This window comes from Streptomyces sp. NPDC058052 (genome assembly GCF_042885515.1).
In the GTDB taxonomy this organism is placed as follows: domain Bacteria; phylum Actinomycetota; class Actinomycetes; order Streptomycetales; family Streptomycetaceae; genus Streptomyces.
This window is the reverse complement of the sequence record NZ_JBHVRX010000018.1, coordinates 112,633-160,152: the sequence shown is the minus strand read 5'-3', so window position 1 is coordinate 160,152 and position 47,520 is coordinate 112,633. Positions and strand designations below refer to the sequence as shown.

At 72.8% G+C, this 47,520-nt stretch carries 48 protein-coding genes and 1 pseudogene (1 of these 49 only partly in view); 20 read left to right on the top strand and 29 right to left on the bottom strand.

Going from position 1 to position 47,520, the window contains the following annotated elements:
- Positions 1 to 258 precede the first annotated feature (258 nt).
- On the bottom strand, positions 259 to 921 hold the full coding sequence (locus ACFVU3_RS24550) for a DNA-3-methyladenine glycosylase (RefSeq protein ID WP_390069292.1): 663 nt from the start codon (positions 919 to 921) through the stop codon (positions 259 to 261).
- Positions 922 to 1,008: 87 nt separating this feature from the next.
- Between ACFVU3_RS24550 and ACFVU3_RS24545 the strand changes: the two genes are divergently transcribed.
- From ACFVU3_RS24545 to ACFVU3_RS24535, 3 genes are all read left to right on the top strand, one after another.
- Positions 1,009 to 1,791 carry a sporulation protein gene (locus ACFVU3_RS24545; protein ID WP_390069290.1) on the top strand — a complete coding sequence of 261 codons (783 nt, stop codon included), beginning with the start codon at positions 1,009 to 1,011 and terminating at the stop codon, positions 1,789 to 1,791.
- Positions 1,792 to 1,812: 21 nt separating this feature from the next.
- Positions 1,813 to 2,352, top strand: coding sequence for a YbhB/YbcL family Raf kinase inhibitor-like protein (locus tag ACFVU3_RS24540; protein WP_390069289.1), 540 nt, complete (start codon positions 1,813 to 1,815; stop codon positions 2,350 to 2,352).
- Positions 2,353 to 2,519: 167 nt separating this feature from the next.
- Positions 2,520 to 3,026, top strand: coding sequence for an HNH endonuclease (locus tag ACFVU3_RS24535; protein ID WP_390069287.1), 507 nt, complete (start codon positions 2,520 to 2,522; stop codon positions 3,024 to 3,026).
- A gap of 105 nt (positions 3,027 to 3,131) precedes the next feature.
- On the opposite strand, the gene ACFVU3_RS24530 is transcribed toward ACFVU3_RS24535, so the two are convergent.
- From ACFVU3_RS24530 to ACFVU3_RS24515, 4 genes are all read right to left on the bottom strand, one after another.
- Positions 3,132 to 3,884 carry a sulfite exporter TauE/SafE family protein gene (locus ACFVU3_RS24530; RefSeq protein ID WP_390069311.1) on the bottom strand — a complete coding sequence of 251 codons (753 nt, stop codon included), beginning with the start codon at positions 3,882 to 3,884 and terminating at the stop codon, positions 3,132 to 3,134.
- A gap of 124 nt (positions 3,885 to 4,008) precedes the next feature.
- Positions 4,009 to 4,950, bottom strand: a complete 942-nt coding sequence (locus ACFVU3_RS24525) for an SPFH domain-containing protein (RefSeq protein ID WP_351107969.1) — start codon at positions 4,948 to 4,950, stop codon at positions 4,009 to 4,011.
- Between the two features lie 93 nt (positions 4,951 to 5,043).
- The gene (locus tag ACFVU3_RS24520) at positions 5,044 to 5,472 is read right to left on the bottom strand and encodes an NfeD family protein (protein ID WP_390069285.1); all 429 of its coding nucleotides are present in this window, start codon (positions 5,470 to 5,472) and stop codon (positions 5,044 to 5,046) included.
- Positions 5,473 to 5,569: 97 nt separating this feature from the next.
- Entirely contained in the window at positions 5,570 to 6,361 is a 792-nt protein-coding gene (locus ACFVU3_RS24515; protein WP_390069284.1) for an ABC transporter ATP-binding protein, read from the bottom strand.
- Between the two features lie 353 nt (positions 6,362 to 6,714).
- On the opposite strand from ACFVU3_RS24515, the gene ACFVU3_RS24510 reads away from it, so the two are divergent.
- On the top strand, positions 6,715 to 7,506 hold the full coding sequence (locus ACFVU3_RS24510) for a hypothetical protein (RefSeq protein ID WP_390069282.1): 792 nt from the start codon (positions 6,715 to 6,717) through the stop codon (positions 7,504 to 7,506).
- Between the two features lie 250 nt (positions 7,507 to 7,756).
- Here ACFVU3_RS24510 and ACFVU3_RS24505 read toward each other — a convergent pair whose 3' ends face one another.
- The 3 genes from ACFVU3_RS24505 to ACFVU3_RS24495 all read right to left on the bottom strand — a co-directional run bounded on the left by ACFVU3_RS24505 (position 7,757) and on the right by ACFVU3_RS24495 (position 9,936).
- The gene (locus ACFVU3_RS24505; RefSeq protein WP_031015607.1) at positions 7,757 to 7,999 is read right to left on the bottom strand and encodes a chaplin; all 243 of its coding nucleotides are present in this window, start codon (positions 7,997 to 7,999) and stop codon (positions 7,757 to 7,759) included.
- 154 nt (positions 8,000 to 8,153) lie between these two features.
- On the bottom strand, positions 8,154 to 8,798 hold the full coding sequence (locus ACFVU3_RS24500; protein ID WP_390069280.1) for a response regulator: 645 nt from the start codon (positions 8,796 to 8,798) through the stop codon (positions 8,154 to 8,156).
- Complete coding sequence (locus tag ACFVU3_RS24495; RefSeq protein ID WP_390069279.1) at positions 8,791 to 9,936, bottom strand: GAF domain-containing sensor histidine kinase; 1,146 nt, start codon at positions 9,934 to 9,936, stop codon at positions 8,791 to 8,793. The genes ACFVU3_RS24500 and ACFVU3_RS24495 overlap by 8 nt, the downstream gene beginning before the upstream one ends.
- Before the next feature lie 883 nt (positions 9,937 to 10,819).
- On the opposite strand from ACFVU3_RS24495, the gene ACFVU3_RS24490 reads away from it, so the two are divergent.
- Positions 10,820 to 11,608, top strand: a complete 789-nt coding sequence (locus ACFVU3_RS24490; protein WP_390069277.1) for a transglycosylase SLT domain-containing protein — start codon at positions 10,820 to 10,822, stop codon at positions 11,606 to 11,608.
- Between the two features lie 73 nt (positions 11,609 to 11,681).
- On the opposite strand, the gene ACFVU3_RS24485 is transcribed toward ACFVU3_RS24490, so the two are convergent.
- On the bottom strand, positions 11,682 to 14,279 hold the full coding sequence (locus ACFVU3_RS24485) for an FHA domain-containing protein (RefSeq protein WP_390069275.1): 2,598 nt from the start codon (positions 14,277 to 14,279) through the stop codon (positions 11,682 to 11,684).
- Between the two features lie 251 nt (positions 14,280 to 14,530).
- Here ACFVU3_RS24485 and serB point away from each other — a divergent pair, with 251 nt between their 5' ends.
- Positions 14,531 to 15,775 (top strand): phosphoserine phosphatase SerB, encoded by a 1,245-nt coding sequence (gene serB / locus ACFVU3_RS24480; protein ID WP_390069273.1) that lies wholly within the window; start codon positions 14,531 to 14,533, stop codon positions 15,773 to 15,775.
- A 185-nt stretch (positions 15,776 to 15,960) separates the two neighbouring features.
- Here the strand turns inward: serB and ACFVU3_RS24475 are convergent, their stop codons facing one another.
- The 4 genes from ACFVU3_RS24475 to ACFVU3_RS24460 form a co-directional block, all read right to left on the bottom strand.
- Positions 15,961 to 16,479, bottom strand: coding sequence for a SixA phosphatase family protein (locus ACFVU3_RS24475; protein ID WP_390069271.1), 519 nt, complete (start codon positions 16,477 to 16,479; stop codon positions 15,961 to 15,963).
- A 35-nt stretch (positions 16,480 to 16,514) separates the two neighbouring features.
- Positions 16,515 to 16,718, bottom strand: a complete 204-nt coding sequence (locus tag ACFVU3_RS24470) for a hypothetical protein (protein WP_390069269.1) — start codon at positions 16,716 to 16,718, stop codon at positions 16,515 to 16,517.
- Between the two features lie 189 nt (positions 16,719 to 16,907).
- Positions 16,908 to 17,024 (bottom strand): SGM_5486 family transporter-associated protein, encoded by a 117-nt coding sequence (locus ACFVU3_RS24465; protein ID WP_268254990.1) that lies wholly within the window; start codon positions 17,022 to 17,024, stop codon positions 16,908 to 16,910.
- A 17-nt stretch (positions 17,025 to 17,041) separates the two neighbouring features.
- Positions 17,042 to 18,352: a CynX/NimT family MFS transporter gene (locus ACFVU3_RS24460; protein WP_390069267.1), complete on the bottom strand. Its 1,311-nt coding sequence runs from the start codon at positions 18,350 to 18,352 to the stop codon at positions 17,042 to 17,044.
- An 80-nt stretch (positions 18,353 to 18,432) separates the two neighbouring features.
- Here ACFVU3_RS24460 and ACFVU3_RS24455 point away from each other — a divergent pair, with 80 nt between their 5' ends.
- Complete coding sequence (locus ACFVU3_RS24455; protein ID WP_390069265.1) at positions 18,433 to 19,143, top strand: FadR/GntR family transcriptional regulator; 711 nt, start codon at positions 18,433 to 18,435, stop codon at positions 19,141 to 19,143.
- On the opposite strand, the gene ACFVU3_RS24450 is transcribed toward ACFVU3_RS24455, so the two are convergent.
- From ACFVU3_RS24450 to fabG, 3 genes are all read right to left on the bottom strand, one after another.
- Positions 19,082 to 19,498: a hypothetical protein gene (locus tag ACFVU3_RS24450; protein WP_390069263.1), complete on the bottom strand. Its 417-nt coding sequence runs from the start codon at positions 19,496 to 19,498 to the stop codon at positions 19,082 to 19,084. The two genes, ACFVU3_RS24455 and ACFVU3_RS24450, sit on opposite strands and share 62 nt — an antisense overlap.
- Positions 19,499 to 19,667: 169 nt before the next feature.
- Positions 19,668 to 20,444: an enoyl-ACP reductase FabI gene (gene fabI, locus ACFVU3_RS24445; protein ID WP_390069261.1), complete on the bottom strand. Its 777-nt coding sequence runs from the start codon at positions 20,442 to 20,444 to the stop codon at positions 19,668 to 19,670.
- 4 nt (positions 20,445 to 20,448) lie between these two features.
- The gene (fabG, locus tag ACFVU3_RS24440; RefSeq protein ID WP_390069259.1) at positions 20,449 to 21,168 is read right to left on the bottom strand and encodes a 3-oxoacyl-[acyl-carrier-protein] reductase; all 720 of its coding nucleotides are present in this window, start codon (positions 21,166 to 21,168) and stop codon (positions 20,449 to 20,451) included.
- Between the two features lie 205 nt (positions 21,169 to 21,373).
- Here fabG and ACFVU3_RS24435 point away from each other — a divergent pair, with 205 nt between their 5' ends.
- The 3 genes from ACFVU3_RS24435 to tyrS all read left to right on the top strand — a co-directional run bounded on the left by ACFVU3_RS24435 (position 21,374) and on the right by tyrS (position 25,684).
- Positions 21,374 to 22,885, top strand: coding sequence for a TldD/PmbA family protein (locus tag ACFVU3_RS24435; RefSeq protein ID WP_390069310.1), 1,512 nt, complete (start codon positions 21,374 to 21,376; stop codon positions 22,883 to 22,885).
- A 91-nt stretch (positions 22,886 to 22,976) separates the two neighbouring features.
- Entirely contained in the window at positions 22,977 to 24,368 is a 1,392-nt protein-coding gene (locus ACFVU3_RS24430) for a metallopeptidase TldD-related protein (protein ID WP_390069257.1), read from the top strand.
- A gap of 50 nt (positions 24,369 to 24,418) precedes the next feature.
- A complete protein-coding gene (gene tyrS / locus ACFVU3_RS24425; RefSeq protein WP_390069255.1) occupies positions 24,419 to 25,684 on the top strand; it encodes a tyrosine--tRNA ligase in 1,266 nt (421 codons plus the stop codon).
- Positions 25,685 to 25,784: 100 nt separating this feature from the next.
- Here the strand turns inward: tyrS and ACFVU3_RS24420 are convergent, their stop codons facing one another.
- Positions 25,785 to 26,060, bottom strand: coding sequence for a GlsB/YeaQ/YmgE family stress response membrane protein (locus ACFVU3_RS24420; RefSeq protein WP_031002952.1), 276 nt, complete (start codon positions 26,058 to 26,060; stop codon positions 25,785 to 25,787).
- 169 nt (positions 26,061 to 26,229) lie between these two features.
- On the opposite strand from ACFVU3_RS24420, the gene ACFVU3_RS24415 reads away from it, so the two are divergent.
- Together ACFVU3_RS24415 and ACFVU3_RS24410 are read left to right on the top strand one after the other, a co-directional pair.
- A complete protein-coding gene (locus ACFVU3_RS24415; RefSeq protein WP_390069308.1) occupies positions 26,230 to 26,574 on the top strand; it encodes a DUF3099 domain-containing protein in 345 nt (114 codons plus the stop codon).
- A gap of 228 nt (positions 26,575 to 26,802) precedes the next feature.
- Complete coding sequence (locus ACFVU3_RS24410) at positions 26,803 to 27,021, top strand: hypothetical protein (protein WP_390069253.1); 219 nt, start codon at positions 26,803 to 26,805, stop codon at positions 27,019 to 27,021.
- Here ACFVU3_RS24410 and moaA read toward each other — a convergent pair.
- The 3 genes from moaA to ACFVU3_RS24395 all read right to left on the bottom strand — a co-directional run bounded on the left by moaA (position 27,004) and on the right by ACFVU3_RS24395 (position 30,203).
- Positions 27,004 to 27,993, bottom strand: coding sequence for a GTP 3',8-cyclase MoaA (moaA, locus tag ACFVU3_RS24405; protein WP_390069251.1), 990 nt, complete (start codon positions 27,991 to 27,993; stop codon positions 27,004 to 27,006). The two genes, ACFVU3_RS24410 and moaA, sit on opposite strands and share 18 nt — an antisense overlap.
- A 186-nt stretch (positions 27,994 to 28,179) precedes the next feature.
- Complete coding sequence (locus ACFVU3_RS24400) at positions 28,180 to 29,832, bottom strand: cation acetate symporter (RefSeq protein WP_390069249.1); 1,653 nt, start codon at positions 29,830 to 29,832, stop codon at positions 28,180 to 28,182.
- A complete protein-coding gene (locus tag ACFVU3_RS24395) occupies positions 29,829 to 30,203 on the bottom strand; it encodes a DUF485 domain-containing protein (RefSeq protein ID WP_390069247.1) in 375 nt (124 codons plus the stop codon). The genes ACFVU3_RS24400 and ACFVU3_RS24395 overlap by 4 nt, the downstream gene beginning before the upstream one ends.
- Before the next feature lie 275 nt (positions 30,204 to 30,478).
- Between ACFVU3_RS24395 and ACFVU3_RS24390 the strand changes: the two genes are divergently transcribed.
- Positions 30,479 to 32,023: a S8 family serine peptidase gene (locus tag ACFVU3_RS24390; protein ID WP_390069245.1), complete on the top strand. Its 1,545-nt coding sequence runs from the start codon at positions 30,479 to 30,481 to the stop codon at positions 32,021 to 32,023.
- Between the two features lie 91 nt (positions 32,024 to 32,114).
- A complete protein-coding gene (locus ACFVU3_RS24385) occupies positions 32,115 to 33,416 on the top strand; it encodes a CoA transferase (RefSeq protein WP_390069244.1) in 1,302 nt (433 codons plus the stop codon).
- Here ACFVU3_RS24385 and ACFVU3_RS24380 read toward each other — a convergent pair.
- From ACFVU3_RS24380 to ACFVU3_RS24345, 8 genes and pseudogenes are all read right to left on the bottom strand, one after another.
- Positions 33,406 to 34,449 carry a zinc-dependent alcohol dehydrogenase family protein gene (locus tag ACFVU3_RS24380; RefSeq protein ID WP_390069242.1) on the bottom strand — a complete coding sequence of 348 codons (1,044 nt, stop codon included), beginning with the start codon at positions 34,447 to 34,449 and terminating at the stop codon, positions 33,406 to 33,408. The genes ACFVU3_RS24385 and ACFVU3_RS24380 overlap by 11 nt on opposite strands.
- 15 nt (positions 34,450 to 34,464) lie before the next feature.
- Positions 34,465 to 35,151, bottom strand: coding sequence for a lysoplasmalogenase (locus ACFVU3_RS24375; RefSeq protein WP_390069306.1), 687 nt, complete (start codon positions 35,149 to 35,151; stop codon positions 34,465 to 34,467).
- 92 nt (positions 35,152 to 35,243) lie between these two features.
- Positions 35,244 to 36,124, bottom strand: a pseudogene (locus ACFVU3_RS24370) (sterol desaturase family protein).
- A 107-nt stretch (positions 36,125 to 36,231) separates the two neighbouring features.
- A complete protein-coding gene (locus ACFVU3_RS24365; protein ID WP_390069240.1) occupies positions 36,232 to 36,945 on the bottom strand; it encodes a VIT family protein in 714 nt (237 codons plus the stop codon).
- A 24-nt stretch (positions 36,946 to 36,969) separates the two neighbouring features.
- Positions 36,970 to 38,220, bottom strand: a complete 1,251-nt coding sequence (locus tag ACFVU3_RS24360) for an amidohydrolase family protein (protein ID WP_390069238.1) — start codon at positions 38,218 to 38,220, stop codon at positions 36,970 to 36,972.
- The gene (locus tag ACFVU3_RS24355) at positions 38,217 to 39,524 is read right to left on the bottom strand and encodes an amidohydrolase family protein (protein WP_390069236.1); all 1,308 of its coding nucleotides are present in this window, start codon (positions 39,522 to 39,524) and stop codon (positions 38,217 to 38,219) included. The genes ACFVU3_RS24360 and ACFVU3_RS24355 overlap by 4 nt, the downstream gene beginning before the upstream one ends.
- A 25-nt stretch (positions 39,525 to 39,549) precedes the next feature.
- Complete coding sequence (locus ACFVU3_RS24350; protein ID WP_390069234.1) at positions 39,550 to 40,434, bottom strand: SDR family NAD(P)-dependent oxidoreductase; 885 nt, start codon at positions 40,432 to 40,434, stop codon at positions 39,550 to 39,552.
- Complete coding sequence (locus ACFVU3_RS24345) at positions 40,434 to 41,231, bottom strand: acetoacetate decarboxylase family protein (protein ID WP_390069232.1); 798 nt, start codon at positions 41,229 to 41,231, stop codon at positions 40,434 to 40,436. Before ACFVU3_RS24345 ends, ACFVU3_RS24350 begins: the two co-directional genes overlap by 1 nt.
- Before the next feature lie 140 nt (positions 41,232 to 41,371).
- Here ACFVU3_RS24345 and ACFVU3_RS24340 point away from each other — a divergent pair, with 140 nt between their 5' ends.
- From ACFVU3_RS24340 to ACFVU3_RS24315, 6 genes are all read left to right on the top strand, one after another.
- Positions 41,372 to 42,070, top strand: coding sequence for a TetR/AcrR family transcriptional regulator (locus ACFVU3_RS24340; protein ID WP_390069231.1), 699 nt, complete (start codon positions 41,372 to 41,374; stop codon positions 42,068 to 42,070).
- The gene (locus ACFVU3_RS24335) at positions 42,067 to 43,041 is read left to right on the top strand and encodes a DEDDh family exonuclease (protein ID WP_390069229.1); all 975 of its coding nucleotides are present in this window, start codon (positions 42,067 to 42,069) and stop codon (positions 43,039 to 43,041) included. The genes ACFVU3_RS24340 and ACFVU3_RS24335 overlap by 4 nt, the downstream gene beginning before the upstream one ends.
- A 63-nt stretch (positions 43,042 to 43,104) precedes the next feature.
- Positions 43,105 to 43,338 (top strand): hypothetical protein, encoded by a 234-nt coding sequence (locus ACFVU3_RS24330; protein WP_051787423.1) that lies wholly within the window; start codon positions 43,105 to 43,107, stop codon positions 43,336 to 43,338.
- 101 nt (positions 43,339 to 43,439) lie between these two features.
- The gene (locus tag ACFVU3_RS24325; RefSeq protein ID WP_390069227.1) at positions 43,440 to 44,330 is read left to right on the top strand and encodes an SURF1 family protein; all 891 of its coding nucleotides are present in this window, start codon (positions 43,440 to 43,442) and stop codon (positions 44,328 to 44,330) included.
- A gap of 34 nt (positions 44,331 to 44,364) precedes the next feature.
- Positions 44,365 to 46,149, top strand: a complete 1,785-nt coding sequence (locus ACFVU3_RS24320; RefSeq protein ID WP_390069226.1) for a glycoside hydrolase family 15 protein — start codon at positions 44,365 to 44,367, stop codon at positions 46,147 to 46,149.
- A 4-nt stretch (positions 46,150 to 46,153) separates the two neighbouring features.
- Entirely contained in the window at positions 46,154 to 46,909 is a 756-nt protein-coding gene (locus tag ACFVU3_RS24315) for an SDR family oxidoreductase (protein ID WP_390069224.1), read from the top strand.
- A 78-nt stretch (positions 46,910 to 46,987) separates the two neighbouring features.
- On the opposite strand, the gene amaP is transcribed toward ACFVU3_RS24315, so the two are convergent.
- Positions 46,988 to 47,520, bottom strand: partial view of an alkaline shock response membrane anchor protein AmaP gene (amaP, locus tag ACFVU3_RS24310; RefSeq protein WP_390069222.1) — the 3' portion only. The gene runs 67 nt beyond the window's last position; only the last 533 of its 600 coding nucleotides appear in the window; its start codon lies off the right edge, out of view; the stop codon is at positions 46,988 to 46,990.

Here is a 47,520-nt window from a genome sequence, read left to right as displayed (position 1 = left end):
GGCGCTTCCTTCGTTTCCGACTCTATCAGATCTTTCCGATCCGATTTCCTCGGTGCTTTCCGGTCCCGAATTGTTTTTCTCGGGGCCTTCCGGCGTGTCCACTACTTTAGCTGATTTCCCCGACGGCTCATAATCGAGCCTTTCGAAACCAATTTCGGCATGCCGAAATAAGCCCCGTAGGGATTCGTCGCAGTGAGTGGTTGGCCGCTCTCGGGGTGCTTTGAAGAAGCACCACCGTCTCAAGCGGCTCGGGCTACGTTACGCGTCCGTCCTGGCCGGGTCAAGTCGGCGCTTCCGGGGCGTGTGGGGACGGTACGGACTGACCGTGGGGTCCTCGGCGATCCAGAAGCGCCAGGGGTGCGGGGCGCCGTCGCCGCCGACGCCGGTGCGCGGGCCCGTACGGATGCGGGAGGGAGCCGGCGGGGTGCCGGTGAGCACCGCGAGCGGGGCGTCCGGGCCGGCGCAGACGTCGGTGCCGTCGAGGGAGCGCGGGACGTCCAGGGCGGTGGCGAGGCGGGCCGGGCCCTTCGCCAGTTCGACGTCCTTGCGGGCCGAGCGGCGGCGGGGGCGGGCCAGCTCCGCGCCGCGCAGGATCTCGCCCGCTCGGAGCAGTACCCCGCTCGCCTCGCCCTCCGGACCGCACACCAGGTTCAGGCAGTGCCACATCCCGTAGGTGAAGTAGACGTAGGCGTGTCCCGGCGGGCCGAACATGACCGCGTTGCGGGCCGTGCGGCCCCGGAAGGCGTGCGAGCCGGGGTCGATCGCGCCGGCGTACGCCTCCACCTCGGTGAGCCGCAGTTCGATCCGTCCCTCGTCGGTCGTACGGACGAGGGTGCGGCCGAGGAGATCCGGGGCCACCTCCAGGACGGGGCGGTCGAAGAAGCTCCGCGGGAGCGGCGTACGGTCGGGGCTCTCGCTCATGGCGTCCGAGCGTAATGGGGGACGCTCCGGAACCCGCTACGGTCGTCGCGCGTATGTAGGGGACAGGAACGAGAAGGAGTGAGTGGCATGGGATTCAAGAAGCTGCTGGCCAGCCTGGGTGCCGGCGGGGCGACCGTGGAGACGGTCCTCACCGAGGAGAACGTGGTCCCGGGCGGTGTCGTCCAGGGCGAGGTCCGGATCCAGGGCGGCAACGTCGACCAGCAGATCGAGGGCCTGTCCGTCGGTCTCCAGGCGCGCGTCGAGGTCGAGGGCGGCGACCAGGAGCACAAGCAGGACGTCGAGTTCGTGAAGGTGCGGCTCGGTGGCGCCTTCGAGGTGAAGGCCGGCGCGGTGCACGTGGTGCCGTTCGGTCTGGAGATCCCGTGGGAGACCCCGGTCAACACGGTCGGCGGCCAGCGTCTGCACGGCATGGAGCTCGGTGTCAGGACCGAGCTGGAGATCGCCCGCGCGGTGGACTCGGGCGACCTCGACCCGATCAACGTGCACCCGCTGCCGGCGCAGCAGGCCATCCTCGACGCCTTCATCCAGCTGGGCTTCCGCTTCAAGAGCGCGGACATGGAGCGTGGGCACATCCGCGGCACCCGCCAGAAGCTGCCCTTCTACCAGGAGATCGAGTTCTTCGCGCCGCAGCAGTACCACGGCCTGAACCAGGTCGAGGTCAGCTTCGTCGCGGACGACCGCGAGATGGACGTCGTCCTGGAGATGGACAAGAAGCCGGGCCTCTTCACCGAGGGCAGCGACTCCTTCCGCGCGTTCAAGGTGGGGCTGGACGACTACCGGGCGACCGACTGGAAGGCGTACCTGAACCAGTGGCTCGCCGAGGTCGGCGGCCGTCGCAACTGGCTCTAGCACGGGTCCGGAGGTATCGACATGTCCGAGGGCCAGAGGGCTCCGCTCCCCCACTCCTTCCACCCTCCGGTGGCGGAGTTCGCCGTGGCGAGCGACGACGTGGCGCCCGGCGGGGTGCTGAAGGACGCTCAGGTGTACGCGGAGGGGAACACCTCCCCGCAGCTGCGCTGGGAGGGGTTCCCGGCGGAGACCAGGAGCTTCGCCGTGACCTGCTTCGATCCCGACGCGCCGACGGGCAGCGGGTTCTGGCACTGGGTGCTCTTCGACATCCCGGCGTCGGTGACCGAGCTTCCCGCCGGGGCCGGTTCGGGCTCCTTCGAGGGGCTGCCGGCCGGGGCCGTGCACGCGCGGAACGACTACGGGGCGAAGGAGTTCGGCGGGGCCGCCCCGCCGGCCGGCGACCCGGCGCACCGCTATGTGTTCACGGTGTACGCGGTGGACACCGAGAAGCTGGGGCCGGACGCCGACACCTCGCCGGCCGCCGTCGGATTCAATCTTCGCTTCCACACGCTGGGCCGGGCCCAGCTGGTCGGTGAGTACGCGGCGCCTGCCGCAGGCTGATCGTTCGTTTGTTGTTTGCCCGCTTCTGGTCTTGGAGAGATCAGAAGCGGGCATCTTTTGTTGCGCACGAAATTACGTTGTCCGACCCCGGCCGGCCCGGCCATCGTTTGACCCAAGCCCGGAGGCCCCAAGGGGGGGCTGGGCCGGCACAACGGGAGGTGGGCACCATGCGGGACACGCTGGTACTGAACGCGAGCTTCGAGCCGCTGTCGACGGTCACGCTCAACCGCGCGGTGGTGCTCGTCCTGCAGGACAAGGCCGTGGTGGAGCAGTCCCATCCCGATCTGCGGGTGCGTGCCGCCGCCGTGGACCTGCCGGTGCCCCGGGTGATCAGGCTCTGCCGTTTCGTCCGGGTGCCGTTCCGAAGACAGGCCCCGTGGTCGAGGAGGGGGGTGCTGGTCAGGGACCAGCACCGGTGCGCGTACTGCGGGAAACGCGCGACGACCGTGGACCACGTGGTGCCGCGGGCGCAGGGGGGCGGGGACAGTTGGCTGAATACGGTCGCTTCCTGCGCGGAGGACAACCACCGCAAGGCGGACCGGACGCCGGACCAGGCCGGGATGCCGCTGCTGTTCGAGCCGTTCGTGCCGACGCCGGCGGACGCGATGCTGCTGGCGATGCGGGCCGGTGAGCGGTCGGAGCTGCCGGAGTGGCTGGCTCGCGCCGCCGCCTGATCCGTACCGGCGCCGGCACGTGCCGCCGCTTCGTGCCGGCTCCGGCTCGTACGGAGACGGGAGGGCCCGCCCCTGGTGTGGGGCGGGCCCTCCGTCGTGCCGGGGTCACTTCAGGGTGAGCTGGAGGATGGCGACGATGCCGACGGCGATGATCACTCCGCGCAGGACGGCGGGCTTGAGGCGGCGGCCGACCTTGGCGCCGATCTGGCCGCCGAGGGTGGAGCCGACGGCGATGAGCAGGACGGCGGTCCAGTCGAACTCGGCGACGAAGAGGAAGAAGACGGCGGCGACGCCGTTGACGAGGGCGCCGAGGACGTTCTTGACCGCGTTGATCCGCTGGAGGTCGTCGTGGAGGAGCAGGCCCATGAGGGAGAGGTAGAGGACTCCCTGGGCCGCGCCGAAGTAGCCGCCGTACATGCTGGCGAGGGTGAGGCCGACGAGGAGCGCGGGGCCGCCGTCGGGGTGGGCCTCGCTGCCGGTGCGCTCGCGACGGCGCTGGACGGCGGCGGCGATGCGGGGCTGGAACAGGACGAGGACCAGGGCCAGTCCGATGAGGACGGGCACGATCGCGTCGAACGCCTCGGAGGGCAGGGCGAGCAGCAGGATCGCGCCGATCAGGCCGCCGGCGAGGGCGGCGGCGCCGAGGCGGAACACCCGGCGGGTCTGGCCCTTGAGTTCGCGGCGGTAGCCGATGGCTCCGCTGATGGACCCGGGGACGAGGCCGAGGGCGTTGGAGACGTTCGCGGTGATCGGGGGCAGTCCGGTCGCGAGGAGGACCGGGAACGTGATGAGCGTCCCCGATCCCACGATGGTGTTGATGGCGCCGGCGCCGATGCCGGCGGCGAAGACCGCCAGCATTTCCCAGATGGACAAGGCCGTTTCCTCACATGGTCAGTGGCTCGCCTCCCCGCCCTGCGCGCGGCGAGGGTCGAGGGGCTCGCACCGATCATGCCCGGAGTTACGTGTACGTGTCAGCAATCCGTCAGTCGACGGTGGGTTCTTCTCGCCTGGCGGACGGGACGTCCTTGGTGAAGGACGGGGCCGGGGCGCCCTGGCCCATGTTGCCGAGGGCTCCGGAGAGGCCCTTGAGGGCGTCGCCGATCTCGCTGGGGACGATCCAGAGCTTGTTGGCGTCGCCCTCGGCGATCTTCGGGAGCATCTGGAGGTACTGGTAGGAGAGGAGCTTCTGGTCCGGGTCGCCGGCGTGGATGGCCTCGAAGACCGTGCGGACGGCCTGGGCCTCGCCCTCGGCCCGCAGGGCCGCGGCCTGGGACTCGCCCTCGGCGCGGAGGATGGCGGACTGCTTCTCGCCCTCGGCGCGGAGGATCTCGGACTGGCGGACGCCCTCGGCCTGGAGGATGGCGGCGCGCTTGTCGCGGTCGGCGCGCATCTGCTTCTCCATCGAGTCCTGGATGGAGGTCGGGGGCTCGATGGCCTTGAGCTCGACGCGGTTGACGCGGATGCCCCACTTGCCGGTGGCCTCGTCGAGGACGCCGCGGAGGGCGGCGTTGATGTCTTCGCGGGAGGTGAGGGTCCGCTCCAGGTCCATGCCGCCGATGATGTTGCGGAGGGTGGTGACGGTGAGCTGCTCGATGGCCTGGATGTAGCTGGCGACCTCGTAGGTCGCGGCCCGCGCGTCGGTCACCTGGTAGTAGATGACGGTGTCGATGTTGACGACCAGGTTGTCCTGGGTGATCACCGGCTGGGGCGGGAAGGGGACGACCTGTTCGCGGAGGTCGATGCGGTTGCGGATCGTGTCGATGAACGGGACGACGATGTTGAGGCCGGCGTTGAGAGTGCGCGTGTAGCGGCCGAAGCGCTCCACGATCGCGGCGCTGGCCTGCGGGATGACCTGGATCGTCTTGATCAGGGCGATGAAGACGAGCACCACCAGAATGATCAGGACGATGATGACTGCTGACATCGTGTTCCCCGTGCCCTTCGCTGCCGGTTGTCTGCCGGGTTCGTTTCGATGATCGAGTTTCCCAGACGCCGGGACGTCATGGGCGGCCTTCGGTCAGATGACGACGGCGGTCGCCCCTTCGATCTCGACGACGTCGACCTCCTCGCCCGGTTCGAAGACGCGGGTGGCGTCGAGGGAACGGGCCGACCAGATCTCGCCGGCGAGCTTGATGCGGCCGCCCTGGGCGTCGACCCGTTCCACGACGCGGGCCTGACGGCCCTTCAGGGCGTCGACGCCGGTGGCGAGGGCGGGGCTGCCCGCGCGGTGGCGGGCGGCGATGGGGCGGACGGCGGCGACCAGCGCGACGGAGACGACCACGAAGACGATCACCTGCGCGACGACGCCGAAGCCGAGGGCGGCGGTGACCGCGCCCGCGACCGCGCCGACGGCGAACATGCCGAACTCCGGCATGGCGGTGAGGACCAGGGGAATGCCGAGCCCCACCGCGCCGATCAGCCACCAGATCCATGCGTCGATGTCCACACGGTCATGGTAGGGCGGGTGGGGCCGGATGGGACAGGGCGCGGTGCGGTGCCGTGGCTGTGCGGGTCACGGCGGTTCACGGCCCTGCGGGGCGGGGCTACTTGAGGGGCAGGCCCTGGGCGGTCCAGCGGTCGCCGACGCGCTCGACGACGAGCGGGAGGCCGAAACAGCGGGAGAGGTTGCGGGAGTTGAGCTCGGTCTCCATGGGGCCGGCGGCGAGCACCTTGCCCTGACGGATCATCAGGACGTGGGTGAAGCCGGGGGCGATCTCCTCGACGTGGTGGGTGACCATGATCATGGAGGGGGCGTACGGGTCGCGGGCCAGCCGGCCGAGGCGGCGGACCAGGTCCTCGCGGCCGCCGAGGTCGAGGCCGGCGGCGGGCTCGTCGAGGAGGAGGAGCTCGGGGTCGGTCATCATCGCGCGGGCGATCAGGGTGCGCTTGCGCTCGCCCTCGGAGAGGGTGCCGAACCGGCGGTCCAGGTACTCGTTCATGCCGAGGCGGTCGAGGAAGGCGCGGGCGCGGGCCTCGTCGACCGGGTCGTAGTCCTCGTGCCAGGTGGCGGTCATGCCGTACGCGGCGGTGAGGACGGTCTGGAGGACGGTCTGGCGCTTGGGCAGCTTCTCCGCCATCGCGATGCCGGCCATGCCGATGCGGGGGCGCAGCTCGAAGACGTCGACGGCGCCGAGGCGCTCGCCGAGGATGGTGGCGGTGCCGGTGGTGGGGTAGAGGTAGCTGGACGCGAGGTTGAGGAGGGTGGTCTTGCCGGCGCCGTTCGGGCCGAGGATGACCCAGCGCTCCCCCTCCTTGACCGACCAGGAGACCTCGTCCACCAGAGCGCGTCCGTCGCGGACCACCGATACGTCCACCAGCTCCAGTACATCGCTCATGAGCGCGTTGTCTCCCCTTGCCGTCGAGTCGTGTCGGCTCGTGTCGTCGCGTTGGGCCGCGGGCGCGGCGTCCACGGGAAAACCTACGTCATCGGCGGGGCGGGCCGGTCCCTAGGGCCTGTCCGGAGAGTAGCGCCGTCCGGCCGGGGGCGGGCGGGGCTCGCGGCGTCCGTGTGGAGGGCGGGCGGGGCCGGCGGCGTCCGGCGCGGGCGGGCGCGGGATGGAACGGGACCGGTGACGACGGGGCCGTGGCGGCCGGAGGCGACGCGGCGGTCGTGCCTGTCGGGGGCGCGTGCCGGGCGGGACTTTCCGGACAGGCCGTGGGGCGTCGTCCGGGTCCCTACTCTGGGGGGATGCTTTCGGAACCACGTTCAGGACGCCTGGCCGCCTGGGGGAATGCCCTGCTGGCCGGGGCGGTGTCGCCGGACGACGCGGCACTGGCGATTGTCGGGGAGGACTCGGTGCACCGCGTGGCGGAGCTGCCGGGTGAGGCGGGCCCGGTGGGGCTGACGCTGGCGCTGGGGCGGCTGCGGCGGCTCGGGGTGACCGGGTGGCGGGTGGCGCTGCCGGCGCCGGGGCACCCTCTGGGGTTGAGCGGTCCGCCGGACTTCAACGCGCGCGCGTTGGAGGCGGAGGAGGCCGTGGTCGGGTACGGGGCGCCGTACGGGCTGGTGCCGGAGGTCACGGAGAGGGGGCCGCGCGGGGACGTCCACGTCGAGGTGGTGTGGCACTGCCTCGCGGTGCGGGAGGCACCGCCGGCGGACGTGCCGTCGCTGGGCGAGGCGGAGCGGGAGCTGGCGGAGGCGCTGCGGGACGCGACGGCGGCGCTGACGCGGCTGGACGTGGCGGCGTCGGGGCCGGCGGCGGAGGCGGCGCGCGAGGCGTACCGGGCGCGGGCGGAGGCGGGCCGCGAGATCCTGGCCCCCGGCTACCCGCCGCGCGCGGTCCGGGTCCTGGAGCTGGCCCAGCGGATCGGTCTGATGGTCGACCTGGCGTACGGGAACGGCCACGGGGGCGCGGTGAGCGCGTCCGAGATGGCGGCGCGGGGCGAGGTGCTGCGGCCGGTGGAGCGGGTGGCACGGCGGGCGCAGGTCGCGGCGTACAACGCGTGGGTGGAGGAGAGGGAGCGGGAGCGGGGGTTCTGACCGCCGCGGCCGGCAGGGCCGGCCCCCGGGGCGGGGGCTCGTGGGGTGGGCGGCGGCGTGGGGGCGTACCCCCTCGTACGTGCCCCGGGGCGGGGGCCCGTGGGGCGGGCGGCTCGGTGGGGGCGTGTCCCCTCGTACGTGCCCCGGGGGCGCTGTCCGTCCAGGGGCTTCGTCCGGGCCTCGGCGGTGCGCCCGCCCGGGACGGGGACGGCCCCCCGGAGGATCTCCGGGGGGCCGTGGGGGTGGCGGGTCAGCCGTTGAAGGCGCCGTTGCCGAAGGCGGGGTTGAGCAGGCCGATCACGTTGACCGTGTTGCCGGAGACGTTCACGGGAACGTGGACCGGGACCTGCACCAGGTTGCCGGAGGCGACACCCGGGGAGTTGAGGGCCTTGCCGTCGGCCTCGGCGCCGTGGGCGGAGGCGACACCGGCACCGGCGGCGACGATGCCGCCGGCGACCATGGTGAGGGCAGCGGCCTTCTTGAGGTTCTTCACTTGGTACTTCCTCCTGGTCATCGCTGCGGCCGGTCCGCCGCAGCATGCCTTGGAGAACGCCGCCGGCCCCGGCGGGTTGCGCCGAACGGGGGATGTACACCCGACGGTATGACCTTGTGAACGGGCGTGCGCCCCGGCGCGTAACGGGAGCGTTTCAGGTGGTGAGGCCGTGGCGGACCGCCCAGAGCGCCGCCTGGGTGCGGTCGGCGAGGTCGAGCTTCATGAGGATGTTCGACACGTGGGTCTTCACCGTCTTCTCCGAGAGGACGAGGGCGCGGGCGATCTCCCGGTTGGAGCGGCCGTCGGCGATGAGGCCGAGGACCTCGCGCTCGCGCTCGGTGAGGGTGGTGCCCCGTCCCGTCCCGCCCTGGGGGTCGTCCTGGCTCAGGAGGGCGCCGGCGACCTCGGGCTGGAGCAGGATGTGGCCGGCGTGGACGGAGCGGATGGCGCCGGCGAGGGCGTCGGGGTCGACGTCCTTGTAGACGTATCCGGAGGCGCCGGCGCGCAGGGCGGGGACGACGGTGCGCTGCTCGGTGAAGCTGGTGACGATGAGGACCTTCGCCGGGTTGGCGAGGGCGCGGAGCCGCTTGAGGGCCTCGATGCCGTCCATGCCGGGCATCTTGACGTCCATGAGGACGACGTCCGGGCGCAGCTCCTCGGCGCGGGCGACGCCCTCGGCGCCGTCGGCGGCCTCGCCGACGACCTCTATGTCGTCCTGGACCTCCAGGAAGGTGCGCAGGCCGCGGCGGACGACCTGGTGGTCGTCGACCAGGAGCACACGGATGGGCTTGTCAGCCACCGGGGACCTCCATCTCGATCGTGGTGCCCTCGCCGGGGGCGGAGGTCACGGTGAGGGCGCCGCCGACTCCGGCGGCGCGGTCGCGCATGGACACCAGGCCGAGGTGGCGGCCGGCGCGGCGGACCACCCTCGGATCGAAGCCCCGGCCGTCGTCGGTGACGGTGAGCCGGGCGCCCTGGCCGTTCCGGGCGAGGGTGACGGTGACCCGCGCGGCGTCGGCGTGCCGCAGGGCGTTGTGCAGGGCCTCCTGGGCGACCCGGAGGACGGCCTCCTCCTGGGCGGCGGGCAGGGCGCGGACGCCGGGGCTGTCGAAGGCGACGGTGGCGGTGTGGGCGCGGTCGAGGACCTGGACCTGGGTGCGCAGGGTGTGGACGAGGCCGTCCTCGTCGAGGGCCGCGGGGCGGAGCTCGACGACGGCGGCGCGCAGCTCGTCCGCGGCCTCCGCGGCGAGCGCGGCGACCTGCTGGAGCTCGCCCTTGGCGCGGGCCGGGTCGCGGTCGACGAGGGCGGCGGCGGCCTGGGCGGTGAGCCGGAGCGAGAAGAGCTTCTGGCTGACGGCGTCGTGCAGCTCGTGGGCGAGCCGGGACCGCTCCTCGGCGATGGTGAGCTCGCGGCTGCGCTCGTACAGCCGGGCGTTGGTGAGGGCGATGGCGGCGTGCTGGGCGAGGATGCCGAGGAGCTCCTCGTCCTCGGCGGTGAAGCCGCAGCTTCCCTCGGGCTTGGGGCAGCGCTTGTTGGCGAGGAAGAGGGCGCCCAGGGTCTCGTCGCCGTCCCGGACGGGCAGGCCGAGGAAGTCGGAGAGCTCGGGGTGGGCGTCGGGCCAGCCGCCGAAGCGGGGGTCCTCGCGGACGTCGGCGAGCCGCTCGGGCTCGGCCTTGTGGAGCATCGCGGCGAGCACGCCGTGCTGCCGGGGCAGCGGGCCGATCGCCTTCCACTGCTCGTCGGTGACGCCGTCGACGACGAACTGGGCGAAGCCGCCGTGGTCGTCCGGGACGCCCAGGGCCGCGTACTCGGCGTCGAGGAGCTCGCGGGCGGAGGCCACGATCGTCTTGAGGACGTCGCGGACCTCCATCTGCCGGCTCATCGCCAGGAGTGCGGTGCTCACGGCGGCGAGGCCGGAGCTCGGTCGGTGGCTCATGGCTTCACGGTACCGGCGGGGTGTGACGGTCCGTATGGGGCTGTGGACGGCGGTGGAGCAGGTCGCGGGACCTAGGTCGAAATGCCCGCGCCGGCCCGGCGGGGGCGAGGGCCGGGGGGGGCGAGGGCCGGGGGGCGAGGGCCGGGGGGGCGAGGGCCGGGGGGGCGAGGGCCGGGGGGGCGAGGGCCGGGGTGGGTGGGGGTGGGGGTGGTCGCGGTGGGCGTGCTGCCTGTGGGGCCCCGCGCGCGTGCGGGCGCGTGGGCGGGTACGCGGGTGGTGGGTGGGGTGTGGAGACCGGGCCGAAGTCGGGGGCGCGCCGGAGCCGGGGGCGTGCCGGACATCAAGAGGGGCACGCACGCGTACGTGCGCGCGTACGTGCGCGCGTACGGGGGCGCTGCGGATGGTGTCGGGTTCCGGGGCCGGCTCCCGGGGCGGACGGTCCGTACGCCGCCGCGCGCGTCCGCCCGGGTGGCGGCGTACGGGCCGTCGGCGGCCCCGCGTACGCCGTGGTGGGGAGGGGGCGCCGCCTCCGGCAGGAGTTCCGCGGGGGTGTTCTCCTCCTTGCGGTGGAGAAGCCTCACTGTGTGCATTGCTGGAGCAACGTCGAGTGAGTTCGCCACGCCCCCCATGTGAGCCCGCGCATAGGACCCAGGTCACTTACGAAGCTCCCTAGTGGAGTGCGCGAGGGGGGTTCGGAGTGGGACGAACCGGCCCTGAAGGCGTGTGTCGGGCGCGTACACGGGCCCCTGATCCACTACCCGGGATCGTACGTCACACCTTTGCCACGCGATTTTGCTGCCGCTAAGAATTGCCCCCGTCGCCGCCGAGCAGGCGCAGCCGCCCCGGCCCAGCGACCCCCAGCGATTCGAAGAGGTAGTCCTGCATGTCTCAGAACACCCCTGGCCACAGTCGTGGTCTGAAGAAGACCCACAAGGCCACGATCGCCGGCGTCGCCGCCCTGGGCGCAGCCGCCCTCACCCTCTCCCTCGTGCCGGGCAACGGCTCCACGGAGACCGAGCCGCAGGCGCTGAACACGAGCCAGCGGGTCGCGTGGTCCTATGACGCGAGCGCCCCGCAGACGAAGGCGCTGGCCGCGAGCGTGACCGACCAGCACACCACCATCGGCCTGCAGGCCAAGCTGGACGCCGCGGCGAAGGCCAAGGCGCAGGCGGCGGCGAAGGCGAAGGCCGCCAAGGCGAAGGCGCAGGCCGAGGCCAAGGCGAAGGCCGACGCGGCCGCGAAGAAGCGGGCCGCCAAGGCGAAGGCCGAGGCGAAGGCGAAGGCCGCCGCGAAGAAGCGCGCCGCGACGACGTCCGCCGCGAGCCGCTCCGTCACCCGGACGCCGGTCTTCGCGAACAACCTCGACGGCTGGATCCGCGAGGCGCTGTTCATCATGGACAAGCACAACATCCCGGGCTCGTACAACGGCCTGCACAAGAACATCATGCGCGAGTCCAGCGGCAACCCGTACGCGATCAACAACTGGGACATCAACGCCATCAACGGCGTCCCGTCCAAGGGTCTGCTCCAGGTCATCTACCCGACCTTCAAGGCGTACCACGTGCCGGGCACCAAGTTCGACCAGTACGACCCGGTCGCCAACATCGTCGCCGCCGCCAACTACGCGGCCGACCGTTACGGCTCGATCGACAACGTCAACAGCGCGTACTGAGTCGCCCCGGCGACAGCGCGAAGGGCGGCACCCCGTGCGGGTGCCGCCCTTCGGCGCTGGTGCGGCGGAGCCGTTACTTGCGCATGACCTCGGGCTCGTGGCGGCGCAGCAGGCGCGCGACCAGGACGCCGAGGACGACGGTCATGAACAGCAGCACGCCGATGTTGAAGCTCCACTGGCCGACGCTGTGCTCCCACAGGGGGTCCAGGTCGGTGGGGTTCTTCGGGTCCCACGGCGCCATGAGGTGCGCGAGGTCGAGCGTGGTGCCGGCGCCGGCGATGGCCCAGCGGGAGGGCATGAGCCAGGCGAACTGCTCCAGGCCGGGCGAGCCGAAGACCTTGAAGAGGATGCCGGTGAAGACGACCTGGACGATCGCGAACATGACGAGCAGCGGCATGGTCTTCTCGGCGGTCTTCACCAGCGCGGAGATGACCAGGCCGACCATCATCGAGGTGAGGCCGAGCGCGATGACGGTGAGGCAGAGCTCGACGGCCGGCGGCATGAGCAGGCCCTCGGCGGGCAGGTCGCGGATGGCGAAGCCGATGGCGCAGAGGATGACGCCCTGGAAGGCCGTGATGACGCCGAGGACGATGACCTTGGACATCAGGTAGGCGGAGCGGGAGAGGCCGGTGGCGCGCTCCCGTTCGTAGATGACCCGTTCCTTGATCAGTTCTCGGACGGAGTTCGCGGCTCCGGAGAAGCACATGCCGACCGTGAGGATCAGCATGATGATGCCGGCGTCGCCGTTGAAGCGGGACGGCGGCGTGGGCGGGGCGAGGCCGAAGTCGGCGGGGATGACGACGGAGACCGAGCCGATGACCGCCGGGAGGATCACCATGAGGGCGAGGAAGCCCTTGTCGGAGACGATCACCGAGGTGTAGCGGCGGATCAGGGTCCACAGCTGGGAGCCCCAGCCCTGTGGCTTGGGCGGGCGGGACATCGCCTGCTGCGGCATGTGGACGGGCTGGGCGGCGACGGCGTCGATGTCGGCGGCGTACAGCTGGTAGTGCTGCGAGCCCTTCCAGCGGCCGGCCCAGTCGTAGTCGCGGTAGTTCTCGAAGGCGGAGAAGACGTCGGCCCAGGAGGAGTAGCCGAAGAAGTTCAGCGCCTCGTCCGGCGGGCCGAAGTACGCCACGGAGCCGCCGGGCGCCATCACGAGGAGCTTGTCGCAGAGGGCGAGCTCGGCGACGGAGTGGGTGACGACGAGGACCGTACGGCCGTCGTCGGCGAGGCCGCGGAGCAGCTGCATGACGTCGCGGTCCATGCCCGGGTCGAGGCCGGAGGTCGGCTCGTCCAGGAAGATCAGCGAGGGCTTGGTCAGCAGCTCCAGGGCGACCGAGACGCGCTTGCGCTGGCCGCCGGAGAGGGAGGTGACCTTCTTCTCCTTGTGGATGTCGAGCTTGAGCTCGCGCAGCACCTCGTCGATGCGGGCCTCGCGCTCGGCCGTGGCGGTGTCGCCGGGGAAGCGGAGCTTGGCGGCGTACCGGAGCGCCTTCTGGACGGTGAGCTCCTTGTGCAGGATGTCGTCCTGCGGGACCAGACCGATGCGCTGGCGCAGCTCGGCGAACTGCTTGTAGAGGCTGCGGTTGTCGTAGAGGACGTCGCCCTCGTTGGCGGGCCGGTAGCCGGTGAGCGCCTTGAGGAGGGTCGACTTGCCGGAGCCGGAGGGGCCGATGACGCCGATGAGCGACTTCTCGGGGACGCCGAAGGAGACGTCCTTGAGGATCTGCTTGCCGCCGTCGACGGTGACGGTGAGGTGCCGGGCCGAGAAGGAGACCGAACCGGTGTCGACGAACTCTTCCAGCTGGCCGCCGACGATCCGGAAGGTGGAGTGGCCGACGCCGACGATGTCCTGCGGGCCGAGGAGGGCGCTGCCGCCCTTGGGGATCGGCTGGCCGTTGACGTAGGTGCCGTTGTGCGAGCCGAGGTCGCGGATCTCCATGCGGCCGTCGGGCGTGGCGTGGAACTCGGCGTGGTGGCGCGAGACCTGGAGGTCGGAGACGACCAGCTCGTTCTCGAGCGCACGGCCGATGCGCATCACGTGCCCGAGGGCGAGCTGGTGGAAGGTGGTCGGGCTGCGGTCGGAGTAGGCCGACGACGCCCCCGCGGCGCCGCTGGTCTTCTGGGCCAGCTGCTCGACCGGACCGCCCCCCTGGTGGGGCACCTGCGGCGGGACGTAGCCGCCGTGCTGCGGGGCGGGCTGCTGCCAGCCGCCCTGCTGGGGCGGGGCGGCGTCGTGGGTGGCCCACTCGGCCTGCGGTCCGGCCGGCTGCTGCGCGGGCTGGGCCGGGGCGGCACCCTGCTGTCCGACGTGGGCCTGCTGTCCCACGTGGGCCTGCTGTCCGGCGTGCGCGGCCTGTCCGGCGTGCGCGGCGGCGAGGTTCAGGCGCGGGCCGTCCGTCGGGTTGCCGAGGTGGACGGCGGTGCCGGGGCCGATCTCCAGCTGCTGGAGCCGCTGCCCCGCGACGAAGGTGCCGTTGGTGGAGCCGTGGTCCTCGATGGCCCAGCTCCGGCCGTTCCAGCTGATCGTGGCGTGCCGCCACGAGACCCTGGCGTCGTCGATGACCAGGTCCCCCTGGGGGTCGCGGCCCAGGGTGTACGACCGGGACGGCTCCAGCGTCCAGGTCCTGCCGTTGAGTTCGAGTACGAGTTCTGGCACTCCATGCCCCACTGTGTGTCCCCCGATGCACCCCCGTCACGGGGGCCCTAGGGATGGCGAATCATCCTGGGGAACTATTTCAGGCCGGGTCCCCGATCCGAAAGTCGGGCGGCGTGAAGACCCGAGGGAGGGTCGCCGGGCACGTCCGGGCCGGAGACGGGCGGGAGACGGGCCGGAGACGGGCCGGAGACCTGCCGGACGGGTGTCCGGTACGCGGGACGGGGCGCCGGGTGGCGCGGGGCGCCCGATACGGTGGGAGCACCATGAGCGCATCGCAGACACCGGACGTTCCCGCCGTTCCCGCCTCGGACGTTCCCACGCTTCTCGTCAAGATCTTCGGGAAGGACCGGCCCGGGATCACCGCCGGTCTCTTCGACACCCTGGCCGCCTTCTCCGTGGACGTCGTCGACATCGAGCAGGTCGTCTCGCGCGGCCGGCTGGTGCTGTGCGCGCTGGTCACCGAGCCGACCGTCGCCACCCAGGGCGAGCTGCGCGCCACCGTGCACAGCTGGGCCGAGTCCCTGAAGCTGCAGGCCGAGATCATCTCGGGCACCGGCGACAACCGGCCGCGCGGCGAGGGCCGCTCGCACGTGACCGTGCTCGGGCACCCGCTGACGGCCGAGCAGACGGCGGCCATAGCGGCCAGGATCGCCGGTTCGGGCGGCAACATCGACCGTATCTTCCGGCTGGCGAAGTACCCGGTGACGGCGGTCGAGTTCGCGGTCTCGGGGTGCGCGACGGAGGTGCTGCGGACGGCGCTGGCCACCGAGGCGCACACGATCGGCGTGGACGTGGCCGTGGTCTCGGCCGGGCTGCACCGGCGGGCGCAGCGGCTGGTCGTCATGGACGTGGACTCGACGCTGATCCAGGACGAGGTCATCGAGCTCTTCGCGGCGCACGCGGGGTGCGAGGAGAAGGTCGCCGAGGTGACGGCGGCGGCGATGCGGGGCGAGCTGGACTTCGAGCAGTCGCTGCACGCGCGCGTGGCGCTCCTGGAGGGCCTGGACGCGTCGGTGGTGGACAAGGTGCGGGCCGAGGTGCGGCTCACGCCGGGCGCGCGGACGCTGATCCGGACCCTCAAGCGGCTCGGCTACCAGGTGGGTGTGGTCTCGGGCGGCTTCACGCAGGTCACGGACGATCTGAAGGAGCGGCTCGGGCTGGACTTCGCGCAGGCCAACACGCTGGAGATCGTGGACGGGAAGCTGACCGGCCGGGTGACGGGCGAGATCGTGGACCGGGCGGGCAAGGCGCGGCTGCTGCGCCGGTTCGCGGCGGAGGCCGGGGTGCCGCTGGCGCAGACGGTGGCGATCGGTGACGGCGCGAACGACCTGGACATGCTGAACGCGGCGGGGCTCGGGGTGGCGTTCAACGCCAAGCCGGTGGTGCGCGAGGCGGCCCACACGGCGGTGAACGTGCCGTTCCTCGACACCGTGCTGTACCTGCTGGGGATCACCCGCGAGGAGGTCGAGGCGGCGGACGACGGCGGCGCGGAGCCGCGGGAGCACTGAGTCCGCCGGCCCGTTCCGGTACGGGAGAGGGGCCCGGCCGTCCTGAGGACGGCCGGGCCCCTTCGCCTACGGGCTCCCGCGGGTGGGACGCCGGCCCGCGGGCGCGCTCCCGGGGCGAGGGTGCCGGTCCCGGTGCGCTCGTGGTCCCCGGCGGCCGGTCCCGGTGCGCTCGTGGTCCCCGGAGGTCAGTCGTGCGGGGTCCAGAAGTCGGCGAGGCGGGCGACGCCGTGCTCGACGGACTTCCAGGTGCCGGTGAAGGTGAGGACGGCGTAGGCCGAGGTCGGGTAGCCGCTGCGGTTCATCCGGGCGTGGGCGTCTCCCTCGGCGTCGCCGGCGAGGGCGTCGGCCAGGGCGTGCATGCCGGGGTTGTGGCCGATGACGAGGACGTCGTCCACGTCCTCCGGGACCTCGTTGAGGAGGGCGATGAGCTCGCCGAGGGACGCCTCGTAGATCCGCTCCTCGTAGACCGTCCTCGGCCGCTCGGGCAGCTCGTGGACGGCGAGCTTCCACGTCTCACGGGTGCGGGCGGCGGTCGAGCAGAGGGCCAGGTCGAAGTGGATGCCGGACTGGGCGAGCCGGCGGCCCGCCACGGGTGCGTCCTTGCGGCCGCGCTCGGCGAGCGGGCGCTCGTGGTCGGTCTCCTGGCCCCAGTCTGCCTTCGCGTGCCGGAGCAGCACGATCCTGCGGGTTGATTCGACGCTCATGGTCCACAGCTTGGCACGGATCGGCCCGTCCTGACTCAGAGAGCGAGGGTTTGACCGATCAGCTGGACGACCCGGCCGATCCCGGCGTCCCCGCTCGTCGCAGCGGCCTCACCGGGCCCGGTGACCAGCAGCAGGAGGGCGGTGAAGGCGGCCACCGGGAGCGCCAGCGCCCACCAGGGCAGCCGGGTGTCGACGCCGGCCGGCGTGGTCCGCTCGCCGGTGCGGGTGAGGGCCGCCATGACCGCCTCCGTGAGGGATGCCCCCGGGACGCGGTCCTCGGGGGAGGTGGGTGCCGCGGAACCGCGGCGTGTCTCCACCGTAGGGAGCGCGGGGGCCGTGGCCCATCCGGTGATCCACCTACTCGCCCCTGAGTCTTTCCCCTAGGGGATGCGGGGGTTGTCCCCACCCCCGGCCGGGGGTGGGCGGGGTCAGGGGGAGGCGATCGAGGCGATGACGGCGATGACGACCGTGATGCCGAGCATCGCGCCGAGCACGAGGAGCAGCTTCTTCTGGCCGCCCTGGGGATTGGGTTCGAGAACGGGCATGGGCCCAGTCTCGCATCTCAGGATTCGTCTTCGATCGTCCGGTCCCGTCCGGCGAGCGATCCCACGATCATCTGCGGCACCATCAGCCCGCCCATGAGGGCGATCGGCACGCCCCAGCCGCCGCTGTGCTGGTAGAGCACGCCGACGAGGAGGGGGCCGGGGATCGAGATGAGGTAGCCGACGCACTGGGCGAAGGCGGAGAGGCGGACGACGCCGGCGCCGGTGCGCGAGCGCATGCCGATCATGGTGAGGGCGAGCGGGAAGGAGCAGTTGGAGATGCCGAGGAGCACGGCCCAGACCCAGGCGCCGGCGGCCGGGGCGAGGAGGAGGCCGGTGTAGCCGACGAGTCCGCAGGTGCCGAGGGCGACGACGATCGGTCCCTGGTGGCGCATCCGGGTGGCGAGGCGCGGGATGACGAAGGCGAGCGGGACGCCCATGACCATGGTGACCGCGAGGAGGACGCCCGCGGTGGAGGCGGGGACGCCGGCGTCGCGGAAGATCTGCGGCATCCAGCCCATGGTGATGTAGGCGCCGGTGGCCTGGAGGCCGAAGAAGCAGGCGAGGGCCCAGGCGGTGCGGCTGCGGTACATCGGGCGGGGCGCGGTGGCGGCGGGCGCGGACGGGGCCGCGGGGGTGCCGGGAGCGGCGCCCCGCTCCGTACGGGCGGCGCCGGTGCGGTCCTTGACGAGCGGCAGCCAGGGCAGGACGGCGAGGGCGGCGAGCACGGCCCAGACGCCGAGGCCGAGGCGCCAGTCGCCGCCGAGGGCGTCGGTCATCGGGACGGTGACGGCGGCGGCGAGCGAGGTGCCGAGGGCGAGGGCCATGGAGTACAGGCCGGTCATGCTGCCGATGCGGTCGGGGAAGTACCGCTTGACGATCACCGGCATGAGGACGTTGCTGACGGCGATGCCCATGAGGGCGAGGGCGCTGGCGGCGAGGAAGGCGGCGGTGCCGGTCGCGAAGGGGCGCAGCAGCAGGCCGGCGAAGATCGCGGCCATGCCGGCGCAGACGACGGCGGCGGGGCCGAAGCGGCGGGCCAGGCGGGGGGCGGTGATGCCGAAGATCGCGAAGCAGAGCGGCGGCACGGAGGTGAGGACGCCGGCGACGGTGCCGCTCATGTGGAGGCCGGCGCTGACCTCTTCGAGGAGGGCGCCGAGGCTGGTGATCGCGGGGCGCAGGTTGAGCGCGGCGAGGACCAGTCCGACGGAGACGAGGCCGAGGGTCCAGCGGGCGGTGCGGGCGCCGGCCGGGGCGGGGGCGGGGTGCTCCGGGGCGGGGGCCGGCCGGGTGGCGGCGGCGGGGTCGAGGGTCTTCGGCTCGTCTGACATAGAACCATCATAGAATCATGGGATGATCGGTTGTCCAATCCCGGACGACCACGATCCCCCTTCCGGAAGGCGAGTCCTCCATGGCCCTCGGGCACCCACGGCGCACCGGTCTGACCGACCAGGTGATCGCCGAGCTGCGGAACCAGATCACGTCCGGCGAGTGGCCGGTCGGCTCGCGGATCCCGACCGAGCCCGAGCTGGTCGAGCAGCTGGGCGTGGCCCGGAACACGGTCCGCGAGGCGGTCCGCGCCCTCGCCCACAACGGGCTGCTCGACATCCGGCAGGGCTCCGGCACCTATGTGGCGGCGACGAGCGAGCTGGCCGGGGTGATGCACCGGCGGTTCGCGGACTCCGATCCGCGCCATGTGGCGGAGCTGCGCTCCACGCTGGAGTCGGCCGCCGCGCGGTTCGCGGCGCGGCGCCGCTCGGAGCGGGACCTGAAGCAGCTGGACGCGCTGCTCGTCCGGCGCGAGGAGGCGTGGGGGTCGGGGGACGCGGAGCGGTTCGTGACGGCGGACGCGGCCTTCCACCACGCGGTCGTCGCGGCCTCCGGCAACGACGTGCTGACGGAGCTCTACGCAGACCTGGGCGATCTCCTGCGCGCGTGGCTGCGCGGCGACGTGGGGCAGGTGCTGCGGCCGGAGAACCACATGGACCACGCGCGCCTGGTGGACGCGATCAGGGCCGGGGACGCGGAGCGGGCGGCGGAGGAGGCGGCCGGCTATCCGTTCATGTGCCTGGGCGCGGCGAAGGAGCCGCGGGAGGAGCAGGGTCCGCCGGTTCGTGGGTGACCCACGCGGAGCGGACCTCCTTCCAGCAGCGGGCCGTGACGGTCGCGTGATCGGCGGGGGCCACGTCCACGGGGGCGCTGTCGGTGTCCAGGTCCCACCAGGGGTCGCACTCGACGTGGAGCCGTATCCGGTCGGTCTCCGGGTACGGGTTCCGGCAGTGGGCGGTCACCCGGGTGCCCTCGACGACCGTGTGGCAGGAGGCGCCGAAGTCCTCCGGCCCGTCGGCGGCCGGGACGGTCACGGCGGGCTCCTCGGCGGGGGCGGGGGCCGCGTGGACCTCCGCGGCGACGGCGGTTCCGAGAAGCAGGGCGGCGACCGAGGCGTAGGCGGCGAAGCCGCGGTGGAGCGCGCGCATGCCCGTACCTCCTCCCCGTGAGTAGTCGGAACGACACGCTTCGACCAGTCTGCGGTGATCCGCCCGACTTTTCGAGTCGGGGGTGGTGAGGCCCGGAAACGGCCGGGGCCGGACGCGCCGTCCCCCGGAGGGAAGCGCGTCCGGCCCTGGTCGGAACGGTGCGGAGCGGTCAGGCGCCGATCGCGTGCAGGCCGCCGTCGACGTGGACGATCTCGCCCGTGGTCTTCGGGAACCAGTCGGAGAGCAGCGCGACGATGGCGCGGCCGGCCGGCTCCGGGTCGGAGAGGTCCCACTCCAGCGGGGAGCGGCTGTCCCAGACGCTCGCCAGCTCGGAGAAGCCCGGGATGGACTTGGCGGCCATGGAGCCGAGCGGACCGGCGGAGACCAGGTTGCAGCGGATGTTCTGCTTGCCCAGGTCGCGGGCCATGTAGCGGTTGGTCGCTTCCAGGGCGGCCTTGGCCGGGCCCATCCAGTCGTACTGCGGCCAGGCGAACTTCGCGTCGAAGGTGAGGCCGACGACCGAGCCGCCCTCGCTCAGCAGCGGCAGCAGCGCCATCGTCAGCGACTTCAGGGAGAAGGCCGAGACGTGCATGGCGGTGGAGACCGACTCGAACGGCGTGTTCAGGAAGTTGCCGCCGAGGGCGTCCTGCGGGGCGAAGCCGATGGAGTGCACGACACCGTCGATGCGGTCGCCGAGGTGCTCGCGCACCTGGCCCTCCAGGCGGGCGAGGTGCTCGTCGTTGGAGACGTCGAGCTCCAGGACCTTGACGGCCTCGGGGCGGGGGAGCTTCTTGGCGATGCGCTCGGTGAGCGTCGGCCGGGGCCAGGCGGTGAGGATGATCTCCGCACCCTGCTCCTGGGCCAGCTTCGCGGCGTGGAAGGCGATGGAGGACTCCATCAGCACACCGGTGATCAGGATGCGCTTGCCTTCGAGGATTCCGCTCATGTGATCAGTGACCCATGCCCAATCCGCCGTCAACCGGAATGACGGCTCCAGTGATGTACGAGGCGTCGTCGGAGGCGAGGAACCTCACGGCCGCGGCAATCTCCGTGGGCTGCGCGTAGCGGCCGAGCGGGACCTGGGACACGATGCCCGCGCGCTGCTCGTCGGTGAGCACGGCGGTCATGTCGGTGTCGACGAAGCCGGGCGCGACGACGTTGAAGGTGATGTTCCGCGAGCCGAGCTCACGGGCGAGGGAACGGGCGAAACCGACCAGGCCGGCCTTGGAGGCGGCGTAGTTGGCCTGGCCCGCGGAGCCCAGCAGACCGACGACCGAGGAGATCAGGACGACGCGGCCCTTCTTGGCGCGGAGCATGCCGCGGTTGGCCCGCTTCACGACGCGGAAGGTGCCGGTGAGGTTGGTGTCGAGGACGGACGTGAAGTCCTCCTCGGACATGCGCATGAGGAGCTGGTCCTTCGTCACGCCCGCGTTGGCCACGAGGACCTCGACCGGGCCGTGCTTCTCCTCGATCTCCTTGTACGCCTGCTCCACCTGCTCGCCGTCGGTGATGTCGCACCGCACGGCGAGGCAGCCCAGTTCGGCGAGCTCGGCCGGCGGCTCGCCCGAGCGGTAGGTGTACGCGACCTTGTCGCCCGCCTCGGCGAACGCGCGGGCGATGGCGAGGCCGATGCCCCGGTTTCCTCCGGTGACGAGAACCGAGCGGCTCAACGGATCACCCTTTCGATCGGCGGTCTGGTACTGGAAACCTATCGGCCCGTTCCGCGATCCGCGGAATCGGGCCCCGACAGTGGCTCACGGATGTCGCTGTCGGATCCCTACAGAAATCCCTGGGCATCCCGGCCCAAAGCGCGACATGATCGGGACGACCGGTGTCACACGACAGGAGACAGCTGTGCCAACTGGGGCCCATTCCATCGATCCGGCCTTCACGGCCCTGCCGCTGAGGGCGCTCGCCGACGCGGCGCTCGCGCGGGCGCGGGCGCTCGGCGCCGAGCACGCCGACTTCCGCCTCGAAAGGGTCCGCAGCGCCGCCTGGCGCCTGCGGGACGCCAAACCGGCGGGTTCGTCGGACACCACCGACCTCGGGTACGCGGTGCGGGTGGTGCACGGCGGGGCCTGGGGCTTCGCCTCCGGGGTCGATCTGACCATGGACGGGGCCGCCCGGGTCGCCTCGCAGGCCGTGGCCATGGCCCAGCTGTCGGCGCAGGTGATCGCCGCGGCCGGCTCGGACGAGCGGGTCGAGCTGGCGCCGGAGCCGGTGCACGCCGACAAGGTGTGGATCTCCTCGTACGAGATCGACCCGTTCTCCGTCCCCGCCGAGGAGAAGAGCGCGCTGCTCGCCGACTGGTCGGCGCGGCTGCTGCGGGCCGACGGGGTGGCGCACGTGGACGCCTCCCTGCTCACGGTCTTCGAGAACAAGTTCTACGCGGACACGGCGGGCACCGTCACCACCCAGCAGCGGGTGCGGCTCCACCCGCAGCTCACGGCGACCGCCGTGGACGGCACGACGGGCGAGTTCGACTCGATGCGGACGATCGCGCCGCCGGTCGGCCGGGGCTGGGAGTACCTGACCGGGACCGGCTGGGACTGGGACAAGGAGCTGGAGGAGATCCCGGAGCTGCTCGCGGAGAAGATGCGGGCGCCGAGCGTCGAGGCCGGCCGGTACGACCTGGTCGTCGACCCGTCCAACCTGTGGCTGACGATCCACGAGTCCATCGGCCACGCCACCGAGCTGGACCGGGCGCTGGGCTACGAGGCGGCCTACGCGGGCACCTCCTTCGCCACCTTCGACCAGCTGGGCAAGCTGGCGTACGGCTCCACGGTGATGAACGTGACGGGCGACCGCACGGCCGAGCACGGGCTCGCGACCGTCGGGTACGACGACGAGGGCGTCGAGGCGCAGTCCTGGGACCTGGTGAAGGACGGCACGCTCACCGGCTACCAGCTGGACCGGCGGATCGCGAAGCTCACCGGCCTCGGGCGGTCCAACGGCTGCGCGTTCGCGGACTCCCCCGCGCACGTGCCGGTGCAGCGGATGGCGAACGTGTCGCTCCAGCCCGACCCGGGCGGCCTGTCGACCGAGGACCTGATCGGCGGCGTGGAGCGGGGCATCTACGTGGTCGGCGACCGGTCCTGGTCGATCGACATGCAGCGGTACAACTTCCAGTTCACCGGCCAGCGCTTCTTCCGCATCGAGAACGGCCGGCTGGCCGGGCAGCTGCGGGACGTGGCGTACCAGGCGACCACCACCGACTTCTGGGGCTCGATGGAGAAGGTCGGCGGCCCGCAGACCTACGTCCTCGGCGGCGCCTTCAACTGCGGCAAGGCCCAGCCGGGCCAGGTCGCGGCCGTCTCGCACGGCTGCCCCTCCGCCCTCTTCCGGGGCGTCAACATCCTGAACACCACGCAGGAGGCCGGTCGATGACCGCGACCATGACGGACGGGACCCTCCGCTGGGGGTCCGGGGGTCGTCCCCCGGGAAAGCACAGTCCGAACACCACGCAGGAGGCCGGTCGATGAGCCGCGTCAGCAAGCCGTACGAGATCGTCGAGCGGGCGCTGGAGCTGTCCCGGGCGGACGGTTGTGTCGTCATCGCGGACGAGGAGTCCTCGGCCAACCTGCGCTGGGCGGGCAACGCGCTCACCACGAACGGCGTGACCCGGGGCCGTACCCTCACCGTGATCGCCACCGTGGACGGCGCCGAGGGCACCGCCTCCGGGGTCGTCTCCCGCTCCGCGGTGACCGCGGAGGACCTGGAGCCGCTGGTCCGGGCCGCCGAGGCCGCGGCGCGGGCGGCCGGGCCGGCCGAGGACGCGCAGCCGCTGGTGGAGGGCGTGCCCTCCTCCCCCGACTTCACCGACGCGCCCGCCGAGACCTCCTCCGCCGTCTTCGCCGACTTCGCGCCGGCGCTCGGCGAGGCGTTCGCCCGCGCGCGGGCCGGCGGCCGGGAGCTGTACGGCTTCGCCAACCACGAGCTGACCTCCACCTACCTGGGGACCTCGACCGGGCTACGGCTCCGGCACGACCAGCCCAACGGCACCCTGGAGCTCAACGCCAAGTCACCGGATCGCGCCCGCTCCGCCTGGGCCGGGCGCTCCACCCGGGACTTCAAGGACGTGGACCCGGCGGCGCTCGACGCCGAGCTGGCCGTCCGTCTCGGCTGGGCCGAGCGGAGGATCGAGCTGCCGGCCGGGCGGTACGAGACGCTGCTGCCGCCGACCGCCGTGGCCGACCTGCTGATCTACCAGCTGTGGTCCTCGGCGGCCCGGGACGCGGTGGAGGGCCGCACGGTCTTCTCCCGGCCCGGCGGCGGCACCCGGCTCGGGGAGACCCTCTCCCCGCTGCCGCTGACCCTGCGCAGCGACCCGAACGAGCCGGGCCTGGAGTCCGCGCCCTTCGTGATCGCGCACACCTCCGGCGACGACGAGTCGGTCTTCGACAACGGCCTGCCGGTCGCCCCGGTGGAGTGGATGCGGGCCGGCGCGCTCGACCGCCTCATCACCACCCGGCACACGGCGGGCCTCACCGGCCTGCCGATGGCGCCCGGGGCGGGGAACCTGATCCTGGACGGGGGCGGCGACCGCTCCCTGGAGGAGATGGTGGCCGCCACCGAGCGGGGGCTGCTGCTGACCTGCCTCTGGTACATCCGCGAGGTGGACCCGGCGACGCTGCTGCTCACCGGTCTGACCCGGGACGGCGTCTACCTCGTCGAGAACGGCGAGGTGGTCGGCGAGGTCAACAACTTCCGGTTCAACGAGTCGCCGGTGGACCTGCTGTCGCGAGCCACCGAGGCGGGCCGGACGGAGCGGACCCTGCCGCGCGAGTGGAGCGACTGGTTCACCCGGGCCGCGATGCCCGCGCTGCGGGTGCCCGACTTCAACATGAGCTCGGTCAGCCAGGGCGTCTGACCCGCCTAGACTGGGCTGTCACCCGTAACTATCCAAGGAGACTGACGACCGTGACGGACATCGTCGACGAGCTGAAGTGGCGTGGGCTCTTCGCCCAGTCCACCGACGAGGACGCCCTGCGCAAGGCTCTCGCGGACGGTCCCGTCACGTTCTATTGCGGTTTCGACCCGACCGCGGCCAGCCTCCACGTCGGTCACCTGGTCCAGGTGCTCACCGTCCGCCGGCTCCAGCAGGCCGGGCACCGGCCGCTGGCGCTGGTCGGCGGGGCCACCGGCCAGATCGGTGACCCCCGTCCGACCGCCGAGCGCACCCTGAACGACCCGGAGACGGTCGCGAACTGGGTGAACCGGCTGCGTTCCCAGATCGAGCCCTTCCTCTCCTTCGAGGGGGAGAACGCGGCGGTCATGGTGAACAACCTGGACTGGACCGCCGGCCTGTCGGCGATCGAGTTCCTGCGGGACATCGGCAAGCACTTCCGGGTCAACAAGATGCTGACCAAGGACTCCGTGGCCCGCCGCCTGGAGTCCGAGCAGGGCATCAGCTACACCGAGTTCAGCTACCAGCTGCTCCAGGGCATGGACTTCCTGGAGCTGTACCGGCGCTACGGCTGCACGCTCCAGCAGGGCGGCTCCGACCAGTGGGGCAACCTGGTGGCCGGCCTCGACCTGATCCACAAGCTGGAGCCGGGCGCCGAGGCGCACGCGCTGGCGACCCCGCTGATGGTCAAGGCGGACGGCACCAAGTTCGGCAAGACCGAGGGCGGCGCCGTCTGGCTCGACCCGGAGATGACCACGCCGTACGCGTTCTACCAGTTCTGGCTGAACGTGGACGACCGGGACATCTCCACCTACATGCGGATCCTCTCCTTCAGGTCCCGCGAGGAGCTGGAGGAGCTGGAGGCGCAGACCGCCGAGCGTCCGCAGGCGCGGGCCGCGCAGCGGGCGCTCGCCGAGGAGCTCACCACGCTGGTGCACGGCGCGGACCAGTGCCGCGCGGTCATCGAGGCGTCGAAGGCGCTGTTCGGGCAGGGCGACCTGGCCGAGCTGGACGAGCGGACGCTGGCCGCGGCGCTCTCCGAGCTGCCGCACGCGCGGGTGACCGAGCTGGGCCAGGTCGTGGACCTGTTCGCCGAGGTCGGCCTGGTGGCGAGCAAGTCGGCCGCGCGGCGCACGGTGAAGGAGGGCGGCGCCTACGTGAACAACGTGAAGGTGACCGCCGAGGACGCCGTCGTCGAGGCCGGCGAGCTGCTGCACGGCCGGTGGCTGGTGCTGCGGCGCGGCAAGAAGAACCTGGCGGCGATCGAGTACGCCGGCTAGGCCGGCAGGATCCGAAAGAGACGGCCTGGGCCGTTCCTCACACAGCCGGGAGGCCCGGTACGGCGAGCGCCGTACCGGGCCTCCCGGCTGTGCGGACCGGTCAGGCGCGCTGCCGGTTGCCCTTGATCGAGGCCCAGAGCATGTCGCCGACGCCGACCACGAGCACGGCGCCGATGAGCTGGAGCAGGTGACGGGTCCAGTCGATGCCCTTGGTGTCCTCGACGCCGATCCAGCCGGCGACCGCGTTGCCCAGGACGCTGCCCAGAATGCCGAAGATCGTCGTCAGCCACAGCGGGATCTGCTGCTTCCCGGGCAGGATCGCCTTGGCGATCAGGCCCAGGACGAAACCGACGATGATCGCCCACAACCAACTCATAGTCGCCTCCTCGTGCGCATGTGGCCCCAGTCTCGACCCGTCGGCCATACGGCGCATGTCGGACGCCTCCGTACGTGCCCCGCTCTCGTCGGCCGGAGCCGCTGGGCGTACGGTGGTCCGAGGTCCGGAACGGGGAGAGTCCGGCGTGAGCGGCGGGTGGTGGAACGCGATGCGGAAGCGAGGCGGACCCGAGGTCTTCCGGATCACCGGGGCCCGGCAGGGGCTCGCGGACGACGTCCGGGGCAGGCAGCGGCGCTACATCATCTCGATGTCGGTCCGGACGCTCTCCGTGATCGCGGCCGCGGTGCTGTGGAACGTGGAACGGCACGTGGCGGTCGTGGCCCTGGCCCTCGGCGTGCTGCTGCCGTACATCGCCGTGGTGATCGCGAACGCGGGGCGGGAGAACGCCCCCTCGCTCCCGTCGGCGTATCTGACGACGCCGGTGCGGCCGGCGCTCGGTGCGGCCGAGGGCGCGGCGGAATCCGGAGCGGAACGTCCGTACGGACACGCCTGATCCGGCCCGGCCCTCCCCCCGTCACACACCGTGGCGGAAAACCGCCGGGAACCTCAAGAAAAGCTCAGATCAATCATGAAGTTCCGGTGCACCGCACCCAGGGTGCCGTGACATACTGCGTACGCGCTCCGCATCCCCCGTCGGAGCGACGGACCGATGCCGGGCAGCTCCCCCCGTGGCTGCTCGGCATCGCCCTTGCTGGACAATGGTCCGGTGATCAATGGTCCCGTGAGTGACGAGAAGCCGATCTGCTCCGCGAAGGGCTGCCGGGCCGGCGCCGTCTGGGTGCTCGCCTGGAACAACCCCAAGCTGCACACGCCGGAGCGGCGCAAGACCTGGCTCGCCTGCGAGGAACACCGTGAGCACCTCTCCCAGTTCCTGGGCGTGCGGGGATTCCTGAAGGACGTCGTGCCGTTCGCGGAGTGGGACTCAGCCGCCGATGGCTGACATCGGGCGGTCGGGCTGAAGGAAGCTCGGGTCGTCCAGGCCGGAGCCGGCCTTCTTCCCCCACATCGCCTTCTTCCACAGCTCCGCGACGTCCGCGTCGGGGGCGTCCGAGCGGAGCGCGGCCCGCAGGTCGGTCTCCTCGGTGGCGAAGAGGCAGGTGCGGATCTGCCCGTCGGCGGTGAGCCGGGTGCGGTCGCAGGCCCGGCAGAACGGGCGGGTGACGGAGGCGATGACGCCGACCGTGTGGGGGCCGCCGTCGACCACCCAGCGCTCGGCCGGGGCGGAGCCGCGCTCGTCGGCGCCCTCGGCGGTGAGCGTGAAGCGGGTGCGGAGGGACTCCAGGATGTCCCCGGCGGTGATCATGCCGTCGCGCTTCCAGCCGTGCTGGGCGTCGAGCGGCATCTGCTCGATGAAGCGGAGCTCGTACCCCTGCTCCATCGCCCAGGCGAGCAGGTCGGGGGCCTCGTCCTCGTTGAGCCCCGGCATCAGGACCGCGTTGACCTTCACCGGGGTGAGGCCGGCGTCCCGGGCCGCGGCCATGCCGTCGAGGACGTCGTGGTGGCGGTCGCGGCGGGTGAGGGTCTTGAAGACCTCGGGGCGCAGGGTGTCGAGCGAGACGTTGACCCGGTCGAGTCCCGCCGCCTTCAGGGCGGTGGCGGTGCGCTTGAGCCCGATGCCGTTGGTGGTGAGGGACATGCGGGGGCGGGGCTCCAGGGCGGCGCAGCGCTCGACGATCCCGACGAGGCCGGGGCGGAGCAGCGGCTCGCCGCCGGTGAAGCGGACCTCGGTGACGCCGAGGTCGGTCACGGCGATGCGGATCAGCCGGACGATCTCGTCGTCGGTGAGGAGGTCGGGCTTGGCCAGCCACTGCAGGCCCTCTTCGGGCATGCAGTAGGTGCAGCGCAGATTGCACCGGTCCGTGAGGGAAACGCGCAGGTCAGTGGCGACTCGGCCATATGTGTCGAGGAGCACCGGTCCCCCTCCCCTTCTCCAGGCTTCCGCAGGATTCTTCGGGTCCTGCCTCTCGTTCGAGCCTACGTGACCGCTCGGACATCGGGCACGGGCCGATTGTCACGAGGACGGCACCGGCCGCGTCGTAGAACTCTACGACGCGGCCGGTGGATCACCGCGGAACGTATACGGCCGGCTGCGGAGCGGTCAGTGCTCGACCGCGGCGGCGGTGCCGACGCCGGTGAGGGACTTGACCTCCAGCTCGGCGTACTTGCCCTTGTCGGGCTCCTCCTTGGAGAGGAGGGAGCCGAGCCAGCCGAGGAGGAAGCCGAGCGGGATGGAGACCAGGCCCGGGTTCTCCAGCGGGAACCAGTGGAAGTCGACGCCCTTGAACATGGAGTTCGGCCCGCCGGAGACGACCGGCGAGAAGAGGACGAGGACGACGGAGGAGATCAGGCCGCCGTAGATCGACCAGAGCGCGCCCTGGGTGGTGAACCGCTTCCAGAAGAGCGAGTAGAGGATCGTCGGCAGGTTGGCGGAGGCGGCGACCGCGAAGGCGAGGGCGACCAGGCCGGCGACGTTGAGGTCGCGGGCGAGGGCGCCGAGCCCGATGGAGACGATGCCGATGAAGACGGTGGACCAGCGGGCGGCCCGCATCTCCTGCTTCTCGGTGGCCTGGCCGCGCTTGATCACGTTGGCGTAGATGTCGTGCGCGAAGGACGAGGAGGAGGCGAGGGTCAGACCGGCGACGACGGCCAGGATGGTGGCGAAGGCGACGGCCGAGATGACGGCGAGGAGGATCGCGCCCGCGGTGGAGTCGGCGCCGCCGCCGACCTCCAGGGCGGTGAGCGGGGCCGCGGTGTTGCCGGCCTTGTTGGAGGAGGTGATGGTCTCGGGGCTCAGCAGGGCGGCGGCGCCGAAGCCGAGGACGATCGTCATCAGGTAGAAGGCGCCGATGATGCCGATGGCCCAGTTGACCGACTTCCGGGCCGCCTTGGCGGTCGGCACCGTGTAGAAGCGGATCAGGATGTGCGGCAGCCCGGCGGTGCCGAGGACGAGGGCGATGCCGAGGGAGAGGAAGTCGAGCTTCGAGATCTCGGTGACGCCGTACTTGAGGCCGGGCTCCAGGAACGCCTCGCCCTTGCCGCTGTTGGTGGCGGCGGCGCCGAGCAGGTCGGAGAGGTTGAAGTCGAACTTCAGCAGGATGAGGAAGGTGATGAGGAGGGTGCCCGCGATCAGGAGCACCGCCTTCACCATCTGCACCCAGGTGGTGCCCTTCATGCCGCCGATGGTCACGTAGACGATCATCAGGACGCCGACCAGGGCGACGATCGCGATCTTGCCGCCGTCGCTGGTGATGCCGAGGAGCAGCGAGACGAGGACGCCGGCGCCGGCCATCTGGGCGAGCAGGTAGAAGATCGAGACGACGATGGTGGAGGTGCCCGCCGCGGTGCGGACCGGGCGCTGGCGCATCCGGTAGGCGAGGACGTCGCCCATGGTGAAGCGGCCCGAGTTGCGCAGCGGTTCGGCGACCAGGAGCAGGGCGACGAGCCAGGCGACGAGGAAGCCGATGGAGTAGAGGAAGCCGTCGTAGCCGTAGAGGGCGATGGCTCCGCTGATGCCGAGGAAGGACGCGGCGGACATGTAGTCGCCGGAGATGGCGAGGCCGTTCTGGAAGCCGGTGAACTGGCCGCCGCCGGCGTAGAAGTCGGCGGCGCTGCGGGTCTGCCGGCCGGCCCAGACGGTGATGCCGAGGGTGGCGACGACGAAGGCGCCGAAGAGGGCGATGATCAGCGGCCGGTGCTCGGTCGTGGCGCTGTCGGCGGCCAGCAGGAGGGGGAGGGAGGCGGGGGTGCTCATGCGTCGCCCTCCATACGGGCCTTGATGGCCTCGCCCTTGGGGTCGAGGCGGAGGGCGGCGTGGCGGGAGTAGAGCCAGGCGATGAGGAAGGTGGTGGCGAACTGGCCGAGGCCCAGGACGAGCGCCATGTTGATGTTGCCGAAGAGGCGGATCCCCATGAAGCCGCCCGCGTAGTTGGAGAGCAGGACGTAGAGCAGGTACCAGGTGATGAAGGCGATCGTCAGGGGGAAGGCGAAGGAGCGGTAGGTGCGGCGGAGCTCGCCGAACTCCTCGCTCTGCTGGACCTCGACGAACTGCTCCGTGGTGGGCCGGGCGGGACCGGGGGCGGTCTCGGTGCCCTTTCTCGGCGGCGGCGGTGCTTCGGTAGCCACGGAATCTCCTCGTGACGCGGGGACGGACGGCATGGTCAAGGGGGCCTCACCTGGGGGTGCGGGAAGCGGGGCGCCTGCTGGAGCCCCTCCCCTGCTCAACGGCACGGAGCCCGGTGCGAAGTGGTTCAGCGGAGTGGATTTCTTCGCGGGAATCTTCATGAAGTCTTCTCAACTCATTGATGAGCAGGGAAGATCAGCGATAGCTTCACTCGTCATGCACCTGCCCGCGCGCAACCCCGCGCGCGCGCAGTACATACGGATGATGTGGAGAACCCATGGCTCATCTGGGATCGAGGCGCGGCCGAGTACTCGCTCTGCCTGCTGGTCTCGCGCTCACCGCTTCGCTCGGCTTCCTTCCCTCCGGCGCCGCCTCCGCCGCGGAACTGAGCGATGCTCCGGCGGCCGCCACCGTCGCGGCGACGGGCGAGAAGCTCTCGTACGTCGTCAACATCGAGGGTGGTCGCTGGACCGCCTCCTCGGTGAAGAAGGCGATAGCCGCCGCCGGCGGCGAGGTCGTCATCGCGTACGACCAGATAGGCGTGATAGTCGTCCATTCGCAGAACCCCGCGTTCGCGGAGACGATCCGCAAGGCGCGCGGCGTGGTGTCCGCGGGTGCCACCCGTGGAGCCCCGCTCTCCGTCCAGACCGACACCTCCGTCGGCTCCGGCGCCGAGGAGCTGACCGCGGCGGAGGCCACGGCCGCCGCCGCGACCGCCTCGGACGAGCAGGACCCGCTGGAGCCGCTGCAGTGGGACCTCCCGGCCATCAAGGCGGACAAGGCCCACCAGAAGACCCTCGGCAGCAGCAAGGTCACGGTCGGCGTCATCGACACCGGTGTGGACGACACCCACCCGGACCTGGCGCCGAACTTCGACGCCAAGGCTTCCGCCAACTGCGTCACCGGCAAGCCGGACACCACCCCCGGTTCGTGGCGTCCCAACCCGGGCGAGTCGGACCACGGCACCCACGTGGCCGGCACGATCGCCGCCGCGAAGAACGGCGTCGGCATCACCGGTGTCGCCCCGGGCGTGAAGGTCTCCGGCATCAAGGTGTCCACCCCGGACGGCTTCTTCTACACCGAGGCCGTGGTCTGCGGCTTCGTGTGGGCGGCCGAGCACGGCGTCGACGTCACGAACAACAGCTACTACACCGACCCGTGGATGTTCGCCTGCAAGACCGACGAGGACCAGAAGGCCCTCGTCGAGGCGGTCACCCGGGCGTCCCGGTACGCGGAGAAGAAGGGCGCGGTCAACGTGGCCGCGGCCGGCAACTCCAAGTTCGACCTCGCCGCCGACGAGATCCTGGACAACTCCAGCCCGAACGACACCACGCCGGGCGACCGGGTCATCGACCCGAGCGTCTGCGTCGACTTCCCGGCCCAGCTGCCGGGCGTCGTGACGGTCTCCGCGACCGGTGCCAAGGACCTGAAGGCGTCCTACTCGAACTACGGTCTCGGTGTCGTCGACATCGCCGCCCCCGGTGGTGACCGTACCGAGTACCAGACCCCGGACGCCCCGGCGGTCAACGGCCGCATCCTGTCGACCACGGTCAACGGCGGCTACAACTACAAGGCCGGTACGTCGATGGCGTCGCCGCACGCCGCCGGTGTGCTCGCGCTGCTGAAGTCGACGCACCCGAAGGCGAGCCCGGCCGCGCTGAAGGCGCTGCTGTACGCGCAGGCCGACGAGCGCTCCTGCACCAACCCGTACGACATCGAGGGCGACGGCAAGATCGACGCCGTCTGCGAGGGTGGCAAGCAGAAGAACGGCTTCTACGGAGCCGGTGTCGTGGACGCGCTGGACGCCGTCCGCAAGTGGTGACGCCCTAACGGGCGGGAAGGGCCCCGGTGTGGTCTGCCACACCGGGGCCCTTCGCGTGTCCGGGGGTGGCACCGGGTGCCATAGTGCGGGCATGGACAGCACGGTTCGAAGTGGTACGGAAGCGCTGTGGGCGGTCCTGGGCGGCGATCCCGCCCTGGTGGACCGGGTGGAGTACGGCGGACCGGCGGGGCTGCTGCCGGCCCGGCTGCCGGTGATGGACCTGGCGCGGGCGACGGTCGCGGTCTGCGGGCTCGCGGCCGTGGAGCACGCGCGCGTGGCGGGGCCGGTCCGGGTCGACGACGGGGCGGTGACCACCGCCTTCGTGAGCGAGCGCCATCTGCGGGTGGACGGGCGGGCGCCGGTGAGCTTCGCGCCCCTGTCACGGTTCTGGCGGGCCGCCGACGGCTGGGTCCGTACCCACGCCAACTACCCGCACCACAAGGCCGCCCTGCTCGCCGCGCTGGGCGCGGCCGACTCGGTGGAGGCGGTCGCGGAGGCGATCGGCGGGCGGAAGGCCGTCGACGTGGAGTCGGCGGTGTACGGCTCCGGGGGCCTCGCCGTGGCGCTGCGCACCCCGGACGGGTGGGCCGCCCACGAACAGGGCCGGGAGGTGGCGGCCCGGCCCCTGCTGAGCCGGGAGCGGCTGGACGGTGCCCCGCCCCGGCGGCGCGCGGGCCGGCCGCTGCGGGTGCTCGACCTGACCCGGGTGATCGCGGGACCGGTGGCGACCCGGACGCTGGCGCTGCTCGGCGCGGACGTGCTGCGGATCGACCCGCCGGGCCGGCCCGAGCTGCCGGACCAGCACGCGGACACGGACACCGGGAAGCGGACGGCGGCCCTGGACCTGGAGCGGCCCTCGGACCGGCGGACCTTCGAGGGGCTGCTCGACGCGGCGGACGTCCTGGTGACGGGGTATCGGCCGGGGGCGCTGGAGCGGTACGGACTGGAGCGTCCGGGGCTGGTGACGGCCCGGCTGTCGGCGTGGGGCGACTACGGGCCGTGGGGCGGGCGGCGGGGCTTCGACAGCCTGGTGCAGGTGGCGACCGGGATCGCGGTCACGGAGGGGTCGGCGGAGGAGCCGGGGGCGCTGCCGGCGCAGGCGCTCGACCACGGGACGGGGTATCTGCTGGCGGCGGCGGTGCTGCGGTCGCTGACGGAGCAGGAGCGGGACGGCGGCAGCCGCCTCGTACGGCTCGCGCTGGCCCAGACGGGGCACTGGCTGACGCACGGGCTGCCGCGGTACGACCCGGAGCGGTATCTCGTGGAGTCGGAGGGGCCGCTGGGGCGGCTGCGGCACGCCGTGTCGCCGGTGGCGTACGAGGGCGGCCCGGCGGGCTGGTCGCGCCCGCCGGGCGTGCAGGGCGGGGACTCCCCCGCCTGGGTCACGGAGTGACGAGGACCTTGAGGGCGGTGCGCTCGTCCATGGCCCGGTAGCCGCCGGGGACGCCGTCGAGGCCCACGGTCAGGTCGAAGACCGGGGACGGGTCGATGGTGCCGTCGAGGACGTCGGCGAGCAGCTCGGGGATGTAGGCGCGGACGGGGGCGACGCCGCCGCGCAGGGCGATGTTCCGGTCGAACATGACGGAGAGGTCGAGGCCGGTGCCGGAGCCGTGCGGGACGCCGACGTAGCCGATGGAGCCGCCGTCGCGGGTGATGTTCACGGCGGTGCGCATGGACTGCTCGGTGCCGACGGCCTCGATGACGCCGTGGGCGCCCTGGCCGCCGGTGAGCTCGCGGACGGCGGCCTCGGCGGCCTCGCCGCGCTCGGCGACGACGTCGGTGGCGCCGAAGGCGCGGGCGATGTCGGTGCGGGCGGTGTGGCGGCCGAGGGCGATGATCCGCTCGGCGCCGAGCCGCTTGGCGGCGAGGACGCCGCAGAGGCCGACGGCGCCGTCGCCGACGACGGCGACGGTGGAGCCGGGGCGGACGCCGGCGCCGAGGGCGGCGTGGTGGCCGGTGCCCATGACGTCGGAGAGGGCGAGCAGGGCGGTCAGCAGCCGGTCGTCGGAGGCGGCGTCGGCGGGCAGCTTGACGAGGGTGCCGTCGCCGAAGGGGACGCGGACCGCCTCGCCCTGGCCGCCGTCGGAGCCCACGGAGCCCCAGAAGCCGCCGCGGGGGCAGGAGGTCTGGAGGCCCTCGGCGCAGTAGTCGCAGGTGCCGTCGGACCAGACGAAGGGGGCGACGACGAGGTCGCCGGCGGTGAAGCCGCGGACCTCGGAGCCGGTCTCCTCGACGATGCCGAGGAACTCGTGGCCGATGCGCTGGCCGGGCCGGCGGGCGGACTCACCGCGGTAGGCCCACAGGTCGCTGCCGCAGATGCAGGCGCGCAGGACCCGGACGACGACGTCGGTGGGGTCCTGCACGACGGGGTCGGGCACCTCCTCCACGCGCATGTCGAAGGGGGCGTGGATGGTGGTGGCGCGCATGGTTCCTCGTCCGGGTCAGCTGGTGGTACTGCCTTCTCGGCGTGCACCGTACATCGCCTGGAGAGCACCCGCGGTCAGCAGGTACTGGGCGGCGATATAGGTCAGCATGACCCAGAAGTCGGGGGCCGGCAGCTGGGGCCAGTCGGCGATGCCGGTGGCGATGAGGGTGTCGGAGAGCAGGAACAGGGCGCCGCCGGTGCCGGCGAGGGCGCCGAGCGAGGAGGAGCGGTAGGCCATCGCGGTGAGCAGCAGGGAGTAGCCGGCGACGGGGATCCGCAGGTCGGCGGGGAGGTCGGGCCAGAGGGCGACGACGGTGCCGGCGAGGGCGACCGTGTAGAGCGCGCCGAGCGCCGGAGAGGTGCGGCGGCGGCCGAACAGGGTCAGGTAGCAGAGGTGACCGAGGGCGAAGGACCCCATGCCGACGAGGAAGGCCCAGTCGGCGTCGAGGAGCAGGAAGACGTCGCCGCCCCAGCCGAGGAGCAGCGCGACGACGAGGAGCCGGGGCGCTCCCCGGGTGGCGGCGTAGGCGGCGAGCAGCGGCATCAGGAGCGGTTTGGCGGCCAGGTGGCCGGTGTCGGCGCCGGCGAGGAGCGAGCCGAGGTCGACGGCGGCCGCGAGGAGGAAGGCGCCGAGCAGGGCCCGGGAGAGGGTGAGGGGGGCGGTGCGGGCGCGGGCGAGGGGGGCCGGGCGGGCGGGGGCGATCGGGGCGGTGCGGGTGGGGGCGGTCGGGGTGGTGCGGGCGGGGGCGATCGGGGTGGTGCGGGCGGGGGCGAGGGAATCGGTGTCGGGGGTGTTCACGCGGCGGGCTCCGGGGCGGCGGTCTGGTCGTGGGACGGGGTGGTGCGGGTCTCCGGCTGCCAGCCGGGGCCGCGGAGGATCCGGCCGGCCCGCTCGCGCCAGTCGGCGGCGGCGCGGACGTCGCGGGCGATGGCGGCGTATTCGTGGGTGGCGACGCGGAGCGGGTTGTACGTGTCGATGTTCTTGGTGAGGCCGTAGACGGGCCGTTCGGTCTCGCCGGTCCAGGAGCCGAAGACGCGGTCCCAGAGGATGAGGACGCCGCCGAAGTTCCGGTCCAGGTAGCCGCCCTGGGAGGCGTGGTGGACGCGGTGGTGGGAGGGGGTGTTGAGCACGTACTCGAAGGGCCGGGGCAGCCGGCCGATGCGCTCGGTGTGGATCCAGAACTGGTAGACGAGGCTGACCGAGGAGCAGAAGGCGACGGCGGCGGGGTGCACGCCGAGGGCGATCATCGGCAGGTAGAACGGCCAGCCGGTGAGGCTCGTCCAGGGCTGGCGCAGGGCGGTGCTGAGGTTGAACTTCCGGCTGCTGTGGTGGACGACGTGGCAGGCCCACAGGATCCGGACGACGTGGTGGCCGCGGTGCGACCAGTAGTAGAAGAAGTCCTGCGCGAGCAGCATCAGCGGGATCGTCCACCACAGGACGGGCACGCGCAGCGGCGTCAGCTCGTACACGGCGGTGTAGATCGCGACGACCGGGATCTTCCACAGGGCGTCGAAGGCGAGGCTGCCGAGCCCCATGCCGATGCTGGTGGCGGCGTCCTTCGCCTCGTACCCGGCCTCCTCCTCGTCGGGACGGAGCCGGTGGCTGATCATCTCCACGACGGTGAGCAGCACGAACGCCGGTATGGACCAGAGCACGAATCGGGCAGGTGCGGCATGCCGTCGACGGTAGGGCTCGTCCCTGTGGACGGCTAGACGCTGTTACCCACAAGTATGCGAGACGGCTCGTCAGCGGCCTTTGGCGGCTTCCGACGATCCGGCAGGGTCACACCCCCGCGACGTCCAGGAGGGAGCCGGCCGCGTAGGTGACGGCCATGGCGACGGCGCCGCCGGCGACGGTGCGGAGGGTGGCCCTCGGGGCGGGGGCGGCGGCGAGCCGGGCGGCCCACCAGCCGGTGAGGGTGAGGGCGGCGAGGACCGAGCCGACGGTGACCCAGAGGCGGACGGAGGCGGGCGGCAGGACGATCGCGAGCAGCGGGAGCAGGGCGCCCACCGTGAAGGCGAGGAAGCTGGCCCAGGCCGCGTGCCAGGGGTTGGTGAGGTCGTCGGGGTCGATGCCCAGCTCCACGCGCGCGTGCGCCCTGAGGGCGTCGCGTTCGGTGAGCTGCACGGCGGCCTCGCGGGCCACGTCGGCGCTGAGGCCGCGGGCGATGAGGAGGGCGGTGAGCTCGTCGAGTTCGGCGGCGGGGCGCTCGCGGAGCTCGCGTTTCTCGGTGGCGAGGGCGGCGTTCTCGGAGTCGCGCTGGACGGAGACCGAGACGTACTCCCCCGCCGCCATGGAGAGGGAGCCGGCCAGGAGTCCGGAGAGTCCGGCGGTGAGGAGGGCGGCCTGGGACTCGGTGGCGCCGGCGACGCCCACGACGAGGCCCGCGGTGGAGACGATGCCGTCGTTGGCCCCGAGCACGGCGGCCCGGAGCCAGTTGAGACGGGAGCCGAGGGCACCGCCGTGGGCCTCGTCGTGTGCGGGGGGTGCGGTCACCTCTGGAGGGTCGCACCCGCCGGGTCACCAGACGCGGACCGACCCGCCCGGGGCGAAGGCGGGGCTGGTGGCGCCCTCCGGGATCTTCTCCAGGGGGGTGGCGATCTCCTCTACCGAGGGGCCGTGGACGGCCGCGAGCCGGTCGAGGAGGGCGAGGTCGAAGCCGTAGACGCGGGCCGCGTTGCCGCCGGCCATCGCCGCCACCTCCTCGCGGGGCAGGCCCGCGTAGGCGAGGCGGAGCCCTTCGCGCGAGTACGGCGTCGTGCCCTCGTCGTGCGGGTAGTCGCTCCCCCACATGATCTTGTCGAGGCCGATCCGGTCGCGCAGCGGCACCTCGTGCGGGCGCATGAAGCTGGCGCCGACGAAGCAGTTCTCGCGCCAGACCTCGCCGGGGCTGCGGCCCATCGCGTCGGCGAGGCCCGCGCCGAACCTCGACTCGGCGGTGACGGCCCGGCTCGCCGCCGCGACCAGCCGCCCGTGGTAGTAGTCCAGCATCTCGACGACCCCGGGGATCCAGCCGGAGCCCTGCTCGGTGAGGACCAGCCTGAGCCCGGGGTGACGGCGGAAGGCGCCGCCGAACACCAGGTGCCACAGGGCCCGGTGGGAGAACCAGGTGGTCTCCACCATGAAGACGGCCCGGGCGGCCGGTTCGTCTCCGAGCGGCGGGGACGCGGAGCCGCCGTGGTGGTTGACCGGGACGCCCAGCTCCTCGCAGACGGCCCAGATCGGGTCGTACGTCTCCGAGTACAGCTCCGGGAGTCCGCTGCCCGGGGGCGTGCCGGGGAGCAGGATGCCACCGGTGAGGCCGGCCGCGTGGGTGCGGCGGATCTCGCGGACGGCCTCGCCGACGTCGTTGAGGAGGATCTGGGCGACGCCCGCCCGCCGGCCGGGGGCCCGGTCGCAGAAGTCGGCGAGCCAGCGGTTGTGGGCCCGCAGGCCCGCCCATCGCCGCTCGAACTCCTCCCGGGTGGGGGCCGGGGCCATGAGGGAGGCGGAGGGGAAGAACGGCGGGATGGTGTTGGGGAAGACGACCTCGGCGACGATGCCGTCCTCCTCCAGCTCGCGCAGCCGCCGGCCGGAGTTCCAGTTGCGGTCGGCGGTGTCGGCGAGGAGGTCCTCGTACGGGTTGACGTAGCCGGCGGCCCAGGCGTCGAAGTCGTCGTGGTGGCGCTTCTCCAGGTAGGGCTTGTAGTCGAGGAGGTCGGCGCCGGCGTGGCAGTCGGCGGAGATCACGGTGTACCGGTCGGCGGGGGCCTCGGCGGGGCGGTCGGTCACGGTGTCACCCCCGCGTCCGGACCGGCCGCCGGGCCCATGACCGGGAAGTCGCCGCCGGTGAGCCAGTGGCGGCCGGTCTCCCGGGAGCGGGCCCAGGACGCCTCGACGGCGCTCTGGTCGGCGGGCTGGCCGAGCTCGGCGGGGGTGGGGCCGATCCGCCGGGCGATCGGATCGAGCTTCCCGGGGTCGAATCCGAAGACCTGGGCGGCGGCCAGGCCCAGCATCCGCCGGGTCTCCGTCACGGGGATGTCGTGGAAGGTGTTCCGCAGCCAGGTGCGGGTGTTCGGCCAGGTGCCCTCGGGGTGCGGGAAGTCCGAGCCCCACAGGATGTTGTCGACGCCGATCTCGTACCGCTGCGCCAGCTCGCGCCGCTTGGTGTTGGTGGCGCAGACGAAGACCTGCCGGTCCAGGTACTCGCTCGGCGGGCGCCTCAGTTCCGCGAAGGGCGAGAGCTTCTTGCCGCCGTGCGCGCCGAGGTAGAGCCGGTCCATGAACCAGAGCAGGTTCGGCAGCCACCAGCAGCCGGACTCGGCGACGCCGAACCGCAGCCCCGGGTGCCGCTCGAAGACCCCGGACCAGAGCAGGAACCACAGGGGCCGGGCCGGCCACCAGGTGACCTCGGAGACGTAGATGCCGAGGTGGTCGCCGTACTCCTCGCGGGGCGCGGCGCCGGAGTGGGTGACGACCGGCATCCCGGTCTCGGCGGCGGCCGCCCACACCGGGTCGTAGCGGCGGTCGTGGTAGGGCGCCTTGTCGACCCACATGGACGGGATCATCAGGGCGCCGAGCCCGGACTCCTTGGCCCGGTGGATCTCGGCGACGACCTCGCGGGGGTCGGCGGTGACCGGCAGCAGGGCGACGCCGCAGTGCCGGGCGGGGGCGTGGGCGACGAACTCGGCGAGCCAGCGGTTGTGCGCCCTGGCGCCCGCCATGCCGAGCTCGGGGTCCTGGTCGCCGGAGAGGCCGAGGCCGACGCCGAAGGGGGCGGCGGTCTGGCTGTCGACGGCGTCCGCGTCGGGGAAGAGGACCTCGGCGGCGACGCCGTCGCCGTCCAGCTCCTTGATCCGCTGCGCGTGGTCCCAGCCGCCGCGCAGCCCTTCCTCGTGGTCGCTGAACCACTTGTTCGCGAAGTCCTCGTTGCGGACGCCGAGGCGGGTCATGGCCTCGCGGCGGGCCTCCCGCCCGGCGAGGAAGTCGTCGAAGGCCCGGTGGAAGCGGGACTCCAGATAGGGCCGGTACTCCTCGGTGGGGAGCCCGGCGTGGCAGTCGGAGGAGATGATCAGATACGGGTCCTCATGGCTCATGGTGCGCACAGCCCCCTCAGGCCGGTCAGTCGAGGATGAAGCTCTCCAGGTAGGACGGGTTCGCGCGGTCGAGCATCGACCGCGAGCGCGCCGTGATCTGCCGGTCGCTGTGCTCGCTCGCCGGGAGCATCCAGAACCGGTCGGCCCGGATCCCCTCGACGACGTGCTCGGCGACCTCCTCGACCGGGGTGAAGGCGATGGCGTGGCCGGCCTCCTTCATGGCGGCCTCCCACTGGTCGAGGGTGCGGTACGGGGTCCGGCGCGGGCGTTCCTTGGCGTACCGCTCGGGCCGGTTGCGGTGCGACTCCCACAGGCCGGTGCGGAGCATGTGGGGTCCGGGGAAGAGCACGGAGGCGCCCACACGCGCGTGCTCCGCCCTGAGATGGGCGTAGAGGGACTCGGTCATGGTGACGACGGCCGCCTTGGTGACCGCGTAGACGGAGGCGGTGGGCAGCGGGGCGATGCCGCCGTCGCCGGAGGAGGTGTTGACGACGTGGCCGGGTTCGCCGCTCGCGAGCATCCGGGGCACGAACGCCTGGATGCCGTGGAAGACGCCCCAGACGTTGACGGAGAAGGCCCACTTCCAGTCGTTGGGCTCGTGCTCCCACATGCGGCCCTCGGCGCCGGAGCCGACGCCGGCGTTGTTGCAGAGGACGTGGACGGCGCCGAAGGCGTCGAAGGCGGCGTCGGCGAAGGCCCGCACCTGCTCCGGGTCGGAGACGTCGACGGTCCGGGCGAGGACCCGCGCCCCGTCCGCCATCAGTTCGTCGGCGGCCTCGGCGAGCGGGCCCCGTTCGACGTCGCCGAGGACGACGGCGAGTCCCTCGGCGGCGAAGCGGCGGGCCATCGCCCGGCCGATGCCGCTCGCGGCGCCGGTGACGACGGCGACCTGTCCCTCCCGGAGCTCCATCAGACGCTTCCTTCCGGGGGGCCGTCGAGGATCTGCGCGGGGTCGTCGTACCGCTGGTGGACGTAGGGCAGCAGGGCCTCGGCGGAGACCCGTTCGGCGACCCGGCCGCGCTGGTCGGAGGTCTTCTCGCCGAGGGTGATCTCGACGAGCCGGCGGACCGGGAGGTCGGCGACGGGGTCGTACATGGACTCGCGCAGGACGACGTCGCCGGTGATCCGCTCCAGCTTCCGGACCTTCTCGTTGCGGACGCAGTGGACGAGGACCGGGTCGGCGTCGAAGCCGGCGCCCTCGACGCCGGGCAGGAACTTGAAGTAGAAGTCGGTCTTCTCGGCCGGCTCGGGGAGCGGCAGCGGACCGGAGACGGCGCCGCGCACCTCGACGAAGGCGATGCCGTGCCGGGCGAGCCGGGCGCCCACCACCAGGCCGTCGCGCTCGACGGCGACCTCGCCGAGCTTCTTCGGCTCGCCGAAGACCTCGCGGCCGCCGATCAGGGCCCGCTCGTGGGTCATCGGCATGACCAGCGGGTACCAGCCCTCGGTGGCGCCGTGGGCGGCGGCCACCGAGACCGAGCCGGCGCCCAGCGGGTAGCCGGGCAGGTCGACCTTGCTGATGGTGACCCGGACGAGGGGGCGTCCGGTGGGCTTCAGCGGAGGCGGCAGGACGGCCGCCACCGCGTCGGGGTCGGTCTCCCAGAGGGCGACCACTCCGGTGGACCAGATGTCGGGGAGCTTCGCCGCGGCGGCGCGGGCGGCGGCGCTCTCCGCCGCGGTGCGCGCCCCGTACCGTACTCGTGCCATGTAGTACCACCCTTCCGGACGGATCCGGCCCCGGCCCCACGGGCCACCGGGCCGACGGCCTGTAACACTGTTACACCGCTCCCGATGAAGGGTAAAGACGCGTGCACACAGCGAATTGACGGAACGTCAGGGGGAAGCGGATGGCACGCCCGGCGCTCAGTCGCGAGGAGGTCCTGGAGACGGCGGCGGCCCTGGTGCGGGCGCACGGACCGGACGGGCTCACCATGCGCGGCCTCGCCGCCGCGCTCGGCACGGCGGTCACCTCGATCTACTGGCACGTGGGCAACCGCGAGTCGCTGCTCGACGCGCTGGCCGAGCGGACGGTGGCCGACCTCGGCGCGATCCGGCCGCGCGGGACGGACCCCGCGGAGCGGATCGGATCGGTGGCGCACGCCCTGCGCCGGGCGCTGCGCGAGCGCCCGCACCTGGTGGCGATGGTCCACGAGCGGGGCCTGACGGAGCGCATGTTCCTGCCGGCCCAGCGGGCCCTGGCCCGGGAGGCGCACGCGGCGGGGCTGCGCGGCGAGCGGGCGGCGGAGCTGGTCCGGGCGGTCGTCTTCCAGGTCGTCGGGTACGTGCTCGTGGAGCGCAACCGCGAGCGGGCCCCGGTCCAGTCGCCGGCCGAGGAGGAGCTCTGGGGCGCCGAGGCCGCCGACGCCGATCCGCCGCTCGCCCGCGCGCTGGCCGCCCCGGTGGAGACGGAACGGCTCTTCGCGGCCTCGGTACGCGCGCTGGTGGAGGGCCTCCTGACCGCCCGCCCGGCACCCGCAGTGGGGGACATCACGGACAAGCCGGACACCGGGGGCGGTGCTGTCGGTCGCGGGCCGTATTCTCAGTGACCATGCTCGACGACCGCACGACAGCAGCGACGTGGCCGACCGCCTACCCCCAGGGGTACGCGGTCGTCGACGTGGAGACCACCGGTCTCGCCCGCGACGACCGGATCGTGTCCGCCGCCGTCTACCGCCTCGACGCGCGGGGCGGCGTGGAGGACCACTGGTACACGCTGGTGAACCCGGAGCGGGATCCCGGCCCGGTCTGGATCCACGGCCTCACCAGCGACGTCCTCGAAGGGGCGCCGCTCTTCGCGCAGATCGCCGAGGAGTTCTCCGCCCGCCTCGACGGCCGCGTCCTCGTCGCGCACAACGCCATGTTCGACTGGCAGATGATCGCCCGGGAGTACGCGCGCGCCGAGCGCACCGCGCCCGTGAAGCAGCGGCTGTGCACCATCGCCCTCTCCAAGGAGCTGGCGCTGCCGCTGCCCAACCACAAGCTGGAGTCGCTGGCCGCCCACTTCGGGGTCGTGCAGCAGCGCGCGCACAACGCGCTCGACGACGCGCGCGTGCTCGCCGAGGCGTTCCGCCCGAGCCTGCACGCGGCGGCGGAGCGGGGCGTGCGACTGCCGCTCCTGGAGTGCCGCCCGCTCACCGAGTGGGCGTCCTCGCCGGCCCGCCCGCTGATCGGCGCCCAGTCCTCGTACCGGGCGGGCAGCTGGCGCCCCTCCCGGAAGCGGCCGGCCTGCCCGTACCCCAACCCGGGCCGGTACGAGAGCGACAAGCCGCTCAAGCAGGGCATGCGGGTGGCCTTCTCCGGCGACACCTCCGTCGACCGGGAGCTCCTGGAGGACCGCACGGTCGAGGCAGGACTGCACGTCGCCGGCTCGATCTCCCGCCTCACCAGCCTGCTGGTGACCAACGACCCGGACGCCGGCACCTCCAAGACCGTCAAGGCGAAGAGCTTCGGCACGCCGATCGTGGACGAGGCGGCCTACGCGCACCTGCTGCGGGACGTGGCCCCGGCAGACGGGTGACACCCCGCCCCCGGCGGGCGTGCCGCGCGGCGCGCGCGGGCGCGGGGATCCACCCTGTGGCGCATGGCACGTTGTGAGGTCTGCGGAAACGATTACGGCATGTCCTTCGAGGTGCACGCGCAGGGCGCGGTGCACGTCTTCGACTGCTTCGCCTGCGCCATCCACCGCATGGCGCCCATCTGCGAGCACTGCCGGGTCCAGATCATCGGACAGGGCGTCGAGGTCGAGGGGAACTGGTACTGCGGCGCCCACTGCGCCCGCGCGGAGGGGAAGGCGGGCATCGTCGACCGGGTGTGAACCGCCCCCGTACACCGAGGAAGAAACGATCCTGGTCGGGTGACGCCCGTCACCCGACCCCCTGTGCGGACGCCCCATCGGCCCGAAGGTACGGTCATGGGGTGTACCGCTTCCTGTTGTCCCGGCAGTGGGTGATCCTCACCCTCGTCGCCCTCGCCCTCATCCCCGTGATGATCGAGCTGGGCTTCTGGCAGTTCCACCGGCACGAACGCCGGGTGACCCAGAACACCCTGATCGCGGACAACCTGAAGGCCGCGCCGGTCCCGGTCGAGGAGCTCACCTCCCCCGGCCACGTGGTCCCCCGCGCCGACTACTGGCGCCAGGTCACCGCCACCGGCACCTTCGACACCGCCCACGAGGTGGTCGTCCGCCGGCGCACCTCCTCCGACGACCGGATCGGCGCCCACGTCCTCACCCCGCTGGTCCTGAGGGACGGCACGGTCGTCCTGGTCAACCGGGGCTGGGTGCCCGCCGCCGCCGACCAGCGCGACTACCCCGAGGTCCCGCCCGCCCCCAGGGGCGAGGTCACCGTCACCGGCCGCCTCAAGGCCGACGAGACCACCGGCGCCAGCGGCATCAAGGACCTCAAGGGCCTGCCGGACCGTCAGGTGATGCTCATCAGCAGCGGCCAGCAGGCCGAGCTCATCGGCCGCGAGGTGCTGGGCGGCTACGTCGAGCAGACCGAGCCCGCGGCGGCCGGCGGCTCCCCCGAGCAGATCCCCGAACCGGACCACGAATCGATCGGCGCCCACATGGCGTACGCGGTCCAGTGGTGGCTCTTCGCCGCCGGCGTCCCGGTCGGCTGGATCGTCCTCGCGCGGCGCGAGAAGCGCGACCGCGAGGCCGCGTCCGAGGCCGCGTCCGGGACATCGTCCGGCGAGGGCGGGGACGGTGGCGACGGTGGGACCGGCGGCGGGGACGGGCCCCGGGGAGGGGCCCCGGACGCCCCGCAAGAGGACGGCAGCGCGATCCAGGCCACCTCGCCCCGCTGATTGACCGTCGCCGCTTGCGGGAACAGCCCAGAGCGTGACCCGACGCATCGACGACTACGCCCTGATCGGCGATCTCCAGACCGCCGCGCTCGTCGGCCGCGACGGGTCGATCGACTGGCTGTGCCTGCCCCGCTTCGACTCCGCCGCCTGCTTCGCCGCCCTCCTCGGCGACGAGGACAACGGTCACTGGCGGATCGCCCCCCAGGGCGCCACCACCTGCTCCTCCCGCCGCTACGCCGAGGACTCCCTCGTCCTGGAGACCCTCTGGGAGACCCGCACCGGCACCGTCAGGGTCACCGACTTCATGCCCCAGCGCGACCGCGCCCCGGACGTCGTCAGGATCGTCGAGGGCGTCAGCGGCCGGGTCGAGATGAGCGCCGTGCTCCGCCTCCGCTTCGACTACGGCTCGATCGTGCCGTGGATGCGGCGGTCCGAGGGCCACCGGGTCGCCGTCGCCGGACCCGACGCGGTCTGGCTGCGGAGCGAGCCGCAGGTGAAGACCTGGGGCCAGCAGTTCGCCACCTGCTCCGCCTTCACCGTGACCGCCGGCGAGCGCGTCGCGTTCGTCCTCACCTGGCACCCCTCCCACGAGCGGCGGCCCGCGCTCGTCGACCCCTTCGAGGCCCTGGAGCAGTCGCTCGCCGACTGGCGCGCGTGGACGGCCCGCTGCACCTACCGGGGCCCGTACCGCTCCACCGTCGTCCGCTCCCTCATCACCCTCAAGGCGCTCACCTACGCCCCCACCGGCGGGATCGTCGCGGCCCCCACCACCTCCCTGCCGGAGGAGATCGGCGGCGTGCGGAACTGGGACTACCGGGCCTGCTGGCTCCGCGACTCCTCGCTCACCCTGGGCGCGCTCCTCGCCGCCGGATACGCCGACGAGGCCGCCGCCTGGCGCGACTGGCTGCTCCGCTCGGTCGCCGGCGACCCCGCCGACCTCCAGATCATGTACGGGCCCGCCGGCGAACGGCGGCTCCCCGAGACCGCGCTGCCCTGGCTGCGCGGCTACGCGGACTCGGCGCCGGTGCGGACCGGGAACGCGGCCGTCGAGCAGTTCCAGCTCGACGTGTACGGCGAGGTCATGGACTCCCTGCACCTCGCGCGCGAGGCCGGCATCCCGCCCGAACGGCACGCCTGGAACCTCCAGCTGAGCCTGCTCGGCTTCCTGGAGTCGCACTGGCGCGAACCCGACGAGGGGCTGTGGGAGGTGCGCGGCCCCCGCCGCCACTTCACCCACTCCAAGGTGATGGCCTGGGTCGCGGCCGACCGCGCGGTGCGCACCCTGGAGGCGGACCCGTCGCTGCCCGGTGACCCGGGCCGCTGGCGGGCGCTGCGGGACGAGATCCACGCGGACGTCTGCGCGAAGGCGTACGACCCCCGGCGGAACACCTTCACCCAGTCGTACGGCTCCGCGGAGCTCGACGCCGCCACCCTCCTCATCCCCCGCGTCGGCTTCCTGCCGCCCGACGACCCCCGGGTGGTCGGCACGGTCGACGCGGTCCGCACCGACCTGGCCCACCAGGGCTTCCTGCGGCGCTACACCCCCGACTCGGGGGCGGTCGACGGGCTGCCGGGGCGGGAGGGCACCTTCCTCGTCTGCTCCTTCTGGCTCGCCGACGCGCTGCGCGTGACCGGGCGCCGGGAGGAGGCCCGGGTCCTGTTCGAGCGGCTGGTGCGGCTCACCAACGACGTGGGGCTGCTGGCCGAGGAGTACGACCCGGTGGCGGGCCGGCAGCTCGGCAACTTCCCGCAGGCGTTCAGCCACATCGGACTGGTCGGGACGGCGCTCGCTCTGGCCGGGGACGAGACGGCAGGATAGGCCCATGGATCTTGGACTGAAGGACCGCGTGTACGTCGTCACCGGCGCGACCCGGGGGCTCGGCCGGGCCTCCGCCGAGGCGCTGCTCGCCGAGGGCGCCCGGGTGCTGATCACCGGACGCGAGGAGGCGACCGTCGCCGGGGCGGTCGCCGAGCTGGGCGAGGGCGCCGCGGGCCTCGCCGCCGACAACGACGACCCGGAGACCCCGGCCCGGCTGATCGCCGAGGCCCGCGCCCGGTTCGGCGGCTTCGACGGCATCCTGATCAGCGTCGGCGGTCCGGCACCGGGCTTCGCCGCGGACAACACCGACGAGGAGTGGGCGGCGGCCTTCGGCACCGTCTTCCTCGGCGCGGTGCGGCTCGCCCGGGCGGCGTCCGAGACGCTCGGCGAGGGCGGCGTGATCGGCTTCGTCCTGTCGGGGTCGGTGCACGAGCCGATCGCGGGCCTGACCGTCTCGAACGGGCTCCGCCCCGGACTCGCCGGCTTCGCCAAGTCCCTCGCCAACGACCTGGGCCCGCGCGGGATCCGGGTGGTCGGCCTGCTGCCGAGCCGCATCGACACCGACCGGGTCCGGCAGCTCGACGCCCTCTCCGGCGACGCGGAGGCGTCCCGCGCGGCCAACGAGCTGGCGATCCCGCTGCGCCGCTACGGCACTCCGGAGGAGTTCGGCCGCACCGCCGCGTTCGTGCTCTCCCCCGCCGCCTCCTACCTGACGGGGCTCATGCTCCCGGTGGACGGCGGCGCCCGCCACGGCTTCTGACGCCGGCGGACGGCGGGGTCCGGAGGGACGGACCGCCGTGCCCGCCACGGCACGCGGCCGGGCGGGCACGGCGGTCCGTCAGGTCACCCGGCGGGCCCGGTGCCTGACCGCGCGCAGGCGGGCCTCGGTGGGGAGGGCGTCCAGACCGGCCGAGGCGCGGGCACGGGCCAGCGCCTCGCCGCTGAGGACGCCCAGCGCCGCGCCCGGGGAGGCGTAGGGCTCCAGGAGGAGCGCGACGCGGGTACGGGGGGCGGTGCGGCGGCCGGTGAGGGCGACCTTCGCCTGGACCACGCCCTCCTGCGCGGCGGCGTCCGCCTCCAGGACCTCCGCGAGGGCCCGGCCGCGCAGCACGGCGGCGTCGCCGTCGCCGGTGTCGACCAGGATCTCGGCGAGCCGGCCCCGGCGGAACTGGGCGAGCAGCCACCACAGGGCGAGCAGGACGATTACGCCGAGGGCGGCGATGACGGTCGGCCACCACCAGCTCTCCTCGCGCCACCGCTGCCGGTCGGCGGTGGAGAGCAGCACGTCGCCGGGGCCCGCCCAGGGCCACCAGGTCGGGACGGAGAGGTCGAGGCCGGCGGCGAGGACAGCGCCGCCGGCCAGTACGAGGA

Excerpts from the sequence above, each read along its gene's own strand:
- ACFVU3_RS24415 (WP_390069308.1), top strand. The coding sequence starts at position 26,230 with ATGCGGAAGCGAGGCGGACCCGAGGTCTTCCGGATCACCGGGGCCCGG.
- ACFVU3_RS24475 (WP_390069271.1), bottom strand. The coding sequence starts at position 16,479 with ATGAGCGTCGAATCAACCCGCAGGATCGTGCTGCTCCGGCACGCGAAG.
- ACFVU3_RS24355 (WP_390069236.1), bottom strand. The coding sequence starts at position 39,524 with ATGAGCCATGAGGACCCGTATCTGATCATCTCCTCCGACTGCCACGCC.
- ACFVU3_RS24380 (WP_390069242.1), bottom strand. The coding sequence starts at position 34,449 with ATGCGCGCCACCACCATCCACGCCCCCTTCGACATGCGCGTGGAGGAG.
- ACFVU3_RS24515 (WP_390069284.1), bottom strand. The coding sequence starts at position 6,361 with ATGAGCGATGTACTGGAGCTGGTGGACGTATCGGTGGTCCGCGACGGA.
- ACFVU3_RS24550 (WP_390069292.1), bottom strand. The coding sequence starts at position 921 with ATGAGCGAGAGCCCCGACCGTACGCCGCTCCCGCGGAGCTTCTTCGAC.
- ACFVU3_RS24495 (WP_390069279.1), bottom strand. The coding sequence starts at position 9,936 with ATGAGCCACCGACCGAGCTCCGGCCTCGCCGCCGTGAGCACCGCACTC.
- ACFVU3_RS24350 (WP_390069234.1), bottom strand. The coding sequence starts at position 40,434 with ATGGAGCTCCGGGAGGGACAGGTCGCCGTCGTCACCGGCGCCGCGAGC.
- ACFVU3_RS24455 (WP_390069265.1), top strand. The coding sequence starts at position 18,433 with ATGGCCCTCGGGCACCCACGGCGCACCGGTCTGACCGACCAGGTGATC.
- ACFVU3_RS24385 (WP_390069244.1), top strand. The coding sequence starts at position 32,115 with ATGGACAGCACGGTTCGAAGTGGTACGGAAGCGCTGTGGGCGGTCCTG.
- ACFVU3_RS24490 (WP_390069277.1), top strand. The coding sequence starts at position 10,820 with ATGTCTCAGAACACCCCTGGCCACAGTCGTGGTCTGAAGAAGACCCAC.
- ACFVU3_RS24510 (WP_390069282.1), top strand. The coding sequence starts at position 6,715 with ATGCTTTCGGAACCACGTTCAGGACGCCTGGCCGCCTGGGGGAATGCC.
- fabI (WP_390069261.1), bottom strand. The coding sequence starts at position 20,444 with ATGAGCGGAATCCTCGAAGGCAAGCGCATCCTGATCACCGGTGTGCTG.
- ACFVU3_RS24545 (WP_390069290.1), top strand. The coding sequence starts at position 1,009 with ATGGGATTCAAGAAGCTGCTGGCCAGCCTGGGTGCCGGCGGGGCGACC.
- ACFVU3_RS24535 (WP_390069287.1), top strand. The coding sequence starts at position 2,520 with ATGCGGGACACGCTGGTACTGAACGCGAGCTTCGAGCCGCTGTCGACG.
- ACFVU3_RS24530 (WP_390069311.1), bottom strand. The coding sequence starts at position 3,884 with ATGCTGGCGGTCTTCGCCGCCGGCATCGGCGCCGGCGCCATCAACACC.
- ACFVU3_RS24525 (WP_351107969.1), bottom strand. The coding sequence starts at position 4,950 with ATGTCAGCAGTCATCATCGTCCTGATCATTCTGGTGGTGCTCGTCTTC.
- ACFVU3_RS24540 (WP_390069289.1), top strand. The coding sequence starts at position 1,813 with ATGTCCGAGGGCCAGAGGGCTCCGCTCCCCCACTCCTTCCACCCTCCG.
- ACFVU3_RS24345 (WP_390069232.1), bottom strand. The coding sequence starts at position 41,231 with ATGGCACGAGTACGGTACGGGGCGCGCACCGCGGCGGAGAGCGCCGCC.
- ACFVU3_RS24420 (WP_031002952.1), bottom strand. The coding sequence starts at position 26,060 with ATGAGTTGGTTGTGGGCGATCATCGTCGGTTTCGTCCTGGGCCTGATC.
- ACFVU3_RS24450 (WP_390069263.1), bottom strand. The coding sequence starts at position 19,498 with ATGCGCGCGCTCCACCGCGGCTTCGCCGCCTACGCCTCGGTCGCCGCC.
- serB (WP_390069273.1), top strand. The coding sequence starts at position 14,531 with ATGAGCGCATCGCAGACACCGGACGTTCCCGCCGTTCCCGCCTCGGAC.
- ACFVU3_RS24400 (WP_390069249.1), bottom strand. The coding sequence starts at position 29,832 with ATGAGCACCCCCGCCTCCCTCCCCCTCCTGCTGGCCGCCGACAGCGCC.
- ACFVU3_RS24340 (WP_390069231.1), top strand. The coding sequence starts at position 41,372 with ATGGCACGCCCGGCGCTCAGTCGCGAGGAGGTCCTGGAGACGGCGGCG.
- ACFVU3_RS24465 (WP_268254990.1), bottom strand. The coding sequence starts at position 17,024 with ATGCCCGTTCTCGAACCCAATCCCCAGGGCGGCCAGAAGAAGCTGCTC.
- ACFVU3_RS24390 (WP_390069245.1), top strand. The coding sequence starts at position 30,479 with ATGGCTCATCTGGGATCGAGGCGCGGCCGAGTACTCGCTCTGCCTGCT.
- ACFVU3_RS24430 (WP_390069257.1), top strand. The coding sequence starts at position 22,977 with ATGAGCCGCGTCAGCAAGCCGTACGAGATCGTCGAGCGGGCGCTGGAG.
- ACFVU3_RS24470 (WP_390069269.1), bottom strand. The coding sequence starts at position 16,718 with ATGGCGGCCCTCACCCGCACCGGCGAGCGGACCACGCCGGCCGGCGTC.
- ACFVU3_RS24315 (WP_390069224.1), top strand. The coding sequence starts at position 46,154 with ATGGATCTTGGACTGAAGGACCGCGTGTACGTCGTCACCGGCGCGACC.
- ACFVU3_RS24460 (WP_390069267.1), bottom strand. The coding sequence starts at position 18,352 with ATGTCAGACGAGCCGAAGACCCTCGACCCCGCCGCCGCCACCCGGCCG.
- ACFVU3_RS24330 (WP_051787423.1), top strand. The coding sequence starts at position 43,105 with ATGGCACGTTGTGAGGTCTGCGGAAACGATTACGGCATGTCCTTCGAG.